43 protein-coding genes and 1 tRNA gene (1 of these 44 running past the window's edge) are annotated in these 57,671 nt (G+C 73.9%); 21 read left to right on the top strand and 23 right to left on the bottom strand.

Going from position 1 to position 57,671, the window contains the following annotated elements; genetic code table 11:
- The 3 genes from M1O15_RS22705 to M1O15_RS22695 all read left to right on the top strand — a co-directional run.
- Positions 1-331, top strand: partial view of an outer membrane protein assembly factor BamB family protein gene (locus M1O15_RS22705; RefSeq protein WP_308282384.1) — the 3' portion only. 1,580 nt of this gene lie to the left of the window's left edge; the window shows 331 of its 1,911 coding nt (coding positions 1,581-1,911); its start codon lies beyond the left edge, outside the window; its stop codon occupies positions 329-331.
- A 235-nt stretch (positions 332-566) separates the two neighbouring features.
- The gene (locus M1O15_RS22700) at positions 567-2,435 is read left to right on the top strand and encodes an outer membrane protein assembly factor BamB family protein (RefSeq protein WP_248635971.1); all 1,869 of its coding nucleotides are present in this window, start codon (positions 567-569) and stop codon (positions 2,433-2,435) included.
- 183 nt (positions 2,436-2,618) lie between these two features.
- Positions 2,619-3,296 (top strand): response regulator transcription factor, encoded by a 678-nt coding sequence (locus M1O15_RS22695; RefSeq protein WP_248635970.1) that lies wholly within the window; start codon positions 2,619-2,621, stop codon positions 3,294-3,296.
- A 4-nt stretch (positions 3,297-3,300) separates the two neighbouring features.
- Here M1O15_RS22695 and M1O15_RS22690 read toward each other — a convergent pair whose 3' ends face one another.
- Both M1O15_RS22690 and M1O15_RS22685 read right to left on the bottom strand, forming a co-directional pair.
- The gene (locus M1O15_RS22690; protein WP_248635969.1) at positions 3,301-3,603 is read right to left on the bottom strand and encodes a hypothetical protein; all 303 of its coding nucleotides are present in this window, start codon (positions 3,601-3,603) and stop codon (positions 3,301-3,303) included.
- A 22-nt stretch (positions 3,604-3,625) separates the two neighbouring features.
- The gene (locus M1O15_RS22685) at positions 3,626-5,296 is read right to left on the bottom strand and encodes a sodium:solute symporter family protein (protein WP_248635968.1); all 1,671 of its coding nucleotides are present in this window, start codon (positions 5,294-5,296) and stop codon (positions 3,626-3,628) included.
- Between the two features lie 305 nt (positions 5,297-5,601).
- Between M1O15_RS22685 and galT the strand changes: the two genes are divergently transcribed.
- The 4 genes from galT (at position 5,602) to M1O15_RS22665 (ending at position 10,163) form a co-directional block, all read left to right on the top strand.
- Positions 5,602-6,645 (top strand): galactose-1-phosphate uridylyltransferase, encoded by a 1,044-nt coding sequence (galT, locus tag M1O15_RS22680; protein ID WP_248635967.1) that lies wholly within the window; start codon positions 5,602-5,604, stop codon positions 6,643-6,645.
- Positions 6,642-7,607 (top strand): UDP-glucose 4-epimerase GalE, encoded by a 966-nt coding sequence (galE, locus tag M1O15_RS22675; RefSeq protein ID WP_248635966.1) that lies wholly within the window; start codon positions 6,642-6,644, stop codon positions 7,605-7,607. The genes galT and galE overlap by 4 nt, the downstream gene beginning before the upstream one ends.
- Before the next feature lie 5 nt (positions 7,608-7,612).
- Positions 7,613-8,800, top strand: coding sequence for a galactokinase (gene galK, locus M1O15_RS22670; RefSeq protein WP_248636046.1), 1,188 nt, complete (start codon positions 7,613-7,615; stop codon positions 8,798-8,800).
- Positions 8,801-9,302: 502 nt separating this feature from the next.
- A complete protein-coding gene (locus M1O15_RS22665; RefSeq protein WP_248636045.1) occupies positions 9,303-10,163 on the top strand; it encodes a LuxR C-terminal-related transcriptional regulator in 861 nt (286 codons plus the stop codon).
- Here M1O15_RS22665 and tamR read toward each other — a convergent pair.
- Positions 10,119-10,616, bottom strand: a complete 498-nt coding sequence (tamR, locus tag M1O15_RS22660; protein ID WP_248635965.1) for a MarR family transcriptional regulator TamR — start codon at positions 10,614-10,616, stop codon at positions 10,119-10,121. The genes M1O15_RS22665 and tamR overlap by 45 nt on opposite strands.
- A gap of 131 nt (positions 10,617-10,747) precedes the next feature.
- Here tamR and M1O15_RS22655 point away from each other — a divergent pair, with 131 nt between their 5' ends.
- Positions 10,748-11,575: a trans-aconitate 2-methyltransferase gene (locus M1O15_RS22655; RefSeq protein WP_248635964.1), complete on the top strand. Its 828-nt coding sequence runs from the start codon at positions 10,748-10,750 to the stop codon at positions 11,573-11,575.
- Positions 11,576-11,627: 52 nt separating this feature from the next.
- On the opposite strand, the gene M1O15_RS22650 is transcribed toward M1O15_RS22655, so the two are convergent.
- The 3 genes from M1O15_RS22650 to M1O15_RS22640 form a co-directional block, all read right to left on the bottom strand.
- Positions 11,628-12,284 carry a Uma2 family endonuclease gene (locus tag M1O15_RS22650; RefSeq protein ID WP_372499559.1) on the bottom strand — a complete coding sequence of 219 codons (657 nt, stop codon included), beginning with the start codon at positions 12,282-12,284 and terminating at the stop codon, positions 11,628-11,630.
- 93 nt (positions 12,285-12,377) lie between these two features.
- Positions 12,378-13,049, bottom strand: coding sequence for a TetR/AcrR family transcriptional regulator (locus tag M1O15_RS22645; protein ID WP_248635962.1), 672 nt, complete (start codon positions 13,047-13,049; stop codon positions 12,378-12,380).
- Positions 13,046-14,047: an acyl-CoA desaturase gene (locus tag M1O15_RS22640; RefSeq protein ID WP_248635961.1), complete on the bottom strand. Its 1,002-nt coding sequence runs from the start codon at positions 14,045-14,047 to the stop codon at positions 13,046-13,048. Before M1O15_RS22640 ends, M1O15_RS22645 begins: the two co-directional genes overlap by 4 nt.
- A 269-nt stretch (positions 14,048-14,316) precedes the next feature.
- On the opposite strand from M1O15_RS22640, the gene ppc reads away from it, so the two are divergent.
- On the top strand, positions 14,317-17,067 hold the full coding sequence (ppc, locus tag M1O15_RS22635) for a phosphoenolpyruvate carboxylase (protein ID WP_248635960.1): 2,751 nt from the start codon (positions 14,317-14,319) through the stop codon (positions 17,065-17,067).
- Between the two features lie 72 nt (positions 17,068-17,139).
- Here ppc and M1O15_RS22630 read toward each other — a convergent pair whose 3' ends face one another.
- The 6 genes from M1O15_RS22630 to M1O15_RS22605 all read right to left on the bottom strand — a co-directional run bounded on the left by M1O15_RS22630 (position 17,140) and on the right by M1O15_RS22605 (position 22,012).
- The gene (locus M1O15_RS22630) at positions 17,140-17,643 is read right to left on the bottom strand and encodes a hypothetical protein (RefSeq protein WP_248635959.1); all 504 of its coding nucleotides are present in this window, start codon (positions 17,641-17,643) and stop codon (positions 17,140-17,142) included.
- Between the two features lie 57 nt (positions 17,644-17,700).
- Entirely contained in the window at positions 17,701-18,294 is a 594-nt protein-coding gene (pth, locus tag M1O15_RS22625; protein WP_248635958.1) for an aminoacyl-tRNA hydrolase, read from the bottom strand.
- Between the two features lie 99 nt (positions 18,295-18,393).
- The gene (locus tag M1O15_RS22620; protein WP_248635957.1) at positions 18,394-19,014 is read right to left on the bottom strand and encodes a 50S ribosomal protein L25/general stress protein Ctc; all 621 of its coding nucleotides are present in this window, start codon (positions 19,012-19,014) and stop codon (positions 18,394-18,396) included.
- A gap of 219 nt (positions 19,015-19,233) precedes the next feature.
- Positions 19,234-20,211 carry a ribose-phosphate diphosphokinase gene (locus M1O15_RS22615; protein WP_248635956.1) on the bottom strand — a complete coding sequence of 326 codons (978 nt, stop codon included), beginning with the start codon at positions 20,209-20,211 and terminating at the stop codon, positions 19,234-19,236.
- Between the two features lie 120 nt (positions 20,212-20,331).
- Positions 20,332-21,795 (bottom strand): bifunctional UDP-N-acetylglucosamine diphosphorylase/glucosamine-1-phosphate N-acetyltransferase GlmU, encoded by a 1,464-nt coding sequence (glmU, locus tag M1O15_RS22610; protein WP_248635955.1) that lies wholly within the window; start codon positions 21,793-21,795, stop codon positions 20,332-20,334.
- Positions 21,796-21,940: 145 nt separating this feature from the next.
- Positions 21,941-22,012: transfer RNA gene (locus M1O15_RS22605), tRNA-Gln, on the bottom strand.
- Between the two features lie 198 nt (positions 22,013-22,210).
- Between M1O15_RS22605 and M1O15_RS22600 the strand changes: the two genes are divergently transcribed.
- Positions 22,211-23,575: a sensor histidine kinase gene (locus tag M1O15_RS22600; RefSeq protein ID WP_248635954.1), complete on the top strand. Its 1,365-nt coding sequence runs from the start codon at positions 22,211-22,213 to the stop codon at positions 23,573-23,575.
- Here M1O15_RS22600 and M1O15_RS22595 read toward each other — a convergent pair.
- Together M1O15_RS22595 and M1O15_RS22590 are read right to left on the bottom strand one after the other, a co-directional pair.
- Positions 23,572-24,102 (bottom strand): SUKH-3 domain-containing protein, encoded by a 531-nt coding sequence (locus M1O15_RS22595; RefSeq protein WP_248635953.1) that lies wholly within the window; start codon positions 24,100-24,102, stop codon positions 23,572-23,574. The two genes, M1O15_RS22600 and M1O15_RS22595, sit on opposite strands and share 4 nt — an antisense overlap.
- A gap of 10 nt (positions 24,103-24,112) precedes the next feature.
- The gene (locus M1O15_RS22590; RefSeq protein WP_248635952.1) at positions 24,113-24,640 is read right to left on the bottom strand and encodes a YwqJ-related putative deaminase; all 528 of its coding nucleotides are present in this window, start codon (positions 24,638-24,640) and stop codon (positions 24,113-24,115) included.
- Between the two features lie 245 nt (positions 24,641-24,885).
- On the opposite strand from M1O15_RS22590, the gene M1O15_RS22585 reads away from it, so the two are divergent.
- The 3 genes from M1O15_RS22585 (at position 24,886) to M1O15_RS22575 (ending at position 29,649) form a co-directional block, all read left to right on the top strand.
- Entirely contained in the window at positions 24,886-25,920 is a 1,035-nt protein-coding gene (locus tag M1O15_RS22585; RefSeq protein WP_248635951.1) for an SMI1/KNR4 family protein, read from the top strand.
- A gap of 7 nt (positions 25,921-25,927) precedes the next feature.
- On the top strand, positions 25,928-28,636 hold the full coding sequence (locus tag M1O15_RS22580) for an SUKH-4 family immunity protein (protein WP_248635950.1): 2,709 nt from the start codon (positions 25,928-25,930) through the stop codon (positions 28,634-28,636).
- Between the two features lie 116 nt (positions 28,637-28,752).
- Positions 28,753-29,649: a coiled-coil domain-containing protein gene (locus tag M1O15_RS22575; protein ID WP_248635949.1), complete on the top strand. Its 897-nt coding sequence runs from the start codon at positions 28,753-28,755 to the stop codon at positions 29,647-29,649.
- Positions 29,650-29,973: 324 nt separating this feature from the next.
- Here M1O15_RS22575 and M1O15_RS22570 read toward each other — a convergent pair whose 3' ends face one another.
- Positions 29,974-31,242: a hypothetical protein gene (locus M1O15_RS22570; protein WP_248635948.1), complete on the bottom strand. Its 1,269-nt coding sequence runs from the start codon at positions 31,240-31,242 to the stop codon at positions 29,974-29,976.
- 100 nt (positions 31,243-31,342) lie between these two features.
- Positions 31,343-32,842, bottom strand: a complete 1,500-nt coding sequence (locus M1O15_RS22565; RefSeq protein WP_372499551.1) for an MFS transporter — start codon at positions 32,840-32,842, stop codon at positions 31,343-31,345.
- Here M1O15_RS22565 and M1O15_RS22560 point away from each other — a divergent pair.
- The 3 genes from M1O15_RS22560 to M1O15_RS22550 all read left to right on the top strand — a co-directional run bounded on the left by M1O15_RS22560 (position 32,841) and on the right by M1O15_RS22550 (position 36,812).
- Positions 32,841-33,116 (top strand): hypothetical protein, encoded by a 276-nt coding sequence (locus M1O15_RS22560; RefSeq protein WP_248636050.1) that lies wholly within the window; start codon positions 32,841-32,843, stop codon positions 33,114-33,116. The two genes, M1O15_RS22565 and M1O15_RS22560, sit on opposite strands and share 2 nt — an antisense overlap.
- A gap of 331 nt (positions 33,117-33,447) precedes the next feature.
- On the top strand, positions 33,448-34,236 hold the full coding sequence (locus tag M1O15_RS22555; protein ID WP_248635947.1) for an ABC transporter ATP-binding protein: 789 nt from the start codon (positions 33,448-33,450) through the stop codon (positions 34,234-34,236).
- On the top strand, positions 34,233-36,812 hold the full coding sequence (locus tag M1O15_RS22550; RefSeq protein ID WP_248635946.1) for an ABC transporter permease: 2,580 nt from the start codon (positions 34,233-34,235) through the stop codon (positions 36,810-36,812). Before M1O15_RS22555 ends, M1O15_RS22550 begins: the two co-directional genes overlap by 4 nt.
- A 229-nt stretch (positions 36,813-37,041) precedes the next feature.
- Here the strand turns inward: M1O15_RS22550 and M1O15_RS22545 are convergent, their stop codons facing one another.
- Together M1O15_RS22545 and M1O15_RS22540 are read right to left on the bottom strand one after the other, a co-directional pair.
- A complete protein-coding gene (locus M1O15_RS22545) occupies positions 37,042-39,276 on the bottom strand; it encodes a DUF8189 domain-containing protein (RefSeq protein ID WP_248635945.1) in 2,235 nt (744 codons plus the stop codon).
- A 274-nt stretch (positions 39,277-39,550) separates the two neighbouring features.
- The gene (locus M1O15_RS22540; protein WP_248636043.1) at positions 39,551-40,153 is read right to left on the bottom strand and encodes a helix-turn-helix transcriptional regulator; all 603 of its coding nucleotides are present in this window, start codon (positions 40,151-40,153) and stop codon (positions 39,551-39,553) included.
- A gap of 522 nt (positions 40,154-40,675) precedes the next feature.
- Here M1O15_RS22540 and M1O15_RS22535 point away from each other — a divergent pair.
- Positions 40,676-43,441 (top strand): AAA family ATPase, encoded by a 2,766-nt coding sequence (locus tag M1O15_RS22535; protein ID WP_248635944.1) that lies wholly within the window; start codon positions 40,676-40,678, stop codon positions 43,439-43,441.
- A 108-nt stretch (positions 43,442-43,549) separates the two neighbouring features.
- Here the strand turns inward: M1O15_RS22535 and M1O15_RS22530 are convergent, their stop codons facing one another.
- Positions 43,550-44,815 carry a DUF2079 domain-containing protein gene (locus M1O15_RS22530; RefSeq protein ID WP_372499557.1) on the bottom strand — a complete coding sequence of 422 codons (1,266 nt, stop codon included), beginning with the start codon at positions 44,813-44,815 and terminating at the stop codon, positions 43,550-43,552.
- A gap of 677 nt (positions 44,816-45,492) precedes the next feature.
- Between M1O15_RS22530 and mfd the strand changes: the two genes are divergently transcribed.
- Both mfd and M1O15_RS22520 read left to right on the top strand, forming a co-directional pair.
- Entirely contained in the window at positions 45,493-49,023 is a 3,531-nt protein-coding gene (gene mfd, locus M1O15_RS22525; protein ID WP_248635942.1) for a transcription-repair coupling factor, read from the top strand.
- A gap of 269 nt (positions 49,024-49,292) precedes the next feature.
- Positions 49,293-49,763, top strand: coding sequence for a subtilase-type protease inhibitor (locus M1O15_RS22520; RefSeq protein WP_248635941.1), 471 nt, complete (start codon positions 49,293-49,295; stop codon positions 49,761-49,763).
- A 102-nt stretch (positions 49,764-49,865) separates the two neighbouring features.
- Here M1O15_RS22520 and M1O15_RS22515 read toward each other — a convergent pair whose 3' ends face one another.
- The 3 genes from M1O15_RS22515 to M1O15_RS22505 form a co-directional block, all read right to left on the bottom strand.
- A complete protein-coding gene (locus M1O15_RS22515; protein WP_248635940.1) occupies positions 49,866-51,272 on the bottom strand; it encodes an LAETG motif-containing sortase-dependent surface protein in 1,407 nt (468 codons plus the stop codon).
- 118 nt (positions 51,273-51,390) lie between these two features.
- Positions 51,391-53,109 carry a sigma-70 family RNA polymerase sigma factor gene (locus tag M1O15_RS22510; RefSeq protein ID WP_248635939.1) on the bottom strand — a complete coding sequence of 573 codons (1,719 nt, stop codon included), beginning with the start codon at positions 53,107-53,109 and terminating at the stop codon, positions 51,391-51,393.
- 189 nt (positions 53,110-53,298) lie between these two features.
- Complete coding sequence (locus tag M1O15_RS22505) at positions 53,299-53,667, bottom strand: low affinity iron permease family protein (protein ID WP_248635938.1); 369 nt, start codon at positions 53,665-53,667, stop codon at positions 53,299-53,301.
- Between the two features lie 239 nt (positions 53,668-53,906).
- On the opposite strand from M1O15_RS22505, the gene M1O15_RS22500 reads away from it, so the two are divergent.
- On the top strand, positions 53,907-55,361 hold the full coding sequence (locus M1O15_RS22500; RefSeq protein ID WP_248635937.1) for an MFS transporter: 1,455 nt from the start codon (positions 53,907-53,909) through the stop codon (positions 55,359-55,361).
- Positions 55,362-55,394: 33 nt separating this feature from the next.
- On the opposite strand, the gene M1O15_RS22495 is transcribed toward M1O15_RS22500, so the two are convergent.
- Positions 55,395-56,555, bottom strand: a complete 1,161-nt coding sequence (locus tag M1O15_RS22495) for an alpha/beta hydrolase family protein (RefSeq protein ID WP_248635936.1) — start codon at positions 56,553-56,555, stop codon at positions 55,395-55,397.
- 263 nt (positions 56,556-56,818) lie between these two features.
- Here M1O15_RS22495 and M1O15_RS22490 point away from each other — a divergent pair, with 263 nt between their 5' ends.
- Complete coding sequence (locus M1O15_RS22490) at positions 56,819-57,538, top strand: HNH endonuclease family protein (RefSeq protein ID WP_248636042.1); 720 nt, start codon at positions 56,819-56,821, stop codon at positions 57,536-57,538.
- Positions 57,539-57,671: the final 133 nt, after the last annotated feature.

The raw sequence follows: 57,671 nt of genomic DNA, 5'->3' as shown, positions 1-57,671 counted from the left end.
CTTCGACCTCGACACCGGCAAGCCCAAGTGGCGGGCCAAGGCGGGCCCGGAGCGGACGATGACGCCGCTGCGGATGGAGGGCTCCGAGGTGCTGGTGTACCTGCAGGGCTCCTACGACCGGGGCGGCGGCGTCGCGACGCTCGCCCCGACCGGCGGCGCACCGAAGACGCTGCTCCAGCACCCGGCCTCCACCGCCCGGTTGGAGAGCAGCGTGTTCAACCCCCGGTACGCCTACGCCGACGGGCGGTTCTTCATCGCCGACGGCCGGGTCAGCGCCAGCAACGACGAGGAGGAGAAGCAGTTCATCACCATCCTCGCGTACGAGAAGTGAGTCGGGGCCTACAGCGGTTCCGGTGCCGATTCCGGTTCCGGGACCGGTTCCGGGACCGGGGCCGGGGCCGGTTGCCGGTTTTGGGCTGAGTCCGGCGTACGGCCCGGGGCGGGGTACTTCGACCGCCCCGGGCCGTACGCCCGCCCGCTCCCCCCGTCCTCCGTCCTCCGCCGCTCCTCACTTCTTCTCCCCGTCCCCCAGGCCGGCCGCCGGCCACTCCCGAGGTATCCACACCATGACCCAGCCCCCTCCGCCGCCACCGAACCAGCCGCCGAACCAGCCCCCCAGCCAGCCGCCGGGCCACCACCCGGGGCCGCCGCCCAGCCAGCCCCCCAGCCAGCCGCCGGGCACCCCGCCCGCCCCGGCCGCACCGCCCGCCGGGGGCTACGGCTACCCCCAGGCGCCCCAGCCGCAGACGCCTTCCCACGCGCCGCAGACGCCTCCGCCGAGCGGGCCTCCGCAGGGGGGCGGGTACGGCTATCCGCAGACGCCGCCGCCGGCCGCGTACCCGCAGCAGCCCGGGTACGGGCAGCCGCCGGCGTACGGGCAGCCCCCCGCGTACGGGTATCCGCAGGCGCCCGGGCAGCCGGTGCCGGCGACCCAGCCCGTACCGGCGGCCGGCCAGTCCCCGTCCACCGGGCGGAAGAAGCTCTCGGCGCAGGCGAAGATCATCGTCGCCGCCGCGGTCGCGATCGTGCTGATCATCGGGGCCGGGGTCGTGTACTCGCAGATGCGGGGCTCGGACGGGGCGGACGAGGCCAGGGGCGGGAGTTCGGCCGGGACGGACGGCGGCAAGGACGGCAAGGACGGGGGGAAGAGCGCGCCGGACGGGGACGGCAAGGAGAAGGTGCCGGGGAACACCACGTCCAAGGTGGCCTTCCAGGTGCCCAACCCGGTCGTCCCCGATCTCACGGCCGTCTCGGGGGCCTGGGTGACCGACACGGCGTTTGTCAAGGTCGGCGTCGGGTCGGTCGTGGCCTACGACCCGGACAAGGGCACCCAGCTGTGGAAGCTGGACCTGCCCGGTGACGTCTGCGCGGCCTCCCGGCACGCCCAGGACGGCAAGACCGCGATCGCCTTCGCCGCCAAGAAGGGCAGCCCGCCCAACTACTACGAGCCGTGCACCGAGGTCGGCGCCGTCGATCTGAAGGGCGGCAAGCTGCTCTGGACCAAGTCCGTCACCGGCGGCGACGCGGGTGACAGCAAGGTGCGCTACGACGAGATCACCGTCGGCGGCGGCACCGTCGCCGCGGGCGGCACCGACGGCGGCGCCGCCTGGGACCTGGCCACCGGCAAGGAGCTGTGGAAGCCCGAGGTCAACGCCGAGTCCTGCAAGGACCGGGGCTACGCCGGCGGCGAGGGGCTGGCCACGGCCCGGGTCTGCGGGCCCTCCGACCAGCAGTACGTGCTGATCCAGAACCTGGACCCGAAGACCGGTGCGCCGATCTCCGAGTTCAGGATGCCGGACGGGGTGGACACCGCCGGTATCGTCTCCACCAAGCCGCTGGTGGCGGCGGCCGACGTGGGTGACACCGCGGGCGACGGCTCGTCCATCTCCGACTTCTTCTCCATCGACGAGAAGACCGGCAAGCTCAAGGCCAAGATCACCGCCAACGCCGACAAGTACGCCGCCGAGTGCGGGTCCACCGAGGTGGAGCAGTGCGAGAAGGCGGTCGTCGGCAACAACCGCCTCTACATCCCCACCGAGCCGTACGAGAGCGAGGACGGGATCACCCGGACCAACGACATCGTCTCGTTCGACCTGGACACCGGGAAGCCCACCTCCGACCGCGCCGTGGCCGGCCCCAAGCACTCCATGGTGCCGCTGCGCATGGACGGCGGGAACCTGATCGCCTACAAGCCCGCCACCTACAGCGCCGGCGGAGTGGTCGTCAGCCTGGACGGCGGCTCCATGAAGGAGACCGTTTTGATGCGGAACCCGGCCGAGAAGTCGGTGTCCGAGGCGGAGTCCGCGTTCAGCGAGGAGTGGCTGGAGATGCGGTACGCGGACGGCCGCTTCTTCCTGTCCACCGACTTCGTGAACGAGCCGCGCAACCCGGAGACGGACCGCAAGTACCTGGCGATGGTGCTCACCACCCACTGATCACCCACACGCCGACGATCCGGCCCCCTTCGCCGCGCACACGCGGAGGGGGCCGTTTTCGCGATTACGGGGGGCTTTGACCCCGTAGGGGGAGCGCGGCGTCGAACAAGCGTGTAGCTTGCCGGGTCAACACAGCCGGGCGCGCTGGGGCGGTGGGCCCCCTCCCGGTGAGGGGGAGGCTCGATGGGCGTGCGGGTGATGGTGGTCGACGACCACCGGCTGCTCGCCGAGGCGCTCGCCTCGGCGCTGAAGCTGCGCGGGCACCGGGTGCTGGCCGCGGCCGCGCCCGCCGCGGGCGCGGCCGAACTGGTGGTGAGCCGCGCACCGGAGGTGTGTCTGCTGGGCACCTCGGCGCCGGCCGAGCCGGGCGCCTTCGATCTGGTGGCGGCGATCAAACGGGACCGTCCGCAGATCGCGGTGGTGGTGCTCGGCCCGGTGCCCAGCCCGCTGGGGATCGCGGCCGCCTTCGCCGCCGGGGCCTCCGGCTATGTCCGCCAGGACGAGCGGATCGAGGGGGTCGAGCGGGCCATGCTGAAGGCCCGGGCCGGGGAGGCGGCGGTGGCGCCGCAGCTGCTGCGCGGGGCGTTCACCGAGCTGCTCAACCCGGTGGCGCAGCCGGACGACGAGGCCCAGCGGCTGCTGCGGCTGCTCACCCCGCGCGAGGTGGAGGTGCTGGTACGGGTCGCCGAGGGCGAGGACACCCGGCGGATCGCGGCCGGGATGGGCATCGCCTCCAGCACGGCCCGTACCCATGTCCAGCGGGTGCTGATGAAGCTGGACGTCGGTTCGCGGCTGGAGGCCGCCGCCCTGGCGGCCCGTACCGGGCTGCTGGACCGGGCGGCGGCCCCTCTGGAGCGGTAGCCCCTTACCTCTGGGGCTGCCGGTCGTCCTCGGATGCCGGGGGCGGCGGCGGGGGAGCGGTGGGGCGCAGCTTCAGCCAGACCAGGAAGAAGATCCCGAGGGCGAGCATGCCGAGCCCCGTCCACAGGTTGACGTTGACGCCGACGGCCTTGTCCAGGTCGGCGTCGGACGCGGTGATCCCGGCGATCGTCACGATGATCCCGTAGACCGTGAACAGGCCCCCGATGATCCGCCGGATGTCGAACAGCCGGGCGGCGGTGGCGGACTTGCGCTCCAGCTCGGAGACTTCGCGCTGCACATCGGACATGTCTGGTGCCTCCGGGGCGGGATCAGAGGGAGTACGGGAGGTAGAGGGCGGCGGCCAGGATGATCGCGCCCCAGCCGAGCAGCGCCGGGCGGCGGTACCAGGCGTCGTCGCCCTCGGCGGGCGGCTCCTCCATGCCCGGCGAGCGCGTCCCGTACACCAGCCCGGCCAGCTGCTCCTCGGGCTTGGGGGCGGTGAAGAGGGTGACGGCCACCATGACGACCGCGCCGGCCACGAAGCCGACGATGGCGGAGACGAAGTTGGCGCCCTGGTCGGTGGGGATGGCGATGACACCCTGCTTGTAGATGACGAAGTAGTTGGCCATCGCGGCGGCGGTGCCGGCCAGCAGCCCGTAGAAGCCGGACTTGACCGAGGCCCGCTTCCAGAACATGCCGATGATGAAGACCACGAACAGCGGCACGTTGAAGAAGGAGAACAGGGTCTGGAGGTAGCCCATGATGTTGGAGAAGCTGGCCGCCAGGAAGGCGGTGCCGATGGAGGCGACCACGCCGATCGCGGTGACCAGTCGGCCGAACCGCAGGTAGTAGCGGTCCTCGCGGTCCTTGACCACGTACTTCTGCCAGATGTCGGTGGTGAAGACGGTGTTGAAGGAGGAGACGTTGGCCGCCATGCCCGCCATGAAGGCGGCGAGCAGGCCGGTGACCGCGATGCCCAGCACGCCGTTGGGCAGCAGCTCCGACATCAGCAGCGGGATGGCGTCGTTGTAGGTCAGCCCGGAGCCCTCCAGGCCGATCCTGGGGACGAGGGCGGCGGCGACCAGGCCGGGGATCATCACGATGAAGACGATGAACATCTTGGGGAACGCGGCGATCAGCGGGGTGCGCTTGGCGGCCGAGAGGTTCTTGGCGGAGAGCGCCCGCTGCACCTCGGCGAAGTTGGTGGTCCAGTAGCCGAAGGAGAGCACGAAGCCCAGGCCGAGGACGATGGTCAGCCAGTTGGCGCCCAGCGGGTTGGCGTCGCCGATGCCGGTGCCGCCCCAGGCGGAGAGGAAGTCGCCGCCGTGCTGCTTGGTGAGGGTGTCGGTCAGTCCGTCCCAGCCGCCGACCCGCTTCAGGCCGAGGACGGTGAGCGGGATGAGGGCGGCGAGGATGACGAAGAACTGCAGCACCTCGTTGTAGATCGCCGAGGAGAGGCCGCCGACGGTGATGTAGGCGAGCACGAAGAAGCCGGCGACCACGATGGACACCCACTGCGGCCAGCCGAGCAGCGCCTCCACGACGATCGACAGGGCGTAGAGGTTGACGCCGGAGATGAGGATCGAGGCGAACGCGAACAGCCCGGAGCTGAGCAGGTGGGCCGGCTTGTCGAAGCGGTGCAGCAGGAACTCCGGCACCGAGCGGACCTTGGAGCCGTAGTAGAACGGCATCATCACCAGGCCCAGGAAGACCATGGCCGGGATGGCGCCCACCCAGTACCAGTGGACGACGGCCACGCCGTACTGGGCGCCGGTCGCCGCCATGCCGAGGATCTCGGTGGCGCCGAGGTTGGCGGCGACGAAGGCGAGGCCGGTGACCCAGGCGGGCAGTGAGCGGCCGGAGAGGAAGAAGTCGAGGCTCGTCTTCACGCTCGCCCGGGCGGCGAAGCCGATGCCGAGGACCACGGCGAAGTAGATCGCCAGGATCAGGTAGTCGAGCCAGTTGGTGGGGAGCCGTAGCTCGGCGGCCAGCACATGCATGGGTACTCGCTTCGTCGCGGGTGCGGGGCAGGTCCGGAGCGGGCCCGGAACAGCCACGGAACCTACGCCTTGCCCTACCGGAAATGAACAGGTGTGTTGGGCATCTTTGTTTGATCGTGATGATCGCGAGCAGCTGGTGGGGCAAATGTCGGATGGAAGCGCTTGCCTGCGGGAGGTCCGGACAACGTCGGGGGTTCGTGGCGACCCGTCCGTTGACGGGTGCGCCTCGACGATGGTTGGTTATGTTTGATTGTGTTGGAAGAGTGCGGTGGTGAGGAGAGCCCCGGAGTGAAGAAGGTCCCGGAATGAAGAAGACGTCGACCCGTCTGGCCGACGGTCGCGAGCTGCTCTACTACGACCTGCGGGACGACATCGTCCGCGACGCGGTCGACCCCCGCCCGCTGGACGCCGTCGCCACCAACGCCGAGGTCCGCCGCGACCCGCTGCTCGGCGACTCCGTCGCCATCGCCTCGCACCGGCAGGGCCGCACCTACCACCCGCCGGCCGACGAGTGCCCGCTCTGCCCCTCCACCGGCGGCCGGCACACCGAGATCCCGGCCGCCGACTACGACGTGGCCGTCTTCGAGAACCGCTTCCCCTCCCTCGCCGGCGACTTCGGCCGCTGCGAGGTGGTCTGCTTCACCTCCGACCACGGGGCGTCCTTCGCCGACCTCACCGAGAAGCAGGCCGCCCTGGTGCTGGCGGCGTGGACCGACCGCACCACCGAGCTGTCGGCCCGGCCCGGCGTCGAGCAGGTCTTCTGCTTCGAGAACCGGGGCGCCGAGATCGGCGTCACCCTCGGCCATCCGCACGGCCAGATCTACGCGTACCCCTTCACCACCCCGCGCGCCGAGCGGATGCTCGACTCGCTGGCGGCCCACCACGCCGAGACCGGCCGCAACCTCTTCGACGACGTGCTCGACCGCGAGCGCGCCGAGGGGGAGCGGATCGTGCTGGACGCCGAGCACTGGACGGCCTTCGTCCCGTACGCCGCGCACTGGCCGTACGAGGTGCACCTCTACCCCCGGCGCCGGGTGCCCGACCTGCGGGCGCTGGACGAGGCGGCCCGGGAGGAGTTCCCGCGCGTCTATCTGGAGCTGCTGCGCCGCTTCGACCGGATCTTCGGCGAGGGCGAGCCGCCCACCCCCTATATCGCGGGCTGGCACCAGGCACCGCTGAGCGATCCGCGCCGCGAGGGTTTCGCCCTGCACCTGGAGTTGTTCACCGTACGGCGGACCTCCGGCAAGCTGAAGTTCCTCGCCGGCTCGGAGTCCGGTATGAGCGTGTTCATCAACGACGTGCCGCCCGAGGCCGCGGCACGGCGACTGCGAGAGGTAGCGAGCGCATGAGGTATCTGGTGACGGGCGGGGCCGGCTATGTGGGCGGGGTGGTCGCCGCCCATCTGCTGGAGGCGGGGCACGAGGTGACCGTCCTGGACGACCTGTCCACCGGCTTCCGCGCCGGAGTCCCGGACGGGGCCGAGTTCGTCGAGGGCCGCATCCAGGACGCCGCGAAGCACCTCGGCCCCTCCTTCGACGGGGTGCTGCACTTCGCCGCGTTCTCGCAGGTCGGCGAGTCGGTCACGGACCCGGAGAAGTACTGGTCCAACAACGTCGGCGGCACCCTGGCGCTGCTGGCCGCGATGCGGGACGCGGGGGTGCGCAGGCTGGTGTTCTCCTCCACCGCCGCCACCTACGGGGAGCCGGTCTCCGAGAAGATCGCCGAGACCGACCCGACCGCGCCCACCAGCCCCTACGGTGCGTCCAAGCTGGCCGTGGACCACATGATCACCGGCGAGGCGCGGGCGCACGGGCTGGCCGCCGCCTCGCTGCGCTACTTCAACGTCGCCGGGGCGTACGGGGCGCAGGGCGAGCGCCACGACCCCGAGTCCCACCTCATCCCGCTGGTCCTCCAGGTGGCGCTGGGCCGCCGCGAGTCGATCAGCGTCTACGGGGACGACTACCCGACCCCGGACGGGACCTGCGTCCGCGACTACATCCATGTCGCCGACCTGGCCGAGGCCCATCTGCTGGCCATGGACGCGGTCCGCCCCGCCGAGCACCTGATCTGCAACCTGGGCAACGGCAACGGCTTCTCGGTCCGCGAGGTGATCGAGACGGTACGGGAGGTCACCGGCCACCCGATCCCGGAGACCGCCGCCCCGCGCCGGGCCGGCGACCCCGCCGTGCTGGTCGCCTCCTCCGCCGTGGCCCGCGACCGGCTCGGCTGGAAGCCCCGCCGGGCCGAGCTCGCCGGGATCGTCGCGGACGCCTGGGACTTCGCCCGCGCGCGGCACGGGGACGCCGAGTGAGCGGGCTGCCGGCCGACGCCCCCGCGCCCCCGGAGGAGCGGGCCCGGGCCGTCGCCGAGGGCTTCACCCGGCTGTACGGGGCCGAGCCCGAGGGCGTCTGGGCGGCCCCGGGCCGGGTCAACCTGATCGGCGAGTACACCGACTTCAACGACGGCTTCGTGATGCCGCTGGCCCTTCCGCACACCGCCGTCGCCGCGGTCTCCCGGCGCACCGACGGGCGGCTGCGGGTGCACTCGGCCGACACCGGAGAGGGGGTCGTCACCCTGGAGGTGGCGGAGCTGCGCCCGGAGCGCGGCGGCGCGGGCGGCTGGGCCGCGTACCCGGCCGGGGTGGTCTGGGCCCTGCGGGAGGCCGGGCACGAGATCACCGGCGCCGATCTACATCTGGCCTCCACCGTCCCCACCGGCGCCGGGCTCTCCTCCTCCGCCGCGCTGGAGACGGTGGTGGCGCTCGCCCTGAACGAGCTGTACGGGCTCGGACGCTCCCGCCCCGAACTGGCCCGGATCGGCCAGCGCGCCGAGAACGCCTTCGTCGGGGTGCCCTGCGGGGTGATGGACCAGATGGCCTCCGCCTGCGCCGCCGAGGGGCATCTGCTGCACCTGGACACCCGGAACCTCTCGCTGCGCCAGGTCCCCTTCGACCTGGCCGCGCGCGGGCTCGCCCTGCTGGTGGTGGACACCCGGGTGAAGCACGCGCTCGGGGACGGCGCGTACGCCGAGCGGCGCGCCGGCTGCGAGGCGGGCGCGCGGGCGCTCGGAGTGAACACCCTGCGCGAGGTGGAGTACGCGCGCCTGCCGGAGGCCCTGGACCGGCTGGACGATCCGACGGTACGGGCCTGTGTCCGCCATGTGGTCTCCGACAACGAGCGGGTGCGCCGCACCATCGCCCTGCTGGACGCGGGCGACGCCCGCGCGGTGGGCCCGGTGCTCACCGAGGGCCACGCCTCGCTCCGCGACGACCTGCGGGTCTCCTGCCCGGAGCTGGACCTGGTGGTGGCCACCGCGGTCGAGGCGGGGGCGCTGGGCGCCCGGATGACCGGCGGCGGCTTCGGCGGCTCGGCGATCGTCCTGGTCGAGGCGGGTGACACCGCCGCGGTCACCAAGGCCGTCGAGGACGCCTTCGCCACCGCCGGCCACACTGCCCCCCGGGTCTTCCCCGCGGTGCCCTCGGCGGGGGCGCGGCGGCTGGAGTGAGGACCCGGGGTGAGCGGCCGGAGTGAGGGCCGGGGACGGTGAACCGGTAGCGGCCGGGGGGCCGGTGAGCGGCGGGGGTACGGGGGCGGTGAGCGGCGGGGGTACGGGGGCGGGCGGTGGCCTTCGCGGTACGGGGGCGCCGCCCGTCCCCGTACCCCGAGGCCGGGGCGGGCGGCGGCCCTTGTCGTATGGGGGCACCGCCCGTTGCCGTACCGGCGTCCGTGCCGTAGCCGCCAGTCCCCGGCCCGTATCCGTACGGCCACGGGCACTTGTGCCAATTCCCTTCCGGCGCGGCGGACCGCCCGTACCCTGAAGGCCGGCGCACCGGTGGGGGCCGGTGGCTGGGCAGGGGCCGGAGAGCCCGGGTACGAGGCCCGGGGCGGGGGTAGCTTCCCCCTCGCGGTGGCGGTGGGTGCCGTCCCGTGGGCCGGGCGGTCGCCCGCGGCCGGTTTCCGCCCTCCTCGCGTCCTCGCGTAGGGAGGCTCGACACTTGGGGGTGCCAGTGGGCCGTATCCGGGTTCTCGTGGTGGACGACCACCGTATCTTCGCCGAGTCGCTGGCCGCGGCGCTGGCGGCCGAGCCGGATGTGGAGGTGGCGGCGGCCGGCAGCGGTCCGGCTGCGTTGCGCTGTCTGGAGCGGGCGGCCGCCGAGGGACGCCGGTTCGACGTGGCGCTGGTCGACGCCGACCTGGGCGTGCCCGGCGGGGTGGCGCGGGCCGCGGCGCCGCGGGCGGTGCCGGACGGGGCGGAGGCCGCGGTGGACGGGATCTCGCTGGTCGCGGGGGTGCGCCGGGCGAGACCCGAGGTCCGGGTGGTGGTGCTGGCCGATCGGGACGAGGCACGGCGGGCGGCGCTGGCGCTCCAGGCCGGGGCGTCGGCCTGGGTGGCCAAGGACTGCTCCCTGCAACGGCTGCTGGCGGTGATCCGGGGGGTGCTGCGGGACGAGACTCATCTGCCGCCGGCGCTGCTGACCGGGGTGCTGCGGGAGCTGACGGCCGAGCGCAAGCACCGCACCGAGAGCGAGCGGCTGGTGGAGTCGCTGACCCCCCGGGAGCGGGAGGTGCTGCGCTGCATGGTGGCCGGGCTCGGCCGCAAGGCGGTGGCCGAGCGGCTGTTCCTCTCCCCGCACACCGTCCGTACGCATATGCAGAACGTGCTGGGCAAGCTCGGGGTGCACTCCACGCTGGCGGCGGTGGCGCTGGCCCGCCGGGCGGGGGTCGGCCCGGCGCCGCTGGCGGCCCTGGCCTCGACTCCGGCGGCCCCGGGGGTGCCGATGCAGGCGGTGCCCGTCTCGGCCGTGTCCGGCGCGTCAGGTGTGTCAGGTGGGGATGTTGTCGAACGGGGCGGTCAGCTGGCGCAGTAGCGCGGCCAGCTCGGCGCGCTGGGCGCGGGACAGCTCGGCGAGGATGGCCCGCTCCTGGTCGAGCAGCCCGGCGAGGGCCTGGTCGGCGCGGTCGCGGCCCTCGGGGGTGAGGCGGACCAGCACCCCGCGCCGGTCGCTGGGGTCGGGCAGCCGCTCGACCAGGCCCTTCTTGGCGAGCCGGTCGATACGGTTGGTCATGGTGCCGGAGGTGACCAGCGTCTGGGTGAGCAGCTGGCCGGGGGAGAGCTGGTACGGGGCGCCCGCGCGGCGCAGCGAGGTGAGCACGTCGAACTCCCACGGCTCCAGGCTGTGCTCGGCGAAGGCGAGCCGCCGGGCCCGGTCGAGGTGCCGGGCGAGCCGGGAGACCCGGCTGAGGACCTCCAGCGGTTCCACGTCGAGGTCAGGGCGCTCGCGACGCCATGCGGCCACCAGTCGATCGACCTCGTCCTCCATGTCGATCAGTGTAGGGGATCTGTCGACATGAAGTCTCTTGACGTCAAGAGATAATTGGCCGGAGCATGGGGCATGGTTGGCCCGAAACGCCGTTCCGTTTCGGCTACTTGATGCTGCAAGGGGGCTCGAACATGCATTCCGCACCGGTCTGGGACCCAGATCAGTACCTGCGCCACGCCTCGCACCGGACCCGACCGTTCCTCGATCTGCTGCACCGCATACCCGAACTGCCCGCCACCGCGCTCGGCAGGCCCGCCCGGATCGCCGACATCGGGTGCGGCCCCGGCAATGTGACCGCGCTGCTCACCGAGCGCTGGCCGGACGCCCGGATCACCGGCTTCGACCTCTCCGCGGAGATGCTCGAACAGGCCGACAAGCACCACGCCGGCCCCACCCCCGGTGGCGGCTTCCTCGACTTCCGCCCCGCCGACGCCGCCCACTGGACGCCCGACGAGCCCTACGACCTGATCGTCTCCAACGCCGCCCTGCAGTGGGTGCCCGGCCACCCCGAGTCCTTCCCGCGCTGGCTCGGCGGGCTGACCCCCGGAGGGGTCCTGGCCTTCCAGGTACCCGCCAACTTCACCGCCCCCAGCCACGCCCTGCTCGGCGACCTCTGCGAGTCCCCCGAGTGGCGCGACCGCGTCGGCGACCACGGCCGCCGCTTCGTCCACATCCTCGACGCCCCCGGCTACCTCGACCACCTCACCGGCCTCGGCTGCGCCGCCGACGTCTGGGAGACCGTCTACCACCAGCTCCTCCAGGGCGCCGACCCCGTCCTGGACTGGGTCAAGGGCACCGCCCTGCGCCCGGTGCTGACCGCCTTGGACGACGACCCCGACGCCGTCGCCGCCTTCCTCGGCCAGTACCGCGAACTCCTCCGCGCCGCCTACCCGACCGGGCCGCACGGCACCGCCTTCCCCTTCCGCCGCGTGTTCGCGGTGGCGCGCCGGGAGGGGTGAGGGGCGCGTCGGGAGACGAACCGGGGCGCCGCACCGCGGGCGCCCCGGTTCGTCACAGCCGCTCCAGTGCCTCCGTCGAGATGTCGACGTCCAGCTCGAAGGGGACGACCAGCTTGAGCTGGTTGTGGTGGATGCCGGTCGGGGTGTAGCGGAAGCCGTCGCTCACCGGGTCCAACTCGTAGGTCCGCACCACGGGGTGGTTCTCGCCCTCGGCGAGCTCGACCAGCCAGAAGTGCGGGATGCCGGCCTTGGCGTACTTGCGCGGCTTTGCATCCTTGTCCCGGGCCTCGGAGTCCGGCGACACCACCTCGATGGCCAGCACCACGTCCTCGGCCTCGAAGCGGGTCAGCAGCGGGCCGGTGACCGCCTCCGCCCGGACCAGGCAGATGTCGGGCTCCGGGGCGTTGCGCGCGTTCAGCACCACGGTCATCTCGCGACGCACCTTGAGCTCGCGTGGGACGTACTGGCGCAGTCCGGTGACCAGCAGGTCGATGATCGTGCTGTGGAAATCACGCTGTGGACTCACGAAGACCAGGCTCCCGTCGATCAACTCCGTATGCGGCGGGAGATCAGGCAGCGTGGACAGATGGTCCACGGTATAGCCGTTCGGCGGCGGCACGGGCCAGCGCACGGGCTGCGGCTCCACGTCCGGCTCCGGCTCCGGTGCTCCGAAGCTGTCGTCCGACGCGCTGAGCGGCTCGGCGGTCATGGTTCCTCCCATAGGCGGGATCCTGCGGCCTGCCGTCCACGGTAGCCACCGTTTTCGGCGTATGTCCGCCGAAAGGGTGACCCCGCGCGCCCCCTAACTCTTCCGGTGCCCTATCAGCCGGGGCTTCTGCTCCATGCCGTCCAGGCCGTGCCAGGCGAGGTTCACCAGGTGGGCGGCGACCTCGGCCTTCTTGGGCTTGCGGGCGTCCAGCCACCACTGGCCGGTGAGCGCCACCATGCCGACCAGGGCCTGGGCGTAGAGGGGGGCCAGCTTGGGGTCGAAGCCGCGGTTCTTGAACTCCATGCCGAGGATGTCCTCGACCTGGGTGGCGATGTCGGAGATGAGGGAGGCGAAGGTGCCGGTGGACTGGGCCACGGGCGAGTCCCGCACCAGGATGCGGAAGCCGTCGGTGAACGTCTCGATGTAGTCCAGCAGCGCGAACGCCGCCTGCTCGAGGAGCTCCCGCGGGTGCCCGGCGGTCAGGGCGCCGGTGACCATGTCCAGCAGCTGGCGCATCTCGCGGTCCACCACCACCGCGTACAGGCCCTCCTTGCCGCCGAAGTGCTCGTACACCACCGGCTTGGAGACCCCCGCCTTCGCGGCGATCTCCTCCACCGAGGTGCCCTCGAAGCCCCGCTCGGCGAAGAGCGTGCGGCCGATGTCCAGCAACTGCTGCCGGCGCTCCGCGCCCGTCATCCGCACCCGGCGCCCGCGCCGGGGTTTGTCACTTCCGCTGCTGCCGTCGATCGCCACGGCATCCATCATGCCGCGTGCGTGGAGCTGTCCTGCCGCCGGGCCGCGATCCGCTCCTTGCTCGGCCAGCGCACGTCGTACGCCCAGCCCAGCTGCTCGAACCAGCGGATCAGCCGCGCGCTGGAGTCGATCTGCCCGCGCATCACCCCGTGCCGCGCCGAGGTCGGGTCCGCGTGGTGCAGGTTGTGCCAGGACTCACCGCAGGACAGCACCGCCAGCCACCACACGTTGCCCGAGCGGTCCCGCGACTTGAACGGGCGCTTGCCCACCGCGTGGCAGATCGAGTTGATCGACCAGGTGACGTGGTGCAGCAGCGCCACCCGCACCAGCGAACCCCAGAAGAACGCGGTGAACGCACCCCACCAGGACATCGTCACCAGCCCGCCGACCAGCGGCGGGATCGCCAGCGAGACGATGGTCCACAGGACGAACTGGCGGGAGACGGCCCGCAGCGCCGGGTCCTTGATCAGGTCCGGGGCGTACTTGTGCTGCGGGGTCTGCTCCTCGTCGAACATCCAGCCGATGTGCGCCCACCACAGGCCCTTCATCAGCGCCGGCAGCGTCTCGCCGAACCGCCACGGCGAGTGCGGGTCGCCCTCCGCGTCGGAGAACTTGTGGTGCTTGCGGTGGTCCGCCACCCAGCGCACCAGCGGCCCCTCCACCGCCAGTGAACCCATCACCGCCAGCGCGATCCGCAGCGGCCGCTTCGCCTTGAAGGAGCCGTGGGTGAAGTAGCGGTGGAAGCCGATCGTGATGCCGTGGCAGCCGATGTAGTACATCGCCACCAGCAGCCCCAGATCCAGCCAGCTCACCCCCCAGCCCCAGGCCAGCGGCACCGCCGCCACCAGGGCCACGAACGGGACGACGATGAACGCCAGCAGCGCCAGCTGCTCGACCGACCGCTTGCTGTCCCCGCCGAGCGTGGCGGAGGGCACATCCGGGGCGGCGGCCGGCCCGGCGGTGGCCCGGTCGGCGGACTCCGCGGCGGGTGCCTCGGGAGTAGTGGTCATGGGGTCCCCTGGGGGTGAGGGAGAGAAGACGACAGCACCGACGGTACGGTACCTACGGAACCGTAACCTACGGCGACGTAAGTATGGCAGCGGCGAGCGGCGCGGCAAGAGCACCACGGGCGTGCGACCTGCGGGCGACCTGCGCCTGGCGGAGGGCCGGAGGCATCGCCGCAGGACGGACACCTATCCTGGGACCTGCCGGACAGCGTGGTCCGCGAGCTTTCAGTACCCCTCCAGACGTGCTCAGAACACTGCAAGGAGCCGCACCTGTGAGCAGTGCCGACCAGACCGCAGGCCGCGCCGACCAGGCCGCCACCGCCAACGCCGAGCTGCGATCCGACATCCGCCGACTGGGCGACCTGCTCGGCGAGACCCTGGTACGCCAGGAAGGCCCCGCCCTCCTCGAACTCGTCGAGAAGGTCCGCCACCTCACCCGCGAGAACGGCGAGGCCGCCGCCACCCTCCTCGGCGACACCGACCTGGAGACCGCCGGCCGCCTGGTCCGCGCCTTCTCCACCTACTTCCACCTCGCCAACGTCACCGAGCAGGTGCACCGCGGCAAGGAGCTGCGCGCCCGCCGCGCCGCCGAGGGCGGGCTGCTCGCCCGCACCGCCGACATGCTCAAGGACGGCGACCCCGCCCACGTACGGGACACCGTCAGGAACCTCAACGTGCGGCCGGTGTTCACCGCCCACCCCACCGAGGCCGCCCGGCGCTCCGTCCTCAACAAGCTCCGCCGCATCGCCGAGCTGCTGGAGACCCCGGTCATCGCCTCCGACCGGCGCCGCCACGACCTGCGCCTGGCCGAGGCCATCGACCTCATCTGGCAGACCGACGAGCTCCGGGTCGTCCGGCCCGAGCCCGCCGACGAGGCCCGCAACGCCATCTACTACCTGGACGAGCTGCACGCCGGCGCCGTCGGCGACGTCCTGGAGGACCTCGCCGCCGAGCTGGAGCGGGTCGGCTACGAGCTGCCGCCCGGCACCCGCCCCCTCACCTTCGGCACCTGGATCGGCGGCGACCGCGACGGCAACCCCAACGTCACCCCCGCCGTCACCTGGGACGTGCTGATCCTCCAGCACGAGCACGGCATCACCGACGCCATCGACCTCATCGACCACCTGCGCGGCCAGCTCTCCAACTCCATCCGCTACGCCGGCGCGACCGAAGAGCTGCTGGAGTCGCTCCAGGCCGACCTGGAGAAGCTTCCGGAGATCAGCCCGCGCTACAAGCGGCTCAACGCCGAGGAGCCCTACCGGCTCAAGGCCACCTGCATCCGGCAGAAGCTCCTCAACACCCGCGAGCGCCTGGCCCACGGCACCGCGCACAGCGAGGGCCGCGACTATCTTGGCACCGCCGAGCTCCTCGCCGACCTCACCCTGATCCAGACCTCGCTGCGCGCCCACCGCGGCGGCCTCTTCGCCGACGGCCGCCTCGACCGCACCATCCGCACCCTGGCCGCCTTCGGCCTCCAGCTCGCCACCATGGACGTCCGTGAACACGCCGACGCCCACCACCACGCCCTCGGCCAGCTCTTCGACCGGCTCGGCGAGGAGTCCTGGCGCTACGCCGACATGCCCCGCGACTACCGGCAGAAGCTCCTCGCCAAGGAGCTGCGCTCCCGCCGGCCCCTCGCCCCCACCCCGGCCCCCCTCGACCAGGCCGGGCAGAAGACCCTCGGCGTCTTCCACACCGTCAAGGAGGCCTTCGAGCGCTTCGGCCCCGAGGTCATCGAGTCCTACATCATCTCCATGTGCCAGGGCGCCGACGACGTCTTCGCCGCCGCCGTCCTCGCCCGCGAGGCCGGACTGATCGACCTGCACGCCGGCTGGGCCAAGATCGGCATCGTGCCGCTGCTGGAGACCACCGACGAGCTCAAGGCCGCCGACGTCATCCTCGACGGCATGCTCGCCGACCCCTCCTACCGCCGCCTGGTCTCGCTGCGCGGCGACGTCCAGGAGGTCATGCTCGGCTACTCCGACTCCTCCAAGTTCGGCGGCATCACCACCAGCCAGTGGGAGATCCACCGCGCCCAGCGCCGGCTGCGCGACGTCGCCCACCGCTACGGCGTACGGCTGCGCCTCTTCCACGGCCGCGGCGGCACCGTCGGCCGCGGCGGCGGCCCCTCCCACGACGCCATCCTCGCCCAGCCCTGGGGCACCCTCGAAGGCGAGATCAAGGTCACCGAGCAGGGCGAGGTCATCTCCGACAAGTACCTCGTCCCCTCCCTGGCCCGGGAGAACCTGGAGCTGACGGTCGCCGCCACCCTCCAGGCCTCCGCCCTGCACACCGCCCCCCGCCAGTCCGACGAGGCCCTCGCCCGCTGGGACGCGGCCATGGACACCGTCTCCGACGCCGCCCACCAGGCCTACCGCAAGCTGGTCGAGGACCCCGACCTGCCCACCTACTTCCTCGCCTCCACCCCCGTCGACCAGCTGGCCGACCTCCACCTCGGCTCCCGCCCCTCCCGCCGCCCCGGCTCCGGCGTCTCGCTGGACGGTCTGCGCGCCATCCCGTGGGTGTTCGGCTGGACCCAGTCCCGCCAGATCGTCCCCGGCTGGTACGGCGTCGGCTCCGGACTTAAGGCCCTGCGCGAGGCCGGCCTCGACGAGGTCCTGGACGAGATGCACGAGCGCTGGCACTTCTTCCGCAACTTCCTCTCCAACGTCGAGATGACCCTCGCCAAGACCGACCTGCGGATCGCCCGCCACTACGTCGACACCCTGGTGCCGGAGAACCTCCAGCACGTCTTCGCCACCATCGAGGCCGAACACGCCCTCACCGTCGCCGAGGTCCTCAAGGTCACCGGCGGCAAGGAACTGCTGGACTCCAACCCGGTCCTCCAGCAGACCTTCGCCATCCGCGACGCCTACCTGGACCCGATCTCCTACCTCCAGGTCTCCCTGCTCGCCCGGCAGCGCAAGGCCGCCGAGGCCGGCGACGAGCCCGACCCGCAGCTCTCCCGCGCCCTGCTGCTCACCGTCAACGGCGTCGCCGCCGGACTGCGCAACACCGGCTGATCAGCCGGCAGGCATACGAGAAGGGGGCGCCCGGCCGACCGCCGGGCGCCCCCTTCTCCGAACCTCTGTGCCTCACACCGTGAGGAACGTCCCCACCAGCAGCAGCCCGCCCAGCGAGGCCGCCGCCCAGGCCGGCCGCGGCAACCGCAGCCCGCCGCCGATCACCAGCGCCGCCAGCAGCAGCGAGCCGCCCAGCGGCAACCAGGCGTGCAGCCCGCCACCCAGCCCCGTACGCACCAGCTCACGGCTGCCCGGCTTCACCACCACCGGGTACTCGCCGTCCGAGCGCACCGCCACCGACCGCTCTATCGACATGTCGGTACGCACCGGGGCCGGGCCCTCCGGATCGAACCGGCCCGTGCACACCTCGGCCGAGCACCCGGTCACCGCCAGCGTCCCGTGCTCCCGCCCCTTCGACAGCAGGATGTGCTGGGCATCCGCCCATGAGGCCCACACCCCCGCCACCACCAGCAGCAACGCCACCAGCCCCATCAGCGCCGCCCGTGCGAACGGCAGCGGGGAGCGGCGCTTCGGGGCGGCGGTCTTCGGTCGGGGCGCGGTGGTTCTCCTGCTCATGGCCCGCGATCCTTGACCACATGACCGTGTCCGGTCAAACGCACCGGCCTCCCGGCCTCAGGAGTTGTACGCCGACTGGGCCCGCTCCAGACCCTCGGTGACCAGGCACTCCACCGCGTCCGCCGCCCGGTCCACGAAGTAGTCCAGCTCCTTGCGCTCCGCCGAACCGAAGTCCTTCAGCACGAAGTCCGCCACCTGCATCCGCCCCGGCGGCCGCCCGATCCCGAACCGCACCCGGTGGTACTCCGCACCCATCGCCTTGGTCATCGACTTCAGCCCGTTGTGACCGTTGTCACCGCCGCCCCGCTTCAGCCGCAGCACCCCGTAGTCGATGTCCAGCTCGTCATGGACGGCCACCACCCCGGCCAACGGCACCTTGTAGAAGTCGCGCAGCGCCGACACCGGGCCACCCGACAGGTTCATGAACGACATCGGCTTCGCCAGCACCACCCGCCGGCTCGCCGGCCCCGGAGGCCCGATCCGGCCCTCCACCACCTGCGCCTGCGCCTTGCCCGCCCGCTTGAACTTGCCGCCCATCCGCTCCGCCAGCAGATCGGCCACCATGAACCCCACGTTGTGCCGGTTGCCCGCGTACTCCGGCCCCGGGTTGCCCAGCCCCACCACCAGCCAGACCGAAGAGCTCTCGTCCACCCTCGCCATCCCCTCGCTCGTCTCCTGAGACAGAAGTACGGGGTGGTGGGCCGCAGCGGCCCACCACCCCGTCACTCACCGGCCTACGCCGGAAGGCACTCAGCCCTCGGAGGACTCGTCACCCTCGGCCTCGGGAGCGGCCTCCTCGGTCGCCTCCTCGTCAGCCGCCGGCTCCTCGGCCTGCGCGGCCACGACCTGGAGGACCACCGCGTCCTCGTCGGTGGCCAGCGAGACGCCCTTGGGCAGCTCGATGTCCTTCGCCAGCACCGAGGCGCCGGCCTCCAGGCCCTCCACCGAGACGGTGAAGGACTCCGGGATGTGGGTGGCCTCGGCCTCGACGGGCAGCGCGTTCAGCACGTGCTCCAGCAGGTTGCCGCCCGGGGCCAGCTCGCCCTCAGCGACGACCGGGACCTCGACGTTGACCTTCTCGCCGCGCTTGACCAGCAGCAGGTCCACGTGCTCCAGGAAGCCCTTCAGCGGGTCGCGCTGCACCGACTTCGGGATGGCCAGCTCGCTGCCCTTGCCCGCGATGTCCAGGGCGATCAGGACGTTCGGGGTACGCAGCGCGAGCAGCAGCTCGTGGCCCGGGAGGGTCAGGTGCACCGGCTCGGTGCCGTGGCCGTACAGCACACCGGGAACCTTGTCGGCACGGCGGATACGGCGGGCGGCGCCCTTGCCGAACTCGCTGCGGGTCTCGGCGGAGATCTTCACCTCGGACATCAGCACTCCTCGTAGAAATACAGACGGATCAACGGTCGTGGAGTCACCCGGCCACGACTGGACTTGGCCTGCTACGAAGAGCGCGTCGATAACGGACCGCCGACCCGCGTACCGCGGACGGCCTCCCTCGCCGAGCAACCCCGCCAGTCTAACGGAACGCGAGAGGCCGCCCCGACCACCGGCCGGGACGGCCCCTCACCTGCGAAAACCGCTAAACGATCAGCGCTGCTCCTCGAAGAGGCTCGTCACCGAACCGTCCTCGAACACCTCACGCACCGCACGCGCGATCGTCGGCGCGATCGACAGCACGGTGATCTTGTCGAGCTCCAGCTCGCCCGGCGTCGGCAGGGTGTCCGTCAGCACGAACTCGCTCACCTTGGAGTTCTTCAGGCGGTCCGCCGCCGGACCCGACAGGATGCCGTGCGTCGCCGTCACGATGACGTCCTCCGCACCGTGCGCGAACAGCGCCTCGGCCGCCGCGCAGATGGTGCCACCGGTGTCGATCATGTCGTCCACCAGGACGCAGACCCGGCCCTCGACCTCACCGACCACCTCGTGCACCGTCACCTGGTTGGCGACGTCCTTGTCCCGCCGCTTGTGCACGATCGCCAGCGGCGCGTCCAGCCGGTCGCACCAGCGGTCCGCGACCCGCACCCGGCCCGCGTCCGGCGAGACCACCGTCAGCTTGGACCGGTCCACCTTCGCGCCCACGTAGTCCGCCAGCACTGGCAGCGCCGAGAGGTGGTCCACCGGGCCGTCGAAGAAGCCCTGGATCTGGTCGGTGTGCAGATCCACCGTGAGGATCCGGTCCGCACCCGAGCACTTCAGCAGGTCCGCCACCAGACGGGCCGAGATCGGCTCACGGCCCCGGTGCTTCTTGTCCTGCCGGGCGTAGCCGTACGAGGGGATGATCACGGTGATGCTCCGGGCCGAGGCCCGCTTCAGAGCATCGATCATGATCAGCTGCTCCATGATCCACTTGTTGATGGGGGCCGTGTGGCTCTGCATCAGGAAGCAGTCGGCGCCGCGCGCCGACTCCTGGAACCGGACGTAGATCTCACCATTGGCGAAATCGAACGCCTTCGTCGGCACCAGTCCGACCCCCAACTGGTGCGCGACCTGCTCGGCCAGCTCGGGGTGGGCGCGGCCGGAGAAGAGCATCAGCTTCTTCTCGCCGGTCGTCTTGATCCCGGTCACAGCACTGTCTCCTCAGACGTGTTCCCTGGCCGCGAACCACCGACGAGAGACCGCCGCGCTAGCCAGCCGAAATTGTGTGCATGTATCACGGTACGCCGAGATGAGCGCGGCCGTTTCCGGTCACCCCTCATCGGAAGCCCGCTCCCCGCCCCGCTCCGAGGCCTCCGCGGCCGCCTGCGCCGCCGCGCTCCCGGGCCGCTTACGGGCCACCCAGCCCTCGATATTCCGCTGCTGGCCCCGCGCCACCGCCAGCGAACCCGGCGGGACGTCCTTCGTGATCACCGAGCCTGCCGCCGTGTAGGCGCCGTCCCCCACCGTGACAGGCGCCACAAACATGTTGTCCGAACCCGTCTTGCAGTGTGAGCCGATCGTCGTGTGGTGCTTCGCCTCACCGTCGTAGTTCACGAACACGCTCGCCGCACCGATGTTGGTGAACTCACCGATGGTCGCGTCCCCCACATACGACAGATGCGGAACCTTCGTCCCCTCGCCGATCGACGCGTTCTTCATCTCCACGTACGTCCCGGCCTTCGCCTTCGCGCCGAGCCGCGTCCCCGGCCGCAGATACGCGTACGGACCCACCGACGCCGACTCGCCCACCTCGGCACCGTCCGCCACCGTGTTGTCCACCCGCGCGCCCCGGCCCACCCGGGTGTCCCGCAGCCGCGAGTTCGGACCCACCTCGGCGTCCTCCGCCAGATGCGTCGACCCCAGCAACTGCGTCCCCGGATGCACCACCGCGTCCCGCTCGAACGTCACCGTCACATCCACCAGCACCGAGGACGGATCCACCACCGTCACCCCGGCCGCCATCGCCGCCTCCAGCAGCCGCCGGTTCAGCAGCGCACGCGCCTCGGCCAGCTGCACCCGGTTGTTGATCCCCGCCACCTCGCGGTGGTCACCCGCCACCGACGCACCCACCCGGTGCCCCGCCTCACGCAGGATCCCGAGCACGTCCGTCAGATACTCCTCGCCCTGGCTGTTGTCCGTCCGCACCTTCCCCAGCGCGTCCGCCAGCAGCCGGCCGTCGAACGCGAACACACCCGAGTTGATCTCCCGGATCGCCCGCTGCGCCTCCGACGCGTCCTTGTGCTCCACGATCGCCGTCACCGCGTCCGAGCCGGCGTCCCGCACGATCCGCCCGTACCCCGTCGCGTCCGGCACCTCCGCGCTCAGCACCGTCACCGCGTTGCCGTCCGCGCCATGCGTCTCCACCAGCGCCGTCAGCGTCCCGCCCGACAGCAGCGGAGTGTCCCCGCACACCACCACCACGGTCCCGCCCAGCGCCTCGGCGCCCAGCTCCTCCAGCGCCATCCGTACCGCGTGCCCGGTGCCGTTCTGCTCGTACTGCACCGCGGTGCGCGTCCCCGGGTAGAACTCCTCCAGGTGCCCCGCGACCTGCTCCCGCGCATGCCCCACCACGACGCACAGCTGCGCCGGATCCAGCTCGCGCGCGGCGGAGACGACGTGCCCCACCAGGGAACGTCCGCAGATCTCGTGCAGGACCTTGGGGGTCTTCGACTTCATGCGGGTGCCCTCACCCGCTGCGAGGACGACGACGGCGGCCGGGCGTGTGGCGCTCACGGGATTGCCCTTCGGCTTTCGGGGTGTGGACAACCGCAGGATACCGGGGGGTTAACGGACCGAAACGGGGGCGGGCCCCGACGGTCGCTGTGTGCGACGGTCGGGGCCCGCGAGGCCCGTGTGGGACAGGATCCGAACTCAGAAGCTCCGCCGCCAGGACTCGAACCCGGACATAAGGCACCAAAAGCCCCAGTGCTGCCAATTACACCACGGCGGATCGCTCGGCCGGCAGGCTACCCGGGAGGGCGCTGCCGGACGGGCTCTACTATGCCGCACCACCACCGCTCGACGCGACGGTGATGACGGGCGCCCCGGGTGCGCGCACCGGCGAAGGCCTTGCCACCGGCTCCCGGGGCGGCCTGGGCGGAGAGCGGCCCTCCCGAAATCGGCTGGTGCCCACTCGTAGGCTGGAGGCATGACCGCAACGGGGGCAGAGCAGGGAGCCGTGGGCCGGAGGGCCCGCGGTTGGTGGTGGTGGGAGCGGCGCCGGGGGGCGGTGCTGGATGGGGTGCTGGCGCTGCTGTCGGCGCTGGAGTGCGCGGCGGAGGGGGTGGAGTTCTCCCGGAGCGCGGGGGTGCCGACGGCGCTGGGGGTGGTGTTCGGGTTCGTCGTGGGGTGGGTGCTGCTGCTGCGGCGGCGGTGGCCGATCGCGGTGGTGCTGGTGTCGATCGCGGTCACGCCTGCGGAGATGGGCTTCCTGATGGGCGTGGTGGGGCTGTACACGCTGGCCGCTTCGGAGGTGCCGCGGCGGATCACGGCGCTGCTGGCGGGGATGTCGCTGGTGGCGCTGGGGTTGGTGACGTTCGTGCGGATGCGCGCGGATGTGGCGTCGGCGCCCGAGTTCGATCCGGGGCCCTGGTATGTGCCGGTGACGGCGGTGGTGCTGGCGGTGGGGATGACGGCGCCGCCGGTGCTGCTGGGGTTGTACATAGGGGCGCGGCGCCGGTTGATGGAGTCTCTGCGGGAGCGGGCGGACAGTCTGGAGCAGGAGCTGTCGCTGCTGGCGGATCGTGCGGAGCAGCGGGCGCAGATGGCGCGTACGGAGGAGCGGACGCGGATCGCGCGGGAGATGCACGACGTGGTGGCGCATCGGGTGAGTCTGATGGTGGTGCACGCGGCGGCGTTGCAGGCGGTGGCGTTGAAGGATCCGCAGAAGGCGGTGCGGAACGCGGCGCTGGTGGGGGACATGGGCCGGCAGGCGCTGACGGAGTTGCGGGAGATGCTGGGGGTGCTGCGGACGGAGCCGGGTGGTGTCCGGGGCGGCTCGGAGGGGGTGCCGTTGGCGGCGGTGGGGCGGGCGGCGGCGGCCGCGGTGTCGGCGGCGGTGGAGGGGGAGGAGAGGAAGCCTGCCGAGGGCGGCGGTCCGCTGGACGAGGGGCCGGGGCTGGAGGAGCTGGACGGGTTGGTGGAGCAGTCGCGGCAGGCCGGGATGGTGGTGGAGCTGCTGGTGGTGGGGGAGGCGCGGGGGTATGGCGCGGCGGTGGAGCGGACGGCGTACCGGGTGGTGCAGGAGGGGTTGACCAACGTCCACAAGCACGCGGCGGGGGCGAAGGTGGTGGTGCGGTTGGCGCACCGGGAGGGGGAGGTGGCGTTGCAGGTGGAGAACGGCCCTTCGGACGGTGCGGCGGCGGACGCCGGGTTGCCGAGCGGGGGGAACGGGCTGGTGGGGATGCGGGAGCGGGTGTCGGCGCTGGGCGGGGTGTTCGTGTCGGGGCCGACGGACGCCGGGGGGTTCCGGTTGTCGGCGGTGCTGCCGGCGGTGGGGCCAGCGGGCGCTTAGGGGGAGGTGAGGCGGGCGGGCTGGGCGCCGGTGAGGAGGGCGGCGAGGGCGCGGTCGAGGGTGGGGCCGAGGTACCAGTCGCCGCTGTGGTCGAGGCTGTAGACGCGGCCGTGGGCGTCGATGGTGAGCAGGGCGTGGTGGTCGCCTTCGATGCCGAGGGGGGCGATGTCGGTGTCGAGGGCGCGGCCGAGGTCGGCGAGGCTGCGGGCGTGGTGCAGCCCGGTGAGGGGGTCGAGGTGGACGGAGGTGGGGGCGATCTGGCGTCCGGGTCCGGTGGCCTGGAGGTGGAGGCCGCCGAACTCGGCCCAGGCCTCCACGGCGGCGGGGAAGACGGTGTGGTGGTGGCCGCCGGGTGAGGTGTGGGCGCGGAGGGTGTCGGCCCAGTGCTCGGCCTGGCGCATGTCCCAGCGGCCGGGGTGCCAGCCGGCCTGGGTGAGGGCGGTGTCCACATGGGCGGGGAAGCGGGTGGTGTCGTGGACGGCGCGGGGCGGGCCGGGGTGGTGGCCGGGGGTGGTGGCGTCGGGCATGGCGGTGCGGTCAGCCGTTCTCGGGGGCGGTGGGGTCGATGGTGTGTACGCCGAAGTGGGCGAGGAGGGCGGCGCAGGAGCGGCAGGGGGCGGCGTAGCTGCCGTGCAGGGGGTCGCCGGCTTCCCGTATCCGCCGGGTGGTGATCTTGGCGTGTTTGAGGGAGCGCCGGGCCTCGCCCTGGCTGAGGGGTTTGCGCTGGGCGCGTTTGGAGCGGCTGCTGTCGGTGCTGGTGAGGTGGCGGGAGATGAGGATGACCTCGGGGCAGCGGCCGGTGAAGCGTTCGCGCTGGCCGCTGCCGAGGGCGTCCAGGAAGTCCTGGACGAGGGGGTGGAGGGCGGGCGGCCGGTTGCCGCGGGCGGCGGTGGCGGTGAGGGTGCTGCCGCGTACGGAGAGTGCTGCTCCGATGGTGGGGAGGATGCCGTCGCGGCGGCGGCGGAGGATGGGCGCGCGATCGGGGGCGGTGGTGCTCCAGCTGAGGCGCGGGTCTCCGGCGGCGGGTGCGCCGGTCGGTGTTGTGGCTGGTTGTGCCGTGTGCATGGTCTGGTGTCGTCCCCTCTGCAATCCCCCGAGTTGCGGGGAACAGCCTGCCAAACAGGGGTGTGGTGGGGGAAGCGGGGGCGCTGTTTCGGGTGGGTGGTGTGTCGGAATGGTGGCCGGCGGGTCACCCGTCCGTGACGGTTGGTCACGGTGACGGTGGGCTGGTCTGCTGTGTCGGGGCACGGCTTAGGCTGTGCGGACACCAGCCGTGTCAGTAGCCGTGTCAGCAGCAGGGGGCAACCGCCATGACGACAGGTGGGCTCGGGCAGCGTTCCGTGTCGGCCGCTCCGGACGCCCCGGTCGTGCCGCCGAACGCGGCGTACGCCGGGCAGGTCGTGTCCTTTCCGGACCCGGTGCGCGCGTCGCGGTATCCGGGCGGGGTGCGGATGGACGGGTCGGGCTTTCCCGACTTCTCGCCGTACGCCCGGGCCGCGGTGGAGATCGCGGAGCCGCCGGAGGGCTTCGGGGTGGACGAGCTGCGGTTGACGGACTACGTCTCGGCGAACGCGGCGCTGGCGCTGGCGGGGCATGAGCTGTGGGAGACGGTGTCCCCGGTGGCGACCCCGCACGGCTGGACCTGGCACCACGTGGCGGGTTCGCGGCGGCTTGAGCTGGTCCCGGTGGAGGTGAAGGCGCTGCTGCGGCACCACGGAGGCGTCGCGACGGCGGCGGTGGACCAGGACAAGCGGGGGACGCGGCCGTTGCAGGAGGTGCGCCCGGCGCACTTCGGGCTGCCCCGGGCCGGGACGGCGGTGTCCGAGTCGCAGGTACAGGGGGTCGAGGAGGATCTGGGCTACCGGCTGCCGGAGGCGTACCGCTCCTTCCTGAAGGCGGCGGGCGGGTGCGCTCCGGTGGGGGCGGCGCTCGATCCGGAGCTGGGAATCCTGGTGGACCAGCCGTTCTTCACGGTGCGGGACGAGGCGGCGGTGAACGACCTGGTCTATGTGAACAAGTGCCTGCGCGACCATCTGACCAAGGACTTCCTGGGTGTGGCCTTCGTCCAGGGCGGGCTGCTGGCGGTGAAGGTGCGGGGCGGCGCGGATGCGGGCTCGGTGTGGTTCTGCCCGTTCGACGACGCCCGGGACCGGGACGGCTGGTCGGTGGCCGAGCGGGTGGAGCGGCTGCTGCTGCCGTGCGGCTCGGACTTCGACGCGTTCCTGGAGCGGCTGGCGGGGGAGCCGCCGGAGCTGGAGACGGTGGCGCGGTTGATGGTGAACGGTGGTTTCGCCTCGGTGGTCCCGGTGTCGGGTGCGGCCGGTGCGGTCGAGGGTGAGGGGTGACGGGCCGATGGTGACGTACGCGCAGGCGCAGGAGCGCGCCGAGGAGTGGGTGAACGGCGAGGTCCCGGCGTACCAGCACCGCGAGGTGCGGGTGCGGGAGTTCGGTCTCGGGTTCGTGGTGTGGGCGGAGGACCGCGAGAGCGGCCCGGTGTCGGGCGGGGGCCGTCAGCGGCTGGTGATCGCGCGGGACGGCGGCGAGGTGACGCTGTGGCCCGGGCTGCCGGTGGGTGAGGTGATCCGGCGGTACGAGGAGCAGTACGGCGCGCCGGCCGGTGCGGGTGCGCCCGAGCCGGCGGAGGCGCCGGAGCGGATCGACCTCAACCAGACGTCCTTCCTGCTGACGCCGCCGGAGTGGTTGCAGGACGCGGCGGACCGGATGGGGGTGCCGGACCGGCGCGGTACGGGGGACGGGGACGCCGGAGGCGTCGAGGGCGCGGGTGCGGGCGGCCCGGCGAGTGCCGCGGAGGCGGTCGGCCCGGTGGACGCGGCCCCGGCTCCGGCTCCGGTCCCGGTTCCGGTGCCTTCCGACGCGGTCCCGGTCCCGGCGGAGGCGGTTCCGGCTGCGGCCGATGCGGGGGAGCCGCCGGTGGACGCGGTGCCGGGGGCCGTCTCCTGGCCGGCGCCGGACGCGGACCGGGACGCGGCCGGGCATGAGGCGGTGCCTCCGGCGCCGGTCGAGGACGTCGTGGACGCGGAGGGCGGTACGGGGCCCGGTGTCCCGGCGCCCGTACCGCCCGCCCCCTCCGCCACCCCGGCCCCCGCCCCCGCTCCGTGGAGCGATGTGCACGCGCCCGGTGCCCAGGACGACGACTCCGCGGGGTTGCCGGCGACGGTGTTCGCGCCGCCGCTGTCCGGGTCGGACGACGACGACACCCCGCCGCCCGCGGTGGGCGCGGACGCGCCGACGGCGCTGATGTCGGGCGGCAGCCAGCTTCCGCGTACCGCGGTGACACCGCTGCCGGTGGCGGGCGACGGCCCGGGCACCGGGGACATCGCCGACGCGGCCACCAGCAAGGCCACCCGGCCGCCGCGTCCCTCGCGCGGTACCGGCTCGACCACCCCGCCGCCGCCCGGGGAGCCGGGCGTTCCGGGGGCGCGTTCCGGCCAGACCGGTCACGGCGGTCCGGGTGCGCCGGGTGTGCCGGGCGCGCCGGCCGGTGGGTATGTGCCGACGCAGCTGGTCTCCCAGCTCGGGCCGGACGGGCCGGTTCCGTCGGCTCCTCCCGGCTCCACTCCGCCGCCTCCTCCGGGGCCGCCCGGGCCGCCCGGCTCGACGCCGCCGCCGGGTGCCGATGTGCACTACGCCCAGACGATGCTGTCCCAGCCCGGGCCGGGGACGCTGGGCGGTCCGCCCGCGCCGTCCGGCGCCACGCCGCCGCCCCCGCCGGGCGCGCCCGCGCCCCCCGGGGCCACGCCGGGTGGCGGGGTGCACTACGCGCAGACGATGCTCTCCCAGCCCGGCCCGGTGGCCGGCCCCGGTGCGCCGGGTGCTCCCGGTGTCCCGCAGCCGCCCGGTGCTCCCGGCGTTCCCGGTGCTCCGGGTGGGCCCGGTACGCCGCCGGGCGGGGTGCACCACGCCGCGACCATGCTGGCCCAGCCGGGCCCGGGCGGCCCCGCGGCCCCCGGCCCCGTACCGCCGCCGCAGGCCGCACCCGCTCCCGTACCGCCGCCGCAGGGCGTACCCGGTCACGTACCTCCGCCCGGGGCGCCGGGCGCGTACGGCTATCCGCAGCCGCCGGCCGGGCTGCCGACGGTGGGGCCCGGCTACCAGGCGGTGCTGCGCTACCGGGCGCACGACGGTTCGGAGGCGCAGCTGATCCGGCGTTCGGCGCCGGGGATGCCGCATCCGGAGTGGCAGATACTGCACGAGCTGCGGGCGATGAACGTGCCGCCGCAGGCGGTGCTGGAGCTGCACACCGAGCTGGAGTCCTGTGAGCTGCCGGGTGGTTACTGCGCGCAGATGATCCGGGAGACCTGGCCGCAGGCGCGGATCACCTCCATCGCCCCGTACGGGCGTGACCATGCCAGCCGGCAGCAGGGCATGGGTCAGCTGATCGCGCACCAGGGCGAGTTGCACCAGGTGGCGGACGGGCCGGCGCGCCCGGCGCCGGTGCGGGCGCCGCTGCCCGCGGTGCAGCCGGTGCCGCCGGTGCCGCCGGAGGCGGTGGCGCAGGAGCTGGCCGGGGCGTTCGGGCCGGGGATCTGCCGGTTCGACCAGCGGGCGGTGTCCCGGCAGGGGGTTCCGGAGCTGGTGGCGCGCACCCTGGTGTGGGCGGGGCTGCCGGCGGACTTCGGGCCGTTCTTCTGGGCGCAGCCGGCGCATCCGGTGGTGCCGACGCTGGCGGAGCTCGCGGCGCAGCGGCAGGTGCGGCCGGCGGCGGACGCCGGGTCGTATCTGGTGGTCGGTTCGGACTTCGGCCGGGCGATCTGTGTGCAGTACGGCACGGCGAACATCGTGGCGGTGCCGGTGGAGGCGGGTCCGGACGGGCGGCCGCAGGCGCCGCAGTTCGTGAACTCGGGGCTGCCGGAGCTGGTGCGCTGCCTGGCGCTGCTGGGGCGGATGTGGCGGCTGCGGTTCGGCTTGACGCCGGAGCAGGCGGGCCGGTGGACCGTCGACTTCCAGGCGCAGTTGGCGATGCTGGACCCGGCGGCCCTGGCCTCGCCGGAGAGCTGGTGGTCGGTGCTGCTGGAGCAGATGTGGGACGGGTTGCTGTGAGCCGGCGGTAGCGGCGGGCGAACCGGGGCGGGGCGCCCGGCCGGATCCGGTCGGGCGCCCTGCTTCGCGCTGCCGGAGGTGGGGCATTCTGGACGGGGGAAGGGAGCGCGGCGGGCATGACGGGTACGGGTACGGGTGCGGGCGGCACGTCCGAGTTCGATCTGGTGTGGGGGCGCGGGTACCGGCCGGGGCAGGTGGACCGGGCGGTCGCCGAGCTCGCCGAGGCCGGGCGCGCGGCGCGGCGGCGCGCGGAGGAACTGGACGCGGCGGTACGGGAGTCGGCCGAGCGGCTGGAGCGGCTGCGGGAGCACGCGGCCGGGCTGCCGCCGCAGCGGTACGAGGACCTGGGCGCGCGGGCCCAGCGGATCTGGGCGCTGACCGAGGAGGAGGGCGAGACGCTGCGGGCGGACGCCCTGGCCGAGGCGCGGCGGCTGGCCGAGGAGGCGGCAGCTGAGGCGGCCCGCACCGGCGAGGCGGCCCGCGCGGTGGCGGAGGCGGTCCGGGCGGACGCGGAGGCGGCGGCGGACAAGACGCTGGGCGCGGCCCGGGAGTCGGCGGAGGCGGAGCGCGCGGCGGCCCGGGAGGAGGCCGAGCGGGTACGTGACGAGGGCGCGGCGGTGCTGCGCGCGGTGCGGGAGCGCGGGGAGCGGCTCTTTGCCGAGCAGCGGCACAAGCACGGCGAGCTGCGGGAGGCGGCCGAGCGGGAGGACGCGGCCCGGGAGGCGTCGCTGGCCGCGGAGCACGACCGGCTGCTGGAGGCGGCCGAGGAGCGGCTGGGCGCGGCGGAGCGGGTACGGGCGGAGGCCGCCGAGCAGGCCCGGCACACCGACGAGGACGCCTCGGCGCGGGCACAGGAGCTGCTGGGGCAGGCCAGGCTCCGGGCAGAGCGGGTCGAGCGGGAGACGGAGCGGCTGCTGCGGGAGCACGAGGCGGCCTCGGAGGAGATGCGCGCCCACATGGCCCACGTCCGCAGCAGCCTGGCGGCGCTGACGGGGCGGGGCGCGGAGGAGTAGCGCGTTCTCTTCGGGTCTGGGCGGGCCCGGATCCTTGGGTGCCTGGGTGCCTGGGTGCCTGGGTGCCTGGGTGCCTGGGTGCCTGGGTGCCTGGGTGGCCCCGGACCCTCAGGTGCCTGGCGGCTCCGGACCCTCCGGGGCTTGGGTGGCTCCGGATCCTCGGGGGCTTGGGTGGCTCCGGGCCCTCGGGGGCGTGGGCGGCGCCGGACCCTCAGGGGCGTGGGCGGCCTGGCCGAGCGCACCGTGAGGCGCCACTTCCGCCGGGGCCTGGCGGCGGCCTCCCGCAGCTCGCCGGAGGCACCGGTGCCTGCTTACTCGACGGCGTCACCGCCCCGGCGTGTGCCCGGCCTCGGCGCTCTCCAGTGTCGCCAGCCGGGCGCGGACCGCGGCCGCGGCGCCCGGGCGGTGACCGGGGACGTGCTCCCGTAGCGCGGCGAGCTGTCCGCCCAGGTCCAGGGCCCGGACCGGATCGGTCTGCTGCCACTGGTGGTGGGCCCGGTCGACCGCGGCGACCACCTGCTCGTCATCGGCCGGCCGGCCGAGAGCGAGATGGGCGTCGGCCGCCGCCATCCACAGCTCGCAGCTGCGCCCCGCCTCGCCCGCGAGCCGGGCGAGTTCGGCTCGCACCTCCAGCCAGTGCGTCGCCCTGACCGAGCCGACGCCGTCGGCGCGCAGCACCTGGCCCTCGGCCAGCGCGGCCAGCGCCGCCGCTTCGGTATGCCGCCCCGCCCGCGCGGCCGCGAGGACCTCGGCCAGCACCGCTTCCGGCGGGCCGCCCGGCGCGGTGGACGGTCCGGCCGCTGCCCGGTGCGGCGGGGCCTGCCGGCCGGCGGTGGCGGAGCCGTCGGGGCCGAGATCGGGCTGCCGGCGGGCGGTGGCGTAGTGGTCGGGGCTGGGATCGGGCTGCCGGCCGGCGGTGGCGAAGTGGTCGGGGCCGTGGGTGGGAGGCGACCCGTCCAGGACCAGTGCCCCCTCCCGGCCGCCGACTTCGGCGACGGCCCGCTCGTGCAGCGCCTCCAGCGAGATCGCGGGGCCGGTGCGCCACGCGGTGGCAAGGGCCATCAGATAGTCCGGCCGCACCGTCCGGCGCCGGCCGGGTGGCGGGACCACCCGGCCGAACAGGCGCAGTCCCGTTCCGAGCCCGCCGGCCCGCAACCGCTGCCAGGCGGCCGCGTCGGCGACCAGGTCGAGGACCATCGTCGTGGCGCCGGGCGGCCGGGCGGCCAGCGCGTCCATCACCCAGTCCCAGGGCAGGGCGGTGTACCGCAGCGCGGCCGGCGTACTGCGCGCCAGGGCCAGGTGCAGCCGCTGCTGCCGCTCGTCCAGATGCAGCTGCCCGGCGATCACCACGGTCAGCCGCCCCGGCGCCGCGGCCGCGGTGCGCACGCGGGTCAGCACGGCCTGCGGGTCCGCCGGGTCGGCCAGCTCCACCACCGACACCGCGCCGTCCGTCCCGGCCAGCCGGTCCGTGCCCACCGCGGCCAGTGGGCCCAGGACGCCACCGGCGTCCATCAACCGCATCCGGCCCGCCGGTGACACCGCCACCATCAGCACCGTCCCGCCCACCGCCGAACCCTCCCCGATCTTCCCCATGCCCGCACCGTAACCCGGCGCGCCCGTCCACGGGCCGGCCCGGCCCCTGAAGCCTCCGTATCCGCGTGCCCTTCACCTCGCCGCCACCCGGGACACCGTCTCAGGGCTCCAAGTCCTCCACGGGCACGGCCGGTTCCGGTGGTGGGGCGGCGGCGCGGTCCTCGGGGAGGACGGGGAAGCGGCGGGGCGCCAGGGTGAGCAGGACCAGGACGGCCAGGGCGCCGGCCGCGGCGGCGCCCAGGAAGACGTACTCCACGGCCGCGTCCACGGCGCGTGGGGTGAGCGCGGCCGCCGGGTCGTCCAGGCCGCCGCGCGCGGGGCCGGCCTCGGTGAGGTGGGAGCCGAGGACGGCGTTGGCGACGGCGCCGAAGAGCGCGGCGCCCAGGCTCTGCCCGACCTGGCGGCAGAACAGCACGGACGCGGTGGTGGTGCCGCGTTCGGACCAGGGGACGGTGGACTGGACGCCGACGATCAGAGGCAGTTGGAACAGCCCCAGGCAGCCGCCGAGCAGCAGCATGATCAGCGTGGGCTGCCAGGGTGCGCCGGGGTAGGGCAGCAGCGGGAAGGCGAGCAGCACGGCGGTGGAGCAGGTCATGCCGATGATCGCGGTGCGCCGGAACCCGATCCTGGTGTAGACGCGGCTGGAGAGGGCGGCGCTGACCGGCCAGGTCAGGGTCATGGCGGAGAGCACGAAGCCGGCCGCGACGGGCCCGAGGCCCAGGACGGACTGCGCGTACGTCGGGAGGAACACGGTCGGCGCCACCATCAGCAGTCCGAGCGCGCCGAGGGCGAGGTTGACCGCGGCGATGGTGCGCCGCCGCCACACCCAGCCGGGGATGATCGGTTCGGCGGCGCGGCGTTCCACGGCGACGGTGACGGCGGCGGCGAGCGCGGCGGCGCCGAGCAGGCCGAGGGAGGGCGCGGAGAGCCAGGGCCAGGCGGTGCCGCCCTGGACGAGCGCGGTCAGCAGCAGGGCGCCGGTGGCGAAGATGGCGAGCGCGCCGGGCCAGTCGACCCGGGCGGGTGGGGTCTCCGGTCGTTCGGGCGCGGTGCGGGCGGGTTCGGCCTCCGGCCGTTCGGGCGCGGTGCGGGCGGGTTCGACCAGGTGGCGGGCGACCAGCCAGAGGGCGAGCAGTCCGACGGGCAGGTTGATCAGGAAGATCAGCCGCCAGTGCGCGTACCCGGCGAGCAGCCCGCCGAGCGCGGGGCCGGCGACGGCCGAGGCGGCCCAGACGCTGGAGAGCCGGGCCTGGATGCGCGGGCGTTCCCTGAGCGGGTACAGGTCGGCGGCGATGGTCTGCACGGTGCCCTGGAGGGCGCCGCCGCCGAGGCCCTGGACGATGCGGAACGCAATCAGCGAGGGCATGTCCCAGGCGGCGGCGCACAGCAGTGAGCCGGCCAGGAAGAGCACGATCCCGGCGATCAGCACGGGCTTGCGGCCGTGGGTGTCGGACAGCCTGCCGTAGACGGGCAGGGTGACGGTGACGGCGAGCAGATAGCCGGCGAACAGCCAGGAGAAGACGGAGAGTCCGCCGAGGTCGCCGACGATCTGCGGGACCGCGGTGGAGACGATGGTGGCGTCGAGGGCGGCCAGGGCCATGCCGAGCATCAGCGCGGCGACCAGCGGTCCGCGTCCGCCGGTGGCGGTCGCGGCGGTGGCGGTCGCGGCGGTGGCGGTCGCCTCCGCGCCCCCGCCGGAAGGCACCCCCTTCGCGGCCCCCTCCGGCACCTTCCTCGGCGCCTTCCCCGGCACCTTCCTCGGCGCTTTCCGCGGCGCCCTCTTCGGCACCTTCTTCGCCACCGGAAGTCCTTTCCCTGTGCATGTAGTTGGCCGGCTCACCCTCTCACTCCTCCTCCCGGTGGAGAACCCCTAGGGGCGGGTCCCCGGTTCGAGCGGGGGTCGGTTCGTCCCGCCGGAGGAGGAGCGCGGGCGGCGGCGTCCTTAGGTTGTTCTTACGGCGCCGGGAGACGGCGGCGGGTACGGGGACGGCCACAGGGGCGAACGCGGGACGGCCACGGGCGGCCACGGGGCGGGCGGGGCCGGGGGTGGGGTTAACCCCCGGGAAAAGACTGCGCCAGGCACCAGGGCGCCCAGGTGCCCTGGCGCGAAACACTTCATACGGAGCCGCACGGCACCGGGCCGCGTCCGGCGAGACCGCGCGGGCCCGGCTGTGACCGGCTGTGACCGACTTAAGGAGACATCACGTGACAACGGCTGTGACGAGCCCCACCTATGGGGGTACGGGAGGGCGGACGGCCGTTGCCGCCCGGGCGCGCCAGGTCGTCAAGGCGTACGGGACCGGGGAGACCCGGGTCGTGGCGCTGGACCAGGTGGACGTGGACATCGCCCAGGGCGAGTTCACGGCCATCATGGGCCCGTCCGGCTCCGGCAAGTCGACGCTGATGCACTGCCTGGCCGGGCTGGACACGGTCACCGGCGGGCAGATCTTCCTCGCCGACACGGAGATCACCGGGCTGAAGGACAAGAAGCTGACCCAGCTGCGCCGGGACCGGGTGGGCTTCATCTTCCAGGCGTTCAACCTGCTGCCGACGCTCAACGCCCTGGAGAACATCACCCTGCCGATGGACATCGCCGGCCGCCGGCCCGACGCGGGCTGGCTGGCGCGGGTGGTGGAGACGGTGGGCCTGTCCGAGCGGCTGAAGCACCGGCCGGGCCAGCTCTCCGGCGGCCAGCAGCAGCGGGTCGCGGTGGCGCGGGCGCTGGCCGCTCGGCCGGAGATCATCTTCGGCGACGAGCCCACGGGGAATCTGGACTCCCGGGCCGGCGCGGAGATCCTGGGCTTTCTGCGCCGCTCGGTGGACGAGTTGGGCCAGACCATCGTGATGGTCACCCATGACCCGGTGGCGGCGAGCTACGCGGACCGGGTGCTGTATCTGGCGGACGGCCGGATCGTGGACGAGATGACCCGCCCCACCGCCGAGGCCGTGCTCGACCGGATGAAGGACTTCGACGCCCGGGGACGGACGTCGTGAGCGTACTGAGAACCTCCCTGCGCAACGTCCTCGCCCACAAGGGCCGGATGGCGCTGTCGGCGGTGGCGGTACTGCTGTCGGTGGCGTTCGTCAGCGGCACCCTGGTGTTCACCGACACCATGAACACCACCTTCGACAAGCTGTTCGCGCTGGACGCCTCCGATGTCACGGTCAGCCCCAGGGGCGCCGGGGGCGAGGACGACGACTCGGGCCCGGCGACGGGCCGGCCCGAGGCACTGCCCGCCTCCCTGGTCGAGCGGGTGGCCGCGGTCCCCGGGGTGGAGTCCGCGCGGGGCGAGGTCGCCTCGACCAGCGTCACCGTGGTCGACTCGCACAACAAGAACATGGGCTCCACCACCGGTGCCCCCACCATCGCGGGCAACTGGACGCCCGGTGAGCTGCGTTCGATGGAGATCGCCTCCGGTCACGCCCCGCGCGGCCCCACCGAGGTGCTGGTGGACGCCGACACCGCGGAGAAGCACGGGCTGAAGATCGGCGACGAGCTGCGCACCATCGCCGTCACCGGTGACTTCACCGCCCGGATATCGGGCACCGCGGCCTTCAAGGTGACCAACCCCGGCGCGGCCATCGTCTGGTTCGACACCGCCACCGCGCAGCAGCGGCTGCTGGGCGGCAAGGACCTGTTCACCCGGGTGTCCGTGGACGCCGCCGACGGGGTGGGCCAGGAGCGGCTGAAGAAGGACGTGGCGAGCGCGCTCGGCGGGAAGTACCAGGTGCGGACGCAGAGCGAGGTCGCGGACGCCGGGCGGCAGGACGTCGCCGGCTTCCTGGACGTGATGAAGTACGCGATGCTCGGCTTCGCCGGGATCGCCCTGCTCGTCGGGGTGTTCCTCATCGTCAACACCTTCTCCATGCTGGTCGCCCAGCGCACCCGGGAGATCGGCCTGCTGCGGGCCATCGGCTCCAGCCGCTCCCAGGTCAACCGCTCGGTGCTGGTCGAGGCGGTGCTGCTCGGGGTGTTCGGCTCGGTCCTGGGCGTCGGCGCCGGAGTCGGCCTGGCCATCGGGCTGATGGAGCTGATGTCGGCCGTCGGCATGGAGCTGTCCACCAGCGATCTGACGATCCGCTGGACCACCCCGGTGGTCGGGCTGGTCCTCGGTGTCGTCGTCACCGTCGTCGCCGCCTACGCCCCGGCCCGCCGGGCGGGCAAGGTCTCCCCGATGGCCGCGCTGCGGGACGCCGGCACCCCGGCGGACCGCCGGGCCGGCCGGGTGCGCGGCATCCTCGGACTGCTGCTCACCGCCGGTGGCGCCGCCGCCCTGATCGGGGCCGCGCGCTCCACCGAGGCGGCCGACGGATCGCTGCTGCTGGGCCTCGGGGTGGTGCTCACCCTGATCGGCTTCGTGGTGGTCGGCCCGCTGCTGGCCGGCGGTGTGGTCCGGGTGCTGGGCGCCCTGGTGCTGCGGGTCTTCGGCCCCGTCGGCCGCCTCGCCGAGCGCAACGCGCTGCGCAACCCGCGCCGCACCGGCGCCACCGGTGCCGCGCTGATGATCGGGCTCGCCCTGGTCGCGGGGCTCGCGGTGGTCGGCTCCTCCATGGTGGCCTCGGCCACCGACGAGCTGGACCGCACGGTGGGCGCCGACTTCATCGTGATGAGCCCCACCGGCCAGCCGATCATGCCGCAGGCCGAGCGGGCCATGAAGGACAGCGACGGGCTGGACCATGTCACCGACTACCGGATCGTGGACGCCGTGGTGACCTCCCCCGACGGGAAGAAGGAGACCGAGGGCCTGGTCGCCGCCGACCCGACCTACGCCTCCGACCTGCGCCGCGAGACCGTCGCCGGTGAGCTGCCCGCCGCCTACGGCAAGGACGCCATGTCGGTCGGCGACGCCTATGCGAACCGGCACGGGGTGAAGCTGGGCGACACCCTGACCGTGGCGTTCAAGGGAGGCGAGACGGCCCGGCTGAAGGTCGCGGCCATCACCTCCGACGAGGACACCGTGGACCGGGGCGCCTGGTACACCGGCATCACCACCGTGGAGAAGTACCTGCCCGCGGAGAAGATGCCGCAGAACGCCATCATGTTCGCCAAGGCCCGGGACGGCCAGGAGGCGGCCGCCTACAGCGCGCTGAAGAAGGCCCTGGCGGCCTACCCGCAGTACGACGTCCGTGATCAGACCGACTACAAGAAGCAGTTGGAGGACCAGGTCGGGCAGCTGCTCAACATCGTCTACGGGCTGCTGGCGCTGGCGATCATCGTCGCCGTCCTCGGCGTGGTGAACACCCTGGCCCTGTCGGTGGTGGAGCGCACCCGGGAGATCGGCCTGATGCGGGCCATCGGGCTCTCCCGCCGCCAGTTGCGCCGCATGATCCGGCTGGAGTCGGTGGTGATCGCCCTGTTCGGCGCGCTGCTCGGCCTCGGGCTCGGCATGGGCTGGGGCACCGCGGCGCAGAAGCTGCTGGCCCTGGAGGGGCTGAAGGTGCTGGAGATCCCCTGGCCGACGATCCTCGCGGTCTTCGTCGGCTCGGCCTTCGTCGGCCTGATAGCCGCCCTGGTCCCGGCCTTCCGGGCGGGCCGGATGAACGTGCTGAACGCGATAGCCAGCGAGTAGCACGCGCGGCACCGCTCGGTGGCCGCCCGCCCGGCGCCCTTCACGGGTCGGCCGACCGGCCCACCCCGAGCGGGCCGGGCCGACCGGCCCACCCCGGACGGGGCTCCACCTCTCACGGGGGTGGAGGTGGAGCCCCCCGGGGGGAGAGCACGGAGAGGGGTGGCAGGCACCGCTGCTGCCCCCTCCGGCCGAGGTCAACGGGCGGCGCTGCCCCCTCCGCTCCCCGGGCTCAGCGGGCGCCGGCGAGGGTGTAGGTGCGGCCGTCCGGGAGGGCGGTGATGCCGACCCCGGTGGCGGCCAGGGCCCGGCCGTAGGAGCCGCGTACCGAGCCGAAGCCGGTCCAGGAGCCGTCCCCGTGCCGCACGGTGTGCCAGACGTTGCCGTCCAGGCCGATGGCGACCAGCTGCGCGGAGCCGTCCGGCAGGGTGGCGAGTGAGACATCGGTGGCCTGCATCGCCTCGTCCGCCGACCACTGCACGGATCCCCAGGGCTTGTTGACCCGCCGTACGTCCTGGACCATGTGGTAGACCTTCCCGTCCTGGCCGATCGCGGCGATCTGGACGGAGTGGTCCTTGGTCGTGGCGACGGCCAGTTCACGTCCCGCGAAGACCGGGGCGCCCACGCCGGGGATGGTCTGCCAGCCCGTCTGCTCCCACAGCCCGTTCGCATACCGCTCGGTCATCCGCATGGCGCCGTCCTTGCCGTAGGCGAGCACCTTGATCGAGTTGTTGGGCAGCCCGGCGAGCGCCACGCCCTTGGCCTGGAACGGGCGGCCCTGGCCGTCCGGGACGGCGCCCCAGCCCTCCTGCCAGCTGCCGTCCGGCCGGCGCAGGGTGTGCATCAGATTGCCGTCCTTGTCGACGGCGGCGATGTGCAGGGTGCCGTCGGGGGTGCTGGCCACGGCGAGCGGCCCGGTCCGGAACCGGCGGTCGGCGTCGGCGCTGTTGAACCGCTGCCAGCCCTGCCAGGAGCCGTCGGCGAAGCGGATGTTGTGGTACATCAGGTTGTCGGCGCCATAGGCGGCGAAGTGGAGCGAGCCGTCCGGCATCGCGGTCACCGCCCGCTCGCCCCCGCCGAACTCCGCCGAGGAGTACGCCCCCGGCAGCTCCGCCGTGGCGTTCCAGCCGCCGTCGGCCCGGCGCTCGGCGCCCACCAGGGTGTTCGGCGCCGTCGTCGGGGTGTTGTTGGCGATGATCGCGGCGCTCATGTCGTCGGAGAAGATGATCGACCCGTCGGCGCGCCGGCCGCCCATGCCGACATAGTCGATCTGGACGATGTTGCCGTTGCGGGCGATGTCCGAGTGGCGCCAGCGGCCCTCCAGCTTCGCCAGCAGCCGGGTGTTGTGCTCCCGGGCCAGATACAGCATGTACGGCATGCCGTCCGGCTTGTAGTCCATGGTGGCGGCCACGTCGGCGACGGCGTCGGGGAGGGCGAGCGTGGAGTCCACGTTCCCGGAGAGCGTGAACAGCTTGTTCGAGTCCCCGAAGTCGTTCAGCAGCACCTCCTCGTTCCGCTTGATCGCGGTGTCGCTGATCTTGTCGATCGCGGTGCGGCCCTTCAGCGCGTCGCGGATCAGCCCGCCCCAGTCCTTGTTCTCCACATAGCTGTCGCGGCTCTCCACCGTGTCGCTGCGCCACGCCCACGGGTGGCCCGTGCGGTTCTTGGTGTCGATCAGGACCACGTTGGCCTTCGCGGCCATGAACTGGTTGTACGTGGAGGTGGGGGAGAGCTTGCTCCGGTCGGCGATGCGGTCGGTGCCGATCGCCGCGCCGAGCAGGTCCACCGCCTCGGCCTCGTCCTCGGCGGCGGTGTTCCGGGCCTCGGAGGGGTCGGAGTCGGCCGACACCGAGGTGCGCAGCTCGATGGTCACGATCTCCTCGGGGTGGTCGCGGAGCCATTCGGCGATCTCGTTGATCTCGCCCTTGCGCCCGGTGGCCGGGTCGTCGAAGAACAGGCCGCCCAGCGGACCGCCGTGGTACGTGTACCACTTGCCGCCCTGCTTGCAGAGCCGCAGGTCCAGATAGCGCGAACCGTTGGCGAGCTGCTGCTTGATGGTCGACATCTGGGTGATCGAGATGGCGGCGGCGACCGGCGGGAACTTCCGCGCCAGGTCCGCCTCGGACGCGGTGTCGCAGACCCCGGTCCGGTCGGTGATGCTCCAGGAGCCGGCGTCATGGCTGCCGGGCATCACGATCCGGTTCAGCGGCCGGTTCCCGATGACGCCGCTGATCTGCGACATCCACCGGGGCAGCACCAGGCTCTTCGGATCGATCGCGCCGCCGTCCCGCATCCCGGGCCAGTCCCGGGGGTTGGGGTTGGACGCGGAGGCCGCGATGGTGGCGGCGGACGCGGCGGACGCGGCGGCCGGGGCGGGCAGACCGGCGACGGCCAGCGCGGCGGTCAGGGTCGCCGCCGCGAGCAGCGGGGTGGCGGAGCGCCGGAGGGGGTGGGCAGGACGGGTCATCTGCGGGTGTCCGTTCTCGGAGTGGTCGCCGGCGGTGGCCGGCGGAGACCCACTCCAGGGCATGGACACCTCATTCCTGAAGGGATGGTGAAGGCGGCGTGTCGCTCGCCGCCGCCCTCCGCCCGGTGCCCTACCGGTACCGGTCTTCCCAGCTCAGGCCCCTGCTGCCACCCGTACCTCCCGCTTCTCCGGCACCGGCCCGGCGGCCCTTGCCGCCGCCGAACGCTCGCCGCCGCTGAGCGGTTCCCCCTCCGGCCGGCCGCCGCCGTCACGGTCAGATGTAGCCCTCGCGCAGCGCGTGGGCCACGGCGTGGGCGCGGTTACGCAGATGGAGCCGGGTGGTCAGCCCGTGCAGCACGTTCTTGACGGTCCGTTCGGAGTACGAGAGCCGCCCGGCGATCTCCCCGGTGTCGAGGCCCTCGGCCACCAGCCGCAGCACGTCCACCTCGCGGGGCACCAGCCCGGGCGAGGCGGGGCCGGTGCGGCTCGCGCCGCCCCGGTGCAGGGTGCCCACCTGGCTGATCAGCCGCCCCAGCAGGTCGGCCGGCAGGTCCCCGTCGCCCCGGGAGGCGGCCAGCACCGCCTGTACCAGCCGGTGCGCGGTGGCCTCGTGCCGCCACACGATGGCGCCGACACCGCACTCCACGATGTCCAGCAGCTGGCTCTCCCGGAGGGAGCCGACCACCAGCACGGCCCGGGTGCCCTCGCCGCGCGCGACCCGGCGCAACCGGGCGAGCGCCGCGTCGTCGAGGGAGTCCTCCACGAGCAGCGCCACCGTGCCCGGGCCGCACTCCTCGCGCAGGTCGATCTCCGGATGGCGGCGCAACTGGCTGACCGCGCCCTCGCGGCTGAGCGGGTCCGAGCCGGTCACGGCCACCGGGACGCGCGGGACGCCACCGGAGCCGGGAGCCGAACGGAGCGTGCCGGTGCCCGGCCAGGAAACGGGGCCGGTGCCGGTTCGGGTTCCGGAGGTGGACGGGACGGTGGTCCGGGGTGCGGTGAGCAAGCGTTTCCTCCTGTTCAGGAGCCCGCCGTCCGGCTCGGGCCGGCGGCGGAGGAACGCCGTCCAGCGTTCTCGGGCCGCCACCCGAAGCGCAATCGTGGAGGACCACGAGACACACCACGAGTCCGGCGCGGGGCCCGCCGTGAAGGACCCGCCGCGCACAGACCGCCGTCGGCGGGGCACGGGGGGACGGGGCCGGGAAGGCACCCCGGAGGCGGCCGGGGGCGGCTGTGGGTGCAGGCCGCACCGGCCAAGGGAAACCGGCGCGCCGGTGACCGCCCCACCACTGAACGTGTGTCATCTCACTTCACCAACACGGCCGAACGCCCGTCTCCCAGGAGGGAGCACCACGGGGGAGCACCTACCGGGCCAAGGGGAGGGGAGACACCGGTGACCGTGACCGCGACGCTCCGGGAGCGCGACGAGGCCCTGGCCCTGGTCGCGACCGAGGCCGCGCGCGCCCGGGCCGGCAGCGGCGGCCTCGTCCTGGTCCGCGGCGCCACCGGCACCGGCCGCACCGCCGTGCTGGAGGCCGCCGCGCGCCACGCCGCCGACCGGGGCCTGCGGGTGCTGCGGGCCCGCTGCTCGCCCGAGGACACCGCGGTGCCCTTCGCCACCGTGCTCCATCTGCTCAGCGCCGTACCGGAGTTCGCGGACCTGACGCCCGACGGCGACGACCGGGCCAGCGCCGCCCGGCTGTGGCGGCTGCTGCGCTCCTACGCGGCCGAGGCACCGCTGCTGCTGGCCGTGGACGACGTCCACCTCGCCGACGGGGCCTCCCGCCGCTGGCTGGCCGAGGCGGCCCGGCGGGTGGAGGGGCTGCCGGTCCTGCTGCTGGCCACCGAGCGCAGTCAGTACGACGTCGAGCCGGGCCCCGCCGGGCTGGCCCAGCCGCTGCCCCCGTCCCTGGTGCGCACCCACACCCTCGCCCCGCTCAGCGACCCGGCGGCGGATGCGCTGGTCCGGTCCGCGTTCCCGGCGGCCGGCGAGCGGTGGGCGGCCTGGTGCGTACGGGCCGCCGCGGGCAGCCCCGCGCTGTTGCGCGCCCTCCTGGACGACCTCGGCGGCACCCCGGCCCCCGCCGGTGTCCCCGAACTGCCGCAGACCTGCGCCGCGCTGTACCCGGGCACCTACCCGGCGGCCGTGTCCTGGTGGCTGGAGAGCGCCGGTCCCGGCACCGCCGACGCGGCCCGCTGCCTGGCCGCGCTGGAGGAGGCGTGGCCGCCCGGCCCGACCGGTGACCCGGTGGAGCTGATCGCCACCGCGGCCGGCACCGACCCGGCCCGTACCGCCGGCTGGCTCGCCGCCATGGTCCGGCTCGGGGTGCTGCGCCGCGACGCCGCCGAGCGCCCCCGCTACGCCCATCCGCTGCTGCGCGACGCCGTGCTCACCGGCTGGCCCCGCCCGCGCCGGGAGGCGGCGCACCGGGCGGCGGCGGAGGTGATGCTGCACCGGGGCGACCGGGTCGAGGCGGTCGCCGGCCAGCTGCTGCGGGCACCGGCCGTCGGGCTGCCCTGGGCGCTGCGGGTGCTGCGGGACGCGGTGACGGTCGCGGTGCACGGCGACCGGCCCGACGACGCCGCCGGCTATCTCCGCCGGGCGCTGGACGAACCGCTGCCCGACGGTCTGCGGCAGCGCCTGCTGACCGAGCTCGGCTCCCTGGAGTACGCCTCCGCCGACGCCCCGGCGGCCATCGCCCGGCTGGCCGAGGCGCAGCACCTGCCGGCCCCGCCCCGCAACCGGGTGCGCTCCGCCGTGGCGCTGGGCACCGCCCTGGCCGCCCGCGGCGAGATCCGCACCGCCCTGGAGGTACTGGGCCGCGCCGAGGGCCGGATGGCCGGGCACCCGGAGCTGGCCCGCACCGTGCGGACCGCCACCGCTTTACTGTCCGACTCCGACCCGGCGGCCCGCGAGGCGGTCTACCGCCGGCTGCGCGAGGCCGGGGCGCACTCCCCGGAGGCGGTGGGCACCGCGGGTCAGGCCCTGCTGCTGCGGCACGCGGCCACGGCCGGGCTGCTCTCCGCCCGGGAGGCCATGCGGCGGATGCGGGAGCTGCTCGCCCAGCCCGCCGACCCGCTGGCCGAGCCGTTCCTGCTGGGCACGGCCGCGGCGGTGGCCCAGTGGGCGGACGAACTGGACGAGGCCGACCGGCTGGTGGACAGCGGACTGGCCGGACAGCACCCCTCCCTCCTCCACCCGATGCACCTCGCCCTCCTGGACACCCGAGCCGACATCGCCGCCGCCCGCGGCGACCACACCACCCTGCTCGCCCACGTCTCCATCGTCCCCGACATCACCGCTCGCCCGTCCAACCGGGACGCCCACGCACTGGTGGCGCTGGTGCACACCGGCCGGCTCGACGAGGCGCGGCGGTTCGCCGACCGCTTCGACCTACGGGAGGCCTCCGAGGGCTGGTACCTGAACCGCTTCCTCTACGCCCGCGGGGTGCTGCGGACCGCCATCGGGGACCCGGCGGGCGCGCTCCACGACTTTCTGGAGTGCGGCCGGCGCCAGTCCGCCCGCGAGGTGGTCAGCCCGGTGGTCACCCCCTGGCGCACGGCCGCCGCGGAATGCCGGCTGGCGCTGGGCGGCGGCCGGGAGGCGCTGGCCCTGGTCGACGAGGAGCTGCGGCTCGCCCGGGTGTGGGACACCCCGCGTACGGTGGGCAGCGCCCTGCGCGTCCTGGGCACCGCCACCGGCGGGCGGCGCGGTCTGGCCCTGGCCGAGCAGGCCGTGCGGACCCTGCGGGAGGCGCCCGGCGCCGCCGCCCCGGAGCTGGCCTCGGCCCTGCTCGCCCAGGGGCGCCAGCTGATCACCGCCGGGGAGCGCGGCCGGGCCCGGGGCTGTCTGCGCGAGGCGGCCGAGCTGGCCGAGCGCACGGGGTCCCGCTGGCTGCTCGACCAGACCGGCCAGGCGCTGCGCGAGGGCGGCGCCCGCGCCCCGGCGGCGGCCCGTACCGGTTCCGGGGCGCTGACCGGCAGCGAGCGGCGGATCGCCCGGCTGGCCGCGGACGGCCGCACCAACACCGAGATCGCCGGGCTGCTGCACCTGGCCCGCCGCACCGTGGAGACCCATCTGACCAGCACCTACCGCAAGCTGGGCATACGCCGCCGCACGGAGCTGGCGGGCGCCCTGGCCGACGGCGGCCACCCGGGCTGGTGACCGCCAAGGAAACCCAGGAACCGACGAACCGAGGAAACCCCAAGGAAACCGAGGAAACCCCAAGGAAACCGAAGAAACCCCAAGGAAACCGAGGAAACCGGGGAAACCTCACCCGCTCCGCTTCAGCACCAGATAGCCGCCGCCCTCGCCATGGAGGTAGTAGCGGGCCTTCGGATGCAGCCGGCGGGCGTACGCATAGGGGTCGCGCACCCAGCCGGAGCCGTTGTTCAGCGCGATGTAGTCAGGGGTGACCCCGCGCGAGTCGCCCACCCACAGCACCCGGCAGCGCCCGGCCAGCCGGCTGATCGGGCCCACGTTGGCCTCCACGGTCGCCCCGTCCGGGATGCGGTCCAGGATCCGTTCGGCCACCACCGCCTTCTCCGGCTTGCGCCAGGCCGCGGACTCGGTGAGGGCGCCCAGCGGCAGCGACGGGGTGAGCGCCAGGGCGGCCGCCGCCGCGCAGGCCGGCAGCCCGTCGGCGTACCGCCGCAGCCAGGGCCGCGGGCTGCGGCGCGTGATGTCCGCCGCGTCGGCGAGCGCCAGCAGCAGCACCGGCATCAGTACGGCGCTGTAGTGCCAGTCCGTGGACCAGTAGTGGTCGTCACCGGAGAGGAAGCGCCAGCCGATCGTGGGGGCGGCGACCAGCAGCAGCGGGGAGCGCAGCGCCAGCAGCCCGGTCGTCGGCAGCAGCAGCCACAGCAGGGTGCGCACCTTGGTCTCGGCGCCCGCCAGCGGGGTGGGCCCGCCGTCCACCTTGGCCCAGTAGTCGTAGCCGCCCGCGGTGTTGAAGGCCGGGATCAGCACGGTGAAGGCCAGCAGCGCGGCGAGTGCCCCGAACGCGGCCGCCCCCAGCGCCCACCACACCGCCCGGCGCGAGTCCCGGCGGGCCCGCCAGGCGGTGACCAGGGCGATCGCGCCGAGCGTGACCCCCAGGTCCTCCTTCACCAGCACCAGCGGCAGCGCCCACAGCAGGGCGGCCCGCCAGCGCCGGGCGAGCAGCGCCTCCAGCGAGAAGGCGATCAGCGGGACGGCGAAGCAGATCTCGTGGAAGTCGAAGTCCACCGCCCGCTGCATGCCCCAGGAGAGCCCGAAGGCCGCCCCGACCGATAGCCCCTTGCCCCGCCCCAGCAGCCGCCCGGCCGCCCGGGCCACCGGGACCGCGGCCAGCGCGAACAGCGCCGCCTGCACCACCAGCAGCGTCACCGGGGTCGGGAAGACCCGGTAGACGGGCGCGATCAGCGCGGTGACCGGACTGAAGTGATCACCGAGGACATTGTCCCCCGGCCCCTTCAGGTCGGCGATCGGCGCCCCCAGCCAGGCGTAGCCGCGGATCGCCTGCTCGAAGATGCCCAGGTCCCAGGAGCGGGTCTCCATCCGGTGGTAGCGCAGCACGGAGAGGGCGGTGTACGCGGCGAAGAGCAGCAGGGCCAGCAGCCAGGGAGCGCGCTCCCCCCAGCCCACCCCGACCCACCGGCCCCCGGAACCCGCCGACGCCGCCTTCGTCGCCGCGGAACCCCCCGACGCCGCCTTCGCCGCCCCAGGACCCCCCGATACCGCCGTCACCGCCCCGGAATCCGCCGACGCCGCCTTCGCCGCCACGGGTATCGGTACCGGCGCCTCCGGCTCCCCGGTTCCGGCCCCGCGCGCGGCGGGGGCGGCGACGGTGTCTCCGCGCATGGGTGGTCGGCTCCTTCACTTGCTGCTGCCGTGCGCCCCGGTCCTATGGCGCCGAAGCCGTATACGCCCCCCGGGCCTCGCACGGTTGACCTGTTACGGCACAAGTGTCCGGGAACACGTCCGACCGGCCGACCACCGGGGTCGGCCCCCGCGCCCACCCCGGGACCCCGGGCCTCCCGGCGGGCGCCTCGGCGGGCGTCCGGTTTCGGACGCGGCTGTCACAGGCACGTCGTACGCTGGGAAACCCCGGCCCGTGTGACGTGTCGGGCCTTCCGCGTTGCCCCCGCCCCCGCTGACCCCTCCCGCCCCCCGCGCCGACCCCCCGCCCCCTTCACGCCCCCGTGACCCCCGTATCTCCCCGGATGGACGCCTCCATGAGCTTGCACGGTCTGCTCGACGCCGTCGTCAAGGACCCCGCCCTCGCCGACGCGGTCAAGGCCGCCGCCGACGGCCGCCGGCCCCAGGTGGACCTGGTCGGACCGCCGGCCGCCCGGCCGTTCGCGATCGCCGCGCTGGCCCGGGACGCCGGCCGCCCGGTGCTGGCGGTGACCGCGACCGGACGCGAGGCGGAGGACCTGGCGGCGGCCCTGCGTACCCTCCTCGACCCCGACAAAGTGGCCGAGTTCCCGTCCTGGGAGACGCTGCCGCACGAACGGCTCTCCCCGCGCTCGGACACCGTGGGCCGCCGCCTCGCCGTCCTGCGCCGGCTGGCCCACCCGTCCGCCGACGACCCGGCCACCGGCCCCGTCTCGGTCGTCGTCGCCCCCATCCGCTCCGTACTCCAGCCGCAGGTCAAGGGGCTGGGCGAGCTGGAGCCGGTGGCCCTGCGCACCGGGCAGCAGGCCGACCTGGAGCAGATCGTCCAGGGACTGGCCGCGGCCGCCTACGCCCGCGTCGAGCTGGTCGAGAAGCGCGGCGAGTTCGCCGTACGCGGCGGCATCCTGGACGTCTTCCCGCCCACCGAGGAGCACCCCCTGCGGGTGGAGTTCTGGGGCGACGACGTCGAGGAGATCCGCTACTTCAAGGTGGCCGACCAGCGGTCCCTGGAGGTCGCCGAGCACGGTCTGTGGGCGCCGCCCTGCCGTGAGCTGCTGCTCACCGGCGAGGTACGGGAGCGGGCCGCCGCGCTCGCCGAGGCGCACCCGGAGCTGGGCGAACTGCTGGGCAAGATCGCCGAGGGCATCGCGGTGGAGGGCATGGAGTCCCTGGCCCCGGTGCTGGTGGACGAGATGGAGCTGCTGCTCGACGTGCTGCCGGCCGGCTCGATGGCGGTGGTCTGCGACCCGGAGCGGGTCCGCACCCGGGCGGCCGACCTGGTGGCCACCAGCCAGGAGTTCCTGGCCGCCTCCTGGGCGGCCACCGCGGGTGGGGGCGAGGCCCCCATCGATGTGGGCGCGGCCTCCCTCCGCGGTATCGCCGACGTCCGGGACCGGGCCCGTGAGCTGGGCATGATGTGGTGGTCGGTGTCACCCTTCGCCGCCGACGCGGAGCTGGACGAGGACACCGTCACCCTCGGGATGCGCGCCCCGGAGACCTACCGGGGCGACACCGCCCGCGCGCTGGCCGACACCAAGGGCTGGCTGGCCGACGGCTGGCGGACGGTCTTCGTCACCGAGGCGCACGGCCCCGCCTCCCGTACCGTCGAGGTCCTGGGCGGCGAGGGCATCCCCGCCCGCCTCGACCGCGACCTGGCCGCCATCTCCCCCTCCGTCGTCCATGTCTCCTGCGGCTCCATCGACCACGGCTTCGTCGACCCCGCCCTCAAGCTGGCCGTCCTCACCGAGACCGACCTCTCCGGCCAGAAGGCGGCCGGCAAGGACGGCGGCCGGATGCCGGCCCGCCGCCGCAAGACCATCGACCCGCTCACCCTCGAAGCCGGCGACTACATCGTGCACGAGCAGCACGGTGTGGGCCGCTACATCGAGATGGTGCAGCGCACCGTGCAGGGCGCCACCCGCGAGTACCTGCTGGTCGAGTACGCCCCGGCCAAGCGCGGCCAGCCCGGCGACCGGCTGTACATCCCCACCGACCAGCTGGAGCAGGTCACCAAGTACGTGGGCGGCGAGGCCCCGACCCTGCACCGGCTGGGCGGCGCGGACTGGACCAAGACCAAGGCCCGGGCCAAGAAGGCGGTCAAGGAGATCGCCGCCGACCTGATCAAGCTCTACAGCGCCCGGATGGCGGCCCCCGGCCACGCCTTCGCCCCGGACACCCCCTGGCAGCGGGAGCTGGAGGACGCCTTCCCCTACGCGGAGACCCCCGACCAGCTGTCCACCATCGCCGAGGTCAAGGAGGACATGGAGAAGACGGTCCCGATGGACCGGCTGATCTGCGGCGACGTCGGCTACGGCAAGACCGAGATCGCGGTGCGCGCCGCGTTCAAGGCGGTGCAGGACGGCAAGCAGGTCGCCGTCCTGGTCCCCACCACGCTGCTCGTCCAGCAGCACTTCGGCACCTTCTCCGAGCGGTACTCGCAGTTCCCGGTCAACGTCCGGGCGCTCTCCCGCTTCCAGACCGACACCGAGGCGAAGGCCACCCTGGAAGGGTTGCGGGACGGCTCGGTCGACATCGTCATCGGCACCCACCGCCTCTTCTCCTCCGAGACCAAGTTCAAGGACCTCGGCCTGGTCATCGTGGATGAGGAGCAGCGCTTCGGCGTCGAGCACAAGGAGCAGCTGAAGAAGCTGCGGGCCAACGTGGATGTGCTCACCATGTCCGCCACCCCCATCCCGCGCACCCTGGAGATGGCGGTCACCGGCATCCGCGAGATGTCCACCATCACCACCCCGCCCGAGGAGCGGCACCCGGTCCTCACCTTCGTCGGCCCCTACGAGGAGAAGCAGATCGGCGCCGCGCTGCGCCGCGAACTGCTCCGCGAGGGCCAGGTGTTCTACATCCACAACCGGGTCGAGTCCATCGACCGGGCCGCCGCCCGCCTCCGCGAGATCGTCCCCGAGGCGCGGATCGCCACCGCCCACGGCCAGATGTCCGAACAGGCCCTGGAACAGGTCGTGGTCGACTTCTGGGAGAAGCGCTACGACGTCCTGGTCTCCACCACGATCGTGGAGTCCGGCATCGACATCTCCAACGCCAACACCCTGATCGTGGAGCGCGGCGACAACTTCGGCCTCTCCCAGCTGCACCAGTTGCGCGGCCGGGTCGGCCGGGGCCGGGAGCGCGGCTACGCCTACTTCCTCTACCCGCCGGAGAAGCCGCTCACCGAGACCGCCCACGAGCGGCTGGCCACCATCGCCCAGCACACCGAGATGGGCGCCGGTATGTACGTGGCGATGAAGGACCTGGAGATCCGCGGCGCGGGCAACCTCCTCGGCGGCGAGCAGTCCGGCCATATCGCGGGCGTCGGCTTCGACCTCTACGTCCGCATGGTCGGCGAGGCGGTCGCCGACTACCGCGCCTCCCTCGACGGCGGCGTCGAAGAGGAAGCCCCGCTGGAGGTCAAGATCGAACTCCCCGTCGACGCGCACGTCCCGCACGACTACGCCCCCGGCGAGCGGCTGCGCCTCCAGGCGTACCGCTCCATCGCCTCCGCCACCACCGAGGAGGACATCAAGGCGGTACGCGAGGAGCTCACCGACCGCTACGGCAAGCTGCCCGAGCCCGTCGAGAACCTCCTCCTGGTCGCCGGCCTGCGCATGCTGGCCCGCGCCTGCGGGGTCGGCGAGATCGTCCTCCAGGGCCCCAACATCCGCTTCGGCCCCGTCGACCTGCGCGAGTCCCAGGAGCTGCGCCTCAAGCGGCTCTACCCCCGTACCGTCATCAAGGCCCCCACCAAGCAGATCCTGGTCCCCCGCCCCACCTCCGGCAAGATCGGCGGCAAGCCCGTCGTCGGCCGCGAACTGCTCGCCTGGACGGGGGAGTTCCTCACCTCGATCCTGGGTTCCTGACCGTACGGGTACGGATGCGGGGCCGGGCCGGCCGCTCCTCCCACCGAGGACGTCCCCCGGCCCCGCCCGCCGCCCCGCCCCCTCTCGTCGCCTCCCGTCCACTGTCCGCTCATCCGACAATCCGACCGGATGACTTATGCCGACCCAGGGGTGTACGGGCCGCATTCGGCGGACGGGCGGACCGCTGCGCGAGGACACTCGGCGATGCCTGTCGGCCTCATATGGGCGGCGGCAGACTCCACCGCGTACGCCAGGAGGAACGAGTTCCCGTGAAGTCCCGTATCACCGCCGTCGCCGGCGCACTGACCCTCGTCGCCATCACCGCCGCCACGGCAGGCGCCGCCGCCCCGGAGCAGGCCCCGCCCACCCGGTCGCTCCACGCCCCCACGGCCCCGGAGCAGGCTCCGGCCACCCGGTCGCTCTACGCGCCCTCCGCGCTGGTCCTGACCGTCAACGACGGCCCCTCCGCCATGGCCGCCGCGCCCCAGCGAGCCGTCACCCTGACCTGCGCCTACGCCCCCGGCGGCACCCACCCGCGCCCTGCCGCCGCCTGTGACGCGCTCCAGGAGGCGGACGGCCGGCTCTCCCGGCTCCACGACACCGGCACCTCCTGCACCCTCGACCTGCGCCCCGTCACCGTCACCCTGCAAGGGGTCTGGCAGGGGCGGCGCGTCGACGAGGCCCGCTCCTTCTCCAACGACTGCGTACGAGGCGCCTTCGGCCCGCTGACCACCTTCTGACGCCCCCGGCCGTACGGGGCCGGGGGCTCCCTGCGGAGAGTCCCCGGCCCCGTCGCCCTGCCCGGGTACCGGGGCGCGGGGCCGGGCGGTACCCGGACGGCCTCAGGCGCGCCGGCGTCCACCGCGGCGGCGCATGGCGAACAGGCACAGCGCGCCCGCCGCAGCCAGCAGGGCGCCGACGCCCGCGATCACCGGCGTCGCCGAGCTGCCGCCCGTGGCCGCCAGGTCCTTCTTCCCGCTGCCGCCCATCTCCGTGTGGTCGGCGGGGGCCGGGGAGGCGGAGGAGCTGCCGGGCGCGGCGGCCGCGTCGGACTCGTCACCGTGCTCCGTGGCGGGCCCGCCGGTCCCCTTCACCGGCTGCGGGGCAGGTGTGTCGGTGCCCTGCGGCTTGACGGAGGACTCGTCCGCCGCGGGCGCGGGCACCCCGCCGAGGCTCACCGACACCGTGGCCGAGCCGCCGCCGGACTTCACCACCTTCACCCCCACCTTGTTCGCCGCGTCCGTCAGCGAGGTGATCGCCTCCGCGTCGCCCTTGCCCTCCCCGGGCGTCGGGTCGAGCAGCCGGGAGTTGTTGTAGTCGCCCTCCGGCACCAGATAGGCGTGCACCCCCTCCACCTCCGCGTCCAGGTTCCCCTCGTCGTCATCGGTGTAGGTCGGGTCCTCGGTCCGGTACTCCACCACCAGCCGGTCCTTGCCGCCGTCGCCCAGCGGGATGTCCAGCGCCCGGACCCCGCCCGCCGCACCGCCGTACAGCGGCTTGAGCGTGAAGGTGGCGGACTTCGTCACGGTGACGGCCTGGCCGCCGGGCAGCCAGCCCTTGCCGATCAGCTCCGGGGCGACGAAGCCGACGCCGGTGCCGCCCCCGCCCATCGGGGTCCGGCCGCTGTGCCCCTCCGCGGTGGTGCAGCGGCTGAGGTCGCCGCCCGGGCACTCGTCGCGCTTGTGGTGGTTGAAGCCCTGGTTGTGGCCGAACTCGTGGACCATGGCCGTCTTGCCGATCTTGCCCTTGCCGACCTGGAGCCAGGTGTTGGGGCCGGGCATGGAGCCGAGCCCGAGCCAGCCGCACTCGCTGCCCTCACCGGGCTGGAGGACCGAGATGGAGTCGTAGTCCTCCTTCTCGACGTACCCGGCCGCCGCCGCGGCCTCCCGGGCGGCCTTGTTGACCGCCCCGGCGTCGCACGGCTTCTGCGGCAGATCCAGCGTGTACGGCCCGACGACCTTCTCCTCCGCGGCCGGAACATAGGTGAAGGCGCCCTGGGACACCTTGGTGTAGTAGCCGGCGATCGACTGCGGCCCGTCGAAGTACTCCTTCGCGGCGTCCTGCCGGAGCGCCTCCGTGTCGACGTGCTGGGCGTCCTTGAACTCCGCTATGACCACCAGCACCCGGTTCCTGACCGGGGCCGGGCCGTCCTCGGCGGCCTGGGCGGCGGGTGCGGCCGTGACGCCGGCGGCGAGTACGGCGGTGGTGGCCGCCGCGGCGGCGAGACCCGTACGGGCGCGCTTGTGCATGGGGGGTCCTTCGGGATCGGTGGGGCGTTACGGGGGTGGGGAGTCCCCCCGCCCACCCCCGTCCCGCCCCTTTACCAACCCTTTGCCGAAGCCGCCGAAGTGCGCCGTTTCAGCCGTCTCAGCCGTCGAACAACGCCCCGTCATACCGGAACCCGAACGAAGAAGACCCGTAGTAATGGCGGTTGGTGCCGATATCGGCGGTGTGCGCCTTCCCCTCGGCGGCGTTCCACCAGTCGTTCAGCCCCAGATACATCCGGTCACCCTCCTGGATGAACCGCGCCTCGCCCGTACCCGCCGGCGCGTACATCGTCCACAACTGGCGGGAGTCGGACGGATCGCAGCCGGCCTGCACGACCGGGGCGTCGTCCGCCTCCGTCCCCTGGTTGGCCAGGCATCGGCCCGTCCCGCCGTTGCGGATCTGCACCCGCCCGTCATCCCCCGGCCGCAGCAGCTCCCACACCTGCCGGCGACTCCCGTCGCAGGCCGCCTCCCGGACCTGGACCCCAACGGCGGCGCTCCCGCCCGGGATCTCCATGCACCGGTCGGTGGCCGCGAGCCGCAGCCGGGTGCGGTCCTCCGCCTTCGGCAGCCACTCGGACGGCGACGGCGAGGCGGACGGCGAGGCGGACGCTGTCGCACTCACCCGTGGCGAGGGCTCGGCACTCGTCGCCCGCGGGCTGGGAGTCTCGGACACCTCCGGCGTGGCGGCCTCCGGCGACCGCACCGGTACGCCACTCAGCACCGGCCCCACCACCGAAGCCCCCTCCCGCCTCCTCTCCCCCTCCTCCCCATCCGGCAGCAGCAGCCCCCCGACCACCAGCGCCGAAGTGGCGACCACCGCGGCCCCCACCGCGACAACCTTCCCGCCCGCCACCGCTGCACCACCCCCGGCCCCGGACCCGGCCCCAGCCGCCCCACCCCCGGACCCGACTCCCGCGACCGCCCCACTCCCGCCCCCGACCCCCGCAACCGCCCCCAACTGCCCACTGACATACGTGTGTCCACCCCACACCAGCAGCCCCACCGGCAGCACCGCACCCAACCGCCGGTCCAGGTCCGCCAGTTCCACCATCGCGTGCCGGCAGTCCCCGCACCCGTCCAGATGCCGGCGCAGCCGCCGGTCCCACCGCCGTCCACCGCGACGGACCGCGGCGGCCAGCAGCGGACCATGGCGCCGGCACTCCTCGCTCCGGCTGCCGCTCTCGGCGTGCGCGCGCAAGTACGCCTCGCGCAGCCCCTCCCGGGCCCGGGCGGTGAGCGAGGTGACCCCGCTGGGGCTCACCCCCAGCAGCACCCCGATCCGCTCGGCCGACTCGCCCTCCACCACGCTGTGCCACAGGGCCGCCTGCCAGCGCTCGGGCAGCGCGCGGAAACCGCGGACCACCATGCTGCGCTCCTCCAGCGCGACCATCCGCTCCTCGCCACCCGCGTACTCCACGCCCCCGGCGGCCGGATCGGCGGCGACCCGCTCGTCCAGCCACTGCTCGAAGTCCTCGCTCAGCTCGGTCCGCCGGGCGGTGGCGGCCCACTCCCCGGCGGTGTGCCGCACCACCGTCAGCAGGTACGGCCGCCAGGCGGTCTCGGGCCCCGCGCCGGACCGTACCGCCCGCAGCACCCGGGCGAACGCCTCCGAGGCCAGGTCCTCGGCGGTGTGCGGATCGCGGGCGAAGGTACGGGCGTAAGCCAGGGCGGCCGGATGGTGGCGCCGGTACAGCTCGGCGAGCGCCGCCTCGTCCCCCGCCCGCCGCACCTCGCCGCCGAGTTCGGCGTCGGACCGCCCGTCGGCGGGCACCGCCGGGTCGATGCGGCCGGGGTGCCGCGCGTGTATGCCGGTCATCTGCGGACCTCGTCCAGGGCGCTCGTCCATCGGAAAGCCGCCGCCCGCGTCCGACCCCCGCCACATCCCGACGGCACCCGGAGCCGGACGGCGGCCCTCCGGGCGCGCTCACCGTACGCCCCTCCCCTCCCACCCGACCAGACCGGACCCGCCCACCGTCCGCCGGTCTGCGTGCTCTGCCGGGCTGACCTAGGTCTGCTCCTCGACCCCTATCGCCGTGCGCAGCTTGTCCCGGGCCGGGCCGGACTCGCCCTGCTGGGCCTCCAGGAGGGCGGCCGCGATGGCGTCCAGTTTCTGCTGCACCGCGTGCTCGGCGCGGCGTTCGCTGTTCTTCAGCAGGGCGAGCAGCAGCAGGGTGACCGCCGTCATCGACTCACCGGCGAGCAGCATCCAGGTGAGCGGTGCCTTGGCGATGTGCACCCCGATGACGATGCCCACCAGGAGCAGGCAGACCCCGAAGAAGGCCGGGCTGCTGGTGAAGTTGGAGGCCTTCTCGGCCAGGTGCTCGAAGGGGCCGCGTCTGCTGCCGCCGCGCTCCGCCGGATGTTCCAGGGTCATGCTCCGCCTCCCGGGCCGAGGGTGCGGCCGGTCCCGCCCCGGCCGTGCGGTGCTCCTGCCCGGGCGCGGGGGAGTGAAGCCCCCGGGCGCCCGGCTTGCCGACCTGGCAAGCTTCCTTGCCGTAACGGCATCCCGCGCCGCACGCTGCTCCCGACTCCGACCGTTCCGCGGCCCGTGTCCCGCATTCCGCGCCGCGCATCCGGGGGAGCGAACGGGCCGCCCCACCCGCAGGGGGACCCATGTCCGTCTCGTCGCCCACCGGCCCGACCGGCTCCGCAGCCGCCTCCGGGCCACACGCCCCTCCGGGCTCGGTGCGCTGGGCGCTGGCGGGGCTGGCCGGGGCCATGCTGCTGTCCTCGCTCGGGACCAGCGTGGCCCAGGTCGCCCTGCCCACCCTGGCGGAGGCCTTCGGCGCCTCCTTCCCGGCGGTGCAGTGGGTGGTCCTCGGCTATCTGCTCGCCGTCACCTCGCTGCTGGTCGCCGCCGGGCGGCTCGGTGACCTGGTCGGGCGGCGCCGGCTGATGCTGGGCGGGCTCGCGGTGTTCACCGGCGCCTCGCTGCTGTGCGGGCTGGCGCCCGGGCTGTGGGCGCTGGTCGCGGCCCGGGTGGCGCAGGGCGTGGGCGCCGCCGTGATGATGGCGCTGACCATGGCCCTCGTCGGCGGGACCGTACCGAAGGAGCGCACCGGCAGTGCGATGGGCCTGCTCGGCACCGTCTCCGCCGTCGGCACCGCCCTCGGCCCCTCCCTCGGCGGCCTGCTGGTCACCGGCCTCGGCTGGCGGGCCGTGTTCCTGCTCAACGTGCCGCTGGCCGCCGCCACCTGGGCCATCGTCCGCCGCCAGCTGCCCGCCGACCACCCCCACCCCACCACCGCCTCCACCATCCGCTTCGACCACGCCGGCACCGCCGTGCTCGCCGCCACCCTCACCGCGTACGCACTGGCCATGACCCTCGGCGGCGGCCCGTCCACCACCCTGAACCTCGCCCTGCTCACCGCCGCCGCGCTCGGCGCGCTGCTCTTCGTACGGATCGAGGCCCGGACGGCCGCGCCGCTGCTCCGGCCCGCGCTGCTGCGCCGCCCCGGGCTGGGCGCCGGGCTCACCACCAGCGCCCTGGTGTCCACGGTGATGATGACCACCCTGGTCGTCGGCCCCTTCCACCTCTCCGGCGCGCTCGGGCTGTCCGCCGCCGTGTCCGGGCCGGCCATGTCCACCGGGCCGGCGGTCGCCGCCCTCACCGGCATACCCGCCGGCCGCCTGGTGGACCGCCTCGGCGCACCCGCCATGACCCGGCTGGGGCTGGCCGTCATGGCCACCGGCTGCGCGGCCCTCGCCGTACTGCCCGCCAGCTCCGGCGTCCCGGGCTACCTCGCCCCGCTGGCCGCCACCACCGCCGGGTACGCCCTCTTCCAGACCGCCAACAACGCGGGCGTGATGGCCGACGTCGACTCCGACCAACGCGGCACGGTCTCCGGGGTGCTGGGCCTCTCCCGCAACCTCGGCCTGGTCACCGGTACGTCGGTGATGGGCGCGGTCTTCGCCTACGCGGTGGGCACCGGCGACCTCGCCACCGCGCCGCCCGCCGACGTGGCCGCCGGGACCCGCACCGTCTTCGCGGTCGCGGCCGCGCTGTCGGCCGCCGCCCTGCTGGTCGCCGCTTCCGCAACGCGCCGCGAGCGACCCGGCAGGGCGTAGGCCGCGAGCCGTAGGCCGCCGACAGGGGCCCTGTCAGCCCTGGCGCCGGAAGACCACCTCCGGGTGCCGGGCGGACGGACCGTCCAGCAGCTTCCGGTCCAGCCCCTTCAGATGCTGGTCGAAGAAGGCCGTGACATAGGCGCGCGTGATCTCCTGCGAGCGGGTGCCCGACAGGGGCTCGTCCGGGGTGAGCAGTCCCAACTGGTCACCCAGGACCGGGATGTCGGTGAAGGTGAAGTGGCCCGACCCGGTGACGCTGATCCAGCGCTTCCAGCCGTCCAGCAGCGGCCAGTCGCGGGCCCAGGTGCTGTCGTCCTCGCCGGTGCCGAACAGCAGGAACGGACGGCCGCCCAGCCCCTCGGCCGGTACGGGCTCCATGAACGAGCCGTCGAGGTTCGCCCCGGCGCGGACGCGCTGGTCACGGACCATGGTGGACATGGCGGAGGCGCCGCCGATGGAGTGGCCGGCCATACCGATCCGGTCCCGGTCGATCATGCGGGCGTGGCGCCAGGCCGGGTGGCGGTCGGCGAGCAGCCGGTCCAGCAGGAAGGAGACGTCCCGCGCCCGGCCCGGAGGGACGACGCCGTACCCGCCGGGCTGGGTCTGCTCGCAGGCCGCGCAATCGAGCAGGCGCCCGCCCGGGAAGGCCGTGCCGACGGACTCGTAGGCGTGGTCCACGGAGGCGACGACATACCCCTGGCCGGCCAGTTCCTCGGCGAGCAGGGTCAGAGTGGAGCGGTGGACGCTGAACCCCGGCGACAGCACCACCAGCGGGTGCCTGCCGCGCACGGGCGAGGCGCCGGGGCGGGCATTGGTGCGGGTCCTGCTGAGCGTGGTGGCGGACACCGCGTCGCCCAGCCCCCGGCTTTCGAGGAAGGCCCCGGCCTCGCCCCTGGTCATATAGGGGGCCGTCCGGCCGCCGCCGGGCCGGGCGGGGTAGTACATCGACACCATCAGCTCCCGCGCCCCCGCCTGGGGGACCCACGGGTCGGCACGGCTGCGGTCGACCAGGTGCAGGGTGTCCCGTCCGACCGCGTACCGCCCGGTGGGCGCCGGGAGTTGCAGTCGTACCCGGGCGGAGTCGGCGGCGACCGGGGCGGTGGCGGCGTGGGTCGCACCCGAGCCGATCAGGACGAGGGACAGGCCGAGCAGTGCGGCTGTGGCGCCACGAGGCAGTGAACGCGATCGATTCATAGCCGCGAGGCTAGGCAGCGGGGCGGCCCGCGGTCGTCCTCCTCCGGCCCGAGCGCTGTGCGACTCCGGTACGGCACCCGTCTCCTCCCGATGGCCGACGATCCCGTCCGAGCCGGACATGAAGCCCTGATATCGCGGGCATGCCCATGCTCATGACGACGGTTCACAGCGGCCCGGAGCGGCCGGTCCTGCCCGCCGCGGTGCGAGGTGGCCCGAGGCGCGGTGCCCTGTCCGCCGCGGCCCTCGCCGCCGCCACCACCGCCATGGTCCTGCTCGCCGGGTGCGAGACGCTGCCCGAGATCGACACTCCGGGCGACCCCTCCGCCGCCCCGGGTGTCCCCGGTGACGGCCGGTCGGTGAGCCCGCTGGACAACCCGGACGGCACCCGTCCCGGCCTCGCCGCCCTCACCTCGGCGGCCCAGCAGGCGAAGGCCCGGGCGGTCATCGACAAGGTCGCCGTCAAGGGCCGGGGCCCCAAGACCGGCTACGACCGCGACAAGTTCGGCCACGCCTGGCTGGACACCGCCGACGGGGTGCCGCTGGCCCGCAACGGCTGCGACACCCGTAACGACCTGCTCAAGCGCGACGGCCAGAAGGTCAGATTCCGGTCCGGGTCCGACTGCGTGGTCATGTCCCTGACCCTGGCCGACCCCTACACCGGCAAGGACATCGCCTGGAAGAAGGCCGACGCGGCAGAGGTCCAGATAGACCACGTCGTCCCGCTCTCCTACGGCTGGCAGATGGGCGCCGCCCGCTGGCCCGAGGCCAAACGCCGCCAACTCGCCAACGACACCCTCAACCTCCTCCCGGTCGACGGCTCCACCAACTCCGCCAAGCGCGACTCCGGCCCCGCCTCCTGGCTCCCGCCCAGCAAGCCGATCCGCTGCGCCTACGCGGTCCGCTTCGCCCAGGTGGCCGTGAAGTACGAACTGCCGGTCACCCCGGCCGACAAGAAGGCCATGCTGGCGCAGTGCGGGGGGTGAGAGAGCCCTGCCCGTCTGGGGGCTCGCGTGATGCACGCAAGCCCCCGGACGCCGCCGCTACTGCTCCCCGGCCTCGGCGAAGACTTCGTCGGCGGACTCGGCGGTGAGGGCCCGCAGCATCCACTGGTTGAGC

This window comes from Streptomyces lichenis (assembly GCF_023218175.1).
GTDB classification, from domain to species: Bacteria; Actinomycetota; Actinomycetes; order Streptomycetales; family Streptomycetaceae; genus Streptomyces; species Streptomyces lichenis.
Note: the sequence above shows the minus strand (reverse complement) of the source record. Positions and strands in the feature narration are given on the sequence as shown.

Excerpts from the sequence above, each read along its gene's own strand:
- M1O15_RS22700 (WP_248635971.1), top strand. The coding sequence starts at position 567 with ATGACCCAGCCCCCTCCGCCGCCACCGAACCAGCCGCCGAACCAGCCC.
- M1O15_RS22695 (WP_248635970.1), top strand. The coding sequence starts at position 2,619 with ATGGGCGTGCGGGTGATGGTGGTCGACGACCACCGGCTGCTCGCCGAG.
- M1O15_RS22690 (WP_248635969.1), bottom strand. The coding sequence starts at position 3,603 with ATGTCCGATGTGCAGCGCGAAGTCTCCGAGCTGGAGCGCAAGTCCGCC.
- M1O15_RS22685 (WP_248635968.1), bottom strand. The coding sequence starts at position 5,296 with ATGCATGTGCTGGCCGCCGAGCTACGGCTCCCCACCAACTGGCTCGAC.
- galT (WP_248635967.1), top strand. The coding sequence starts at position 5,602 with ATGAAGAAGACGTCGACCCGTCTGGCCGACGGTCGCGAGCTGCTCTAC.
- galE (WP_248635966.1), top strand. The coding sequence starts at position 6,642 with ATGAGGTATCTGGTGACGGGCGGGGCCGGCTATGTGGGCGGGGTGGTC.
- tamR (WP_248635965.1), bottom strand. The coding sequence starts at position 10,616 with ATGGAGGACGAGGTCGATCGACTGGTGGCCGCATGGCGTCGCGAGCGC.
- M1O15_RS22655 (WP_248635964.1), top strand. The coding sequence starts at position 10,748 with ATGCATTCCGCACCGGTCTGGGACCCAGATCAGTACCTGCGCCACGCC.
- M1O15_RS22650 (WP_372499559.1), bottom strand. The coding sequence starts at position 12,284 with ATGACCGCCGAGCCGCTCAGCGCGTCGGACGACAGCTTCGGAGCACCG.
- M1O15_RS22645 (WP_248635962.1), bottom strand. The coding sequence starts at position 13,049 with ATGATGGATGCCGTGGCGATCGACGGCAGCAGCGGAAGTGACAAACCC.
- M1O15_RS22640 (WP_248635961.1), bottom strand. The coding sequence starts at position 14,047 with ATGACCACTACTCCCGAGGCACCCGCCGCGGAGTCCGCCGACCGGGCC.
- M1O15_RS22630 (WP_248635959.1), bottom strand. The coding sequence starts at position 17,643 with ATGAGCAGGAGAACCACCGCGCCCCGACCGAAGACCGCCGCCCCGAAG.
- M1O15_RS22620 (WP_248635957.1), bottom strand. The coding sequence starts at position 19,014 with ATGTCCGAGGTGAAGATCTCCGCCGAGACCCGCAGCGAGTTCGGCAAG.
- M1O15_RS22600 (WP_248635954.1), top strand. The coding sequence starts at position 22,211 with ATGACCGCAACGGGGGCAGAGCAGGGAGCCGTGGGCCGGAGGGCCCGC.
- M1O15_RS22595 (WP_248635953.1), bottom strand. The coding sequence starts at position 24,102 with ATGCCCGACGCCACCACCCCCGGCCACCACCCCGGCCCGCCCCGCGCC.
- M1O15_RS22590 (WP_248635952.1), bottom strand. The coding sequence starts at position 24,640 with ATGCACACGGCACAACCAGCCACAACACCGACCGGCGCACCCGCCGCC.
- M1O15_RS22585 (WP_248635951.1), top strand. The coding sequence starts at position 24,886 with ATGACGACAGGTGGGCTCGGGCAGCGTTCCGTGTCGGCCGCTCCGGAC.
- M1O15_RS22580 (WP_248635950.1), top strand. The coding sequence starts at position 25,928 with ATGGTGACGTACGCGCAGGCGCAGGAGCGCGCCGAGGAGTGGGTGAAC.
- M1O15_RS22575 (WP_248635949.1), top strand. The coding sequence starts at position 28,753 with ATGACGGGTACGGGTACGGGTGCGGGCGGCACGTCCGAGTTCGATCTG.
- M1O15_RS22570 (WP_248635948.1), bottom strand. The coding sequence starts at position 31,242 with ATGGGGAAGATCGGGGAGGGTTCGGCGGTGGGCGGGACGGTGCTGATG.
- M1O15_RS22560 (WP_248636050.1), top strand. The coding sequence starts at position 32,841 with ATGCCGAGCATCAGCGCGGCGACCAGCGGTCCGCGTCCGCCGGTGGCG.
- M1O15_RS22565 (WP_372499551.1), bottom strand. The coding sequence starts at position 32,842 with ATGGCCCTGGCCGCCCTCGACGCCACCATCGTCTCCACCGCGGTCCCG.
- M1O15_RS22545 (WP_248635945.1), bottom strand. The coding sequence starts at position 39,276 with ATGACCCGTCCTGCCCACCCCCTCCGGCGCTCCGCCACCCCGCTGCTC.
- M1O15_RS22530 (WP_372499557.1), bottom strand. The coding sequence starts at position 44,815 with ATGGAGACCCGCTCCTGGGACCTGGGCATCTTCGAGCAGGCGATCCGC.
- mfd (WP_248635942.1), top strand. The coding sequence starts at position 45,493 with ATGAGCTTGCACGGTCTGCTCGACGCCGTCGTCAAGGACCCCGCCCTC.
- M1O15_RS22515 (WP_248635940.1), bottom strand. The coding sequence starts at position 51,272 with ATGCACAAGCGCGCCCGTACGGGTCTCGCCGCCGCGGCGGCCACCACC.
- M1O15_RS22510 (WP_248635939.1), bottom strand. The coding sequence starts at position 53,109 with ATGACCGGCATACACGCGCGGCACCCCGGCCGCATCGACCCGGCGGTG.
- M1O15_RS22505 (WP_248635938.1), bottom strand. The coding sequence starts at position 53,667 with ATGACCCTGGAACATCCGGCGGAGCGCGGCGGCAGCAGACGCGGCCCC.
- M1O15_RS22500 (WP_248635937.1), top strand. The coding sequence starts at position 53,907 with ATGTCCGTCTCGTCGCCCACCGGCCCGACCGGCTCCGCAGCCGCCTCC.
- M1O15_RS22495 (WP_248635936.1), bottom strand. The coding sequence starts at position 56,555 with ATGAATCGATCGCGTTCACTGCCTCGTGGCGCCACAGCCGCACTGCTC.
- M1O15_RS22490 (WP_248636042.1), top strand. The coding sequence starts at position 56,819 with ATGGTCCTGCTCGCCGGGTGCGAGACGCTGCCCGAGATCGACACTCCG.